General features: G+C 54.4%; 59 protein-coding genes and 4 pseudogenes (2 of these 63 running past the window's edge). 23 read left to right on the top strand and 40 right to left on the bottom strand.

What is annotated here, in order from left to right; all coding sequences use genetic code 11:
* The 14 genes and pseudogenes from PY311_RS09620 to PY311_RS09555 all read right to left on the bottom strand — a co-directional run.
* Window positions 1-161 carry the 5' portion of a hypothetical protein gene (locus PY311_RS09620; RefSeq protein ID WP_286148460.1) on the bottom strand. It extends 157 nt beyond the left edge of the window, so 161 of the gene's 318 nt are visible here — the first part of the coding sequence; its start codon is at window positions 159-161; the stop codon falls past the left edge of the window.
* A gap of 16 nt (window positions 162-177) precedes the next feature.
* Window positions 178-579: a hypothetical protein gene (locus PY311_RS09615; protein WP_286148459.1), complete on the bottom strand. Its 402-nt coding sequence runs from the start codon at window positions 577-579 to the stop codon at window positions 178-180.
* Between the two features lie 55 nt (window positions 580-634).
* Window positions 635-1,552: a toprim domain-containing protein gene (locus PY311_RS09610; protein WP_286148458.1), complete on the bottom strand. Its 918-nt coding sequence runs from the start codon at window positions 1,550-1,552 to the stop codon at window positions 635-637.
* Between the two features lie 265 nt (window positions 1,553-1,817).
* Window positions 1,818-2,738 carry a DUF4300 family protein gene (locus tag PY311_RS09605; RefSeq protein ID WP_286148457.1) on the bottom strand — a complete coding sequence of 307 codons (921 nt, stop codon included), beginning with the start codon at window positions 2,736-2,738 and terminating at the stop codon, window positions 1,818-1,820.
* An 807-nt stretch (window positions 2,739-3,545) separates the two neighbouring features.
* Window positions 3,546-4,327 (bottom strand): annotated as a pseudogene (locus tag PY311_RS09600) (virulence RhuM family protein); the annotation flags it as partial.
* Window positions 4,275-4,535, bottom strand: coding sequence for a GNAT family N-acetyltransferase (locus PY311_RS09595; protein ID WP_286148478.1), 261 nt, complete (start codon window positions 4,533-4,535; stop codon window positions 4,275-4,277). The pseudogene PY311_RS09600 and the gene PY311_RS09595, both read right to left, overlap by 53 nt.
* A gap of 244 nt (window positions 4,536-4,779) precedes the next feature.
* On the bottom strand, window positions 4,780-5,532 hold the full coding sequence (locus PY311_RS09590; protein WP_286148456.1) for a response regulator transcription factor: 753 nt from the start codon (window positions 5,530-5,532) through the stop codon (window positions 4,780-4,782).
* Window positions 5,526-7,211, bottom strand: a complete 1,686-nt coding sequence (locus PY311_RS09585; RefSeq protein WP_187014430.1) for a sensor histidine kinase — start codon at window positions 7,209-7,211, stop codon at window positions 5,526-5,528. The genes PY311_RS09590 and PY311_RS09585 overlap by 7 nt, the downstream gene beginning before the upstream one ends.
* A complete protein-coding gene (locus PY311_RS09580) occupies window positions 7,208-8,230 on the bottom strand; it encodes an ABC transporter substrate-binding protein (protein ID WP_286148455.1) in 1,023 nt (340 codons plus the stop codon). Before PY311_RS09580 ends, PY311_RS09585 begins: the two co-directional genes overlap by 4 nt.
* Before the next feature lie 32 nt (window positions 8,231-8,262).
* Window positions 8,263-8,895 (bottom strand): beta-phosphoglucomutase, encoded by a 633-nt coding sequence (gene pgmB / locus PY311_RS09575; RefSeq protein WP_286148454.1) that lies wholly within the window; start codon window positions 8,893-8,895, stop codon window positions 8,263-8,265.
* On the bottom strand, window positions 8,883-9,707 hold the full coding sequence (locus PY311_RS09570) for an HAD family hydrolase (protein ID WP_286148453.1): 825 nt from the start codon (window positions 9,705-9,707) through the stop codon (window positions 8,883-8,885). The genes pgmB and PY311_RS09570 overlap by 13 nt, the downstream gene beginning before the upstream one ends.
* A 99-nt stretch (window positions 9,708-9,806) precedes the next feature.
* Window positions 9,807-11,453, bottom strand: a complete 1,647-nt coding sequence (locus PY311_RS09565; RefSeq protein WP_187014434.1) for an ABC transporter ATP-binding protein — start codon at window positions 11,451-11,453, stop codon at window positions 9,807-9,809.
* A 3-nt stretch (window positions 11,454-11,456) separates the two neighbouring features.
* Window positions 11,457-13,286 (bottom strand): ABC transporter permease, encoded by a 1,830-nt coding sequence (locus PY311_RS09560; RefSeq protein ID WP_286148452.1) that lies wholly within the window; start codon window positions 13,284-13,286, stop codon window positions 11,457-11,459.
* A 188-nt stretch (window positions 13,287-13,474) separates the two neighbouring features.
* Complete coding sequence (locus PY311_RS09555; RefSeq protein ID WP_286148451.1) at window positions 13,475-14,866, bottom strand: hypothetical protein; 1,392 nt, start codon at window positions 14,864-14,866, stop codon at window positions 13,475-13,477.
* A gap of 239 nt (window positions 14,867-15,105) precedes the next feature.
* On the opposite strand from PY311_RS09555, the gene PY311_RS09550 reads away from it, so the two are divergent.
* Entirely contained in the window at window positions 15,106-15,453 is a 348-nt protein-coding gene (locus PY311_RS09550; protein WP_286148450.1) for a hypothetical protein, read from the top strand.
* Here PY311_RS09550 and PY311_RS09545 read toward each other — a convergent pair.
* The 4 genes and pseudogenes from PY311_RS09545 to PY311_RS09530 form a co-directional block, all read right to left on the bottom strand.
* Window positions 15,388-15,612: pseudogene (locus PY311_RS09545) on the bottom strand (transposase); the annotation flags it as partial. The gene PY311_RS09550 and the pseudogene PY311_RS09545 overlap by 66 nt on opposite strands.
* A 394-nt stretch (window positions 15,613-16,006) precedes the next feature.
* Window positions 16,007-16,831 carry a phage portal protein gene (locus PY311_RS09540; RefSeq protein ID WP_286148449.1) on the bottom strand — a complete coding sequence of 275 codons (825 nt, stop codon included), beginning with the start codon at window positions 16,829-16,831 and terminating at the stop codon, window positions 16,007-16,009.
* Entirely contained in the window at window positions 16,825-17,511 is a 687-nt protein-coding gene (locus tag PY311_RS09535; RefSeq protein WP_286148448.1) for a phage portal protein, read from the bottom strand. The genes PY311_RS09540 and PY311_RS09535 overlap by 7 nt, the downstream gene beginning before the upstream one ends.
* 304 nt (window positions 17,512-17,815) lie before the next feature.
* Window positions 17,816-19,027: a hypothetical protein gene (locus PY311_RS09530; RefSeq protein WP_286148447.1), complete on the bottom strand. Its 1,212-nt coding sequence runs from the start codon at window positions 19,025-19,027 to the stop codon at window positions 17,816-17,818.
* 268 nt (window positions 19,028-19,295) lie between these two features.
* Between PY311_RS09530 and PY311_RS09525 the strand changes: the two genes are divergently transcribed.
* From PY311_RS09525 to PY311_RS09495, 7 genes and pseudogenes are all read left to right on the top strand, one after another.
* Window positions 19,296-19,511 carry a helix-turn-helix domain-containing protein gene (locus tag PY311_RS09525; RefSeq protein WP_187014459.1) on the top strand — a complete coding sequence of 72 codons (216 nt, stop codon included), beginning with the start codon at window positions 19,296-19,298 and terminating at the stop codon, window positions 19,509-19,511.
* A 78-nt stretch (window positions 19,512-19,589) separates the two neighbouring features.
* Entirely contained in the window at window positions 19,590-19,934 is a 345-nt protein-coding gene (locus tag PY311_RS09520; protein ID WP_286148446.1) for a helix-turn-helix domain-containing protein, read from the top strand.
* A gap of 722 nt (window positions 19,935-20,656) precedes the next feature.
* The gene (locus tag PY311_RS09515) at window positions 20,657-21,091 is read left to right on the top strand and encodes a hypothetical protein (protein WP_286148445.1); all 435 of its coding nucleotides are present in this window, start codon (window positions 20,657-20,659) and stop codon (window positions 21,089-21,091) included.
* On the top strand, window positions 21,073-21,243 hold the full coding sequence (locus PY311_RS09510) for a hypothetical protein (protein ID WP_286148444.1): 171 nt from the start codon (window positions 21,073-21,075) through the stop codon (window positions 21,241-21,243). Before PY311_RS09515 ends, PY311_RS09510 begins: the two co-directional genes overlap by 19 nt.
* 116 nt (window positions 21,244-21,359) lie before the next feature.
* The gene (locus tag PY311_RS09505; RefSeq protein WP_286148443.1) at window positions 21,360-21,662 is read left to right on the top strand and encodes a hypothetical protein; all 303 of its coding nucleotides are present in this window, start codon (window positions 21,360-21,362) and stop codon (window positions 21,660-21,662) included.
* Window positions 21,663-22,869: pseudogene (locus tag PY311_RS12785) on the top strand (tyrosine-type recombinase/integrase).
* Window positions 22,827-24,251, top strand: coding sequence for a tyrosine-type recombinase/integrase (locus PY311_RS09495; protein ID WP_286148442.1), 1,425 nt, complete (start codon window positions 22,827-22,829; stop codon window positions 24,249-24,251). Before PY311_RS12785 ends, PY311_RS09495 begins: the two are co-directional and overlap by 43 nt.
* A 343-nt stretch (window positions 24,252-24,594) precedes the next feature.
* Here PY311_RS09495 and PY311_RS09490 read toward each other — a convergent pair whose 3' ends face one another.
* The 5 genes from PY311_RS09490 to PY311_RS09470 all read right to left on the bottom strand — a co-directional run bounded on the left by PY311_RS09490 (window position 24,595) and on the right by PY311_RS09470 (window position 28,951).
* Window positions 24,595-24,825, bottom strand: a complete 231-nt coding sequence (locus PY311_RS09490; RefSeq protein ID WP_281543411.1) for a hypothetical protein — start codon at window positions 24,823-24,825, stop codon at window positions 24,595-24,597.
* Window positions 24,826-25,268: 443 nt separating this feature from the next.
* The gene (locus PY311_RS09485; RefSeq protein WP_286148441.1) at window positions 25,269-25,484 is read right to left on the bottom strand and encodes a hypothetical protein; all 216 of its coding nucleotides are present in this window, start codon (window positions 25,482-25,484) and stop codon (window positions 25,269-25,271) included.
* A 226-nt stretch (window positions 25,485-25,710) separates the two neighbouring features.
* Window positions 25,711-26,289 (bottom strand): hypothetical protein, encoded by a 579-nt coding sequence (locus PY311_RS09480; protein ID WP_187014447.1) that lies wholly within the window; start codon window positions 26,287-26,289, stop codon window positions 25,711-25,713.
* A gap of 52 nt (window positions 26,290-26,341) precedes the next feature.
* Window positions 26,342-27,727 carry a 2-hydroxycarboxylate transporter family protein gene (locus PY311_RS09475; protein ID WP_187014448.1) on the bottom strand — a complete coding sequence of 462 codons (1,386 nt, stop codon included), beginning with the start codon at window positions 27,725-27,727 and terminating at the stop codon, window positions 26,342-26,344.
* Between the two features lie 54 nt (window positions 27,728-27,781).
* The gene (locus PY311_RS09470) at window positions 27,782-28,951 is read right to left on the bottom strand and encodes an NAD(P)-dependent malic enzyme (RefSeq protein WP_187014449.1); all 1,170 of its coding nucleotides are present in this window, start codon (window positions 28,949-28,951) and stop codon (window positions 27,782-27,784) included.
* Window positions 28,952-29,094: 143 nt separating this feature from the next.
* Between PY311_RS09470 and PY311_RS09465 the strand changes: the two genes are divergently transcribed.
* From PY311_RS09465 to PY311_RS09405, 13 genes are all read left to right on the top strand, one after another.
* A complete protein-coding gene (locus PY311_RS09465) occupies window positions 29,095-30,000 on the top strand; it encodes a LysR family transcriptional regulator (protein ID WP_187014450.1) in 906 nt (301 codons plus the stop codon).
* A gap of 349 nt (window positions 30,001-30,349) precedes the next feature.
* Window positions 30,350-30,739 (top strand): sigma-70 family RNA polymerase sigma factor, encoded by a 390-nt coding sequence (locus tag PY311_RS09460; RefSeq protein WP_286148440.1) that lies wholly within the window; start codon window positions 30,350-30,352, stop codon window positions 30,737-30,739.
* A gap of 146 nt (window positions 30,740-30,885) precedes the next feature.
* A complete protein-coding gene (locus PY311_RS09455) occupies window positions 30,886-31,233 on the top strand; it encodes a hypothetical protein (RefSeq protein ID WP_286148439.1) in 348 nt (115 codons plus the stop codon).
* Window positions 31,230-31,643 (top strand): helix-turn-helix domain-containing protein, encoded by a 414-nt coding sequence (locus tag PY311_RS09450; RefSeq protein ID WP_286148438.1) that lies wholly within the window; start codon window positions 31,230-31,232, stop codon window positions 31,641-31,643. The genes PY311_RS09455 and PY311_RS09450 overlap by 4 nt, the downstream gene beginning before the upstream one ends.
* 16 nt (window positions 31,644-31,659) lie before the next feature.
* The gene (locus PY311_RS09445; RefSeq protein ID WP_286148437.1) at window positions 31,660-31,878 is read left to right on the top strand and encodes a helix-turn-helix domain-containing protein; all 219 of its coding nucleotides are present in this window, start codon (window positions 31,660-31,662) and stop codon (window positions 31,876-31,878) included.
* Between the two features lie 701 nt (window positions 31,879-32,579).
* Entirely contained in the window at window positions 32,580-32,993 is a 414-nt protein-coding gene (locus PY311_RS09440; RefSeq protein ID WP_286148435.1) for a hypothetical protein, read from the top strand.
* Window positions 32,981-34,948: a MobP3 family relaxase gene (mobP3, locus tag PY311_RS09435; RefSeq protein WP_286148434.1), complete on the top strand. Its 1,968-nt coding sequence runs from the start codon at window positions 32,981-32,983 to the stop codon at window positions 34,946-34,948. Before PY311_RS09440 ends, mobP3 begins: the two co-directional genes overlap by 13 nt.
* 117 nt (window positions 34,949-35,065) lie before the next feature.
* A complete protein-coding gene (locus PY311_RS09430) occupies window positions 35,066-35,368 on the top strand; it encodes a DUF6809 family protein (protein ID WP_286148433.1) in 303 nt (100 codons plus the stop codon).
* A complete protein-coding gene (locus PY311_RS09425) occupies window positions 35,369-36,523 on the top strand; it encodes a tyrosine-type recombinase/integrase (RefSeq protein ID WP_187016378.1) in 1,155 nt (384 codons plus the stop codon).
* A 623-nt stretch (window positions 36,524-37,146) separates the two neighbouring features.
* Complete coding sequence (locus tag PY311_RS09420; RefSeq protein WP_286148432.1) at window positions 37,147-37,314, top strand: hypothetical protein; 168 nt, start codon at window positions 37,147-37,149, stop codon at window positions 37,312-37,314.
* Window positions 37,315-37,447: 133 nt separating this feature from the next.
* Window positions 37,448-37,732: a hypothetical protein gene (locus tag PY311_RS09415; RefSeq protein ID WP_286148431.1), complete on the top strand. Its 285-nt coding sequence runs from the start codon at window positions 37,448-37,450 to the stop codon at window positions 37,730-37,732.
* A gap of 120 nt (window positions 37,733-37,852) precedes the next feature.
* Window positions 37,853-38,500, top strand: a complete 648-nt coding sequence (locus PY311_RS09410) for a SprT-like domain-containing protein (protein WP_286148430.1) — start codon at window positions 37,853-37,855, stop codon at window positions 38,498-38,500.
* Window positions 38,501-38,780: 280 nt separating this feature from the next.
* Window positions 38,781-39,347, top strand: a complete 567-nt coding sequence (locus PY311_RS09405; protein WP_286148429.1) for a tyrosine-type recombinase/integrase — start codon at window positions 38,781-38,783, stop codon at window positions 39,345-39,347.
* Window positions 39,348-39,394: 47 nt separating this feature from the next.
* On the opposite strand, the gene PY311_RS09400 is transcribed toward PY311_RS09405, so the two are convergent.
* From PY311_RS09400 to PY311_RS09370, 7 genes are all read right to left on the bottom strand, one after another.
* The gene (locus PY311_RS09400; protein WP_286148428.1) at window positions 39,395-39,577 is read right to left on the bottom strand and encodes a hypothetical protein; all 183 of its coding nucleotides are present in this window, start codon (window positions 39,575-39,577) and stop codon (window positions 39,395-39,397) included.
* 35 nt (window positions 39,578-39,612) lie between these two features.
* The gene (locus tag PY311_RS09395) at window positions 39,613-39,879 is read right to left on the bottom strand and encodes a hypothetical protein (protein ID WP_286148427.1); all 267 of its coding nucleotides are present in this window, start codon (window positions 39,877-39,879) and stop codon (window positions 39,613-39,615) included.
* Between the two features lie 18 nt (window positions 39,880-39,897).
* Complete coding sequence (locus tag PY311_RS09390; RefSeq protein WP_286148426.1) at window positions 39,898-41,301, bottom strand: exonuclease domain-containing protein; 1,404 nt, start codon at window positions 41,299-41,301, stop codon at window positions 39,898-39,900.
* Between the two features lie 35 nt (window positions 41,302-41,336).
* Window positions 41,337-42,104: a hypothetical protein gene (locus tag PY311_RS09385; RefSeq protein ID WP_286148425.1), complete on the bottom strand. Its 768-nt coding sequence runs from the start codon at window positions 42,102-42,104 to the stop codon at window positions 41,337-41,339.
* 5 nt (window positions 42,105-42,109) lie between these two features.
* Complete coding sequence (locus PY311_RS09380; RefSeq protein ID WP_286148424.1) at window positions 42,110-42,442, bottom strand: hypothetical protein; 333 nt, start codon at window positions 42,440-42,442, stop codon at window positions 42,110-42,112.
* Between the two features lie 391 nt (window positions 42,443-42,833).
* Entirely contained in the window at window positions 42,834-44,249 is a 1,416-nt protein-coding gene (locus PY311_RS09375; protein ID WP_286148423.1) for a hypothetical protein, read from the bottom strand.
* Complete coding sequence (locus PY311_RS09370) at window positions 44,246-45,478, bottom strand: tyrosine-type recombinase/integrase (RefSeq protein WP_286148422.1); 1,233 nt, start codon at window positions 45,476-45,478, stop codon at window positions 44,246-44,248. Before PY311_RS09370 ends, PY311_RS09375 begins: the two co-directional genes overlap by 4 nt.
* A gap of 494 nt (window positions 45,479-45,972) precedes the next feature.
* Here PY311_RS09370 and PY311_RS09365 point away from each other — a divergent pair, with 494 nt between their 5' ends.
* Window positions 45,973-46,632 (top strand): helix-turn-helix domain-containing protein, encoded by a 660-nt coding sequence (locus PY311_RS09365; protein WP_286148421.1) that lies wholly within the window; start codon window positions 45,973-45,975, stop codon window positions 46,630-46,632.
* A 267-nt stretch (window positions 46,633-46,899) separates the two neighbouring features.
* Here PY311_RS09365 and PY311_RS09360 read toward each other — a convergent pair whose 3' ends face one another.
* The 3 genes and pseudogenes from PY311_RS09360 to PY311_RS12685 all read right to left on the bottom strand — a co-directional run.
* Entirely contained in the window at window positions 46,900-47,790 is an 891-nt protein-coding gene (locus tag PY311_RS09360; protein ID WP_286148420.1) for a BRO-N domain-containing protein, read from the bottom strand.
* Between the two features lie 10 nt (window positions 47,791-47,800).
* Window positions 47,801-48,256, bottom strand: a complete 456-nt coding sequence (locus PY311_RS09355) for a low molecular weight protein-tyrosine-phosphatase (RefSeq protein WP_286148419.1) — start codon at window positions 48,254-48,256, stop codon at window positions 47,801-47,803.
* A 139-nt stretch (window positions 48,257-48,395) separates the two neighbouring features.
* Window positions 48,396-48,659 (bottom strand): annotated as a pseudogene (locus PY311_RS12685) (DUF1016 N-terminal domain-containing protein); the annotation flags it as partial.
* On the opposite strand from PY311_RS12685, the gene PY311_RS09350 reads away from it, so the two are divergent.
* Window positions 48,576-48,767: a hypothetical protein gene (locus tag PY311_RS09350; protein ID WP_286148418.1), complete on the top strand. Its 192-nt coding sequence runs from the start codon at window positions 48,576-48,578 to the stop codon at window positions 48,765-48,767. The pseudogene PY311_RS12685 and the gene PY311_RS09350 overlap by 84 nt on opposite strands.
* 63 nt (window positions 48,768-48,830) lie before the next feature.
* Here the strand turns inward: PY311_RS09350 and PY311_RS09345 are convergent, their stop codons facing one another.
* The 7 genes from PY311_RS09345 to PY311_RS09315 all read right to left on the bottom strand — a co-directional run.
* On the bottom strand, window positions 48,831-49,577 hold the full coding sequence (locus tag PY311_RS09345; protein WP_286148417.1) for a metallophosphoesterase family protein: 747 nt from the start codon (window positions 49,575-49,577) through the stop codon (window positions 48,831-48,833).
* 16 nt (window positions 49,578-49,593) lie between these two features.
* On the bottom strand, window positions 49,594-51,213 hold the full coding sequence (locus PY311_RS09340; protein WP_286148416.1) for a recombinase family protein: 1,620 nt from the start codon (window positions 51,211-51,213) through the stop codon (window positions 49,594-49,596).
* Window positions 51,210-51,956: a recombinase family protein gene (locus PY311_RS09335; RefSeq protein WP_286148415.1), complete on the bottom strand. Its 747-nt coding sequence runs from the start codon at window positions 51,954-51,956 to the stop codon at window positions 51,210-51,212. Before PY311_RS09335 ends, PY311_RS09340 begins: the two co-directional genes overlap by 4 nt.
* Window positions 51,956-53,527, bottom strand: coding sequence for a recombinase family protein (locus PY311_RS09330; RefSeq protein ID WP_286148414.1), 1,572 nt, complete (start codon window positions 53,525-53,527; stop codon window positions 51,956-51,958). The genes PY311_RS09335 and PY311_RS09330 overlap by 1 nt, the downstream gene beginning before the upstream one ends.
* A gap of 75 nt (window positions 53,528-53,602) precedes the next feature.
* Window positions 53,603-53,746 carry a hypothetical protein gene (locus tag PY311_RS09325; protein WP_172678064.1) on the bottom strand — a complete coding sequence of 48 codons (144 nt, stop codon included), beginning with the start codon at window positions 53,744-53,746 and terminating at the stop codon, window positions 53,603-53,605.
* Between the two features lie 614 nt (window positions 53,747-54,360).
* The gene (locus PY311_RS09320) at window positions 54,361-54,837 is read right to left on the bottom strand and encodes a sigma factor-like helix-turn-helix DNA-binding protein (RefSeq protein WP_286148413.1); all 477 of its coding nucleotides are present in this window, start codon (window positions 54,835-54,837) and stop codon (window positions 54,361-54,363) included.
* A gap of 524 nt (window positions 54,838-55,361) precedes the next feature.
* Window positions 55,362-55,956 carry the 3' portion of a class B sortase gene (locus tag PY311_RS09315; RefSeq protein WP_286148412.1) on the bottom strand. The gene runs 212 nt beyond the window's last position, so the window shows 595 of its 807 coding nt (coding positions 213-807); its start codon lies beyond the right edge, outside the window — the gene reads right to left on this strand; the stop codon is at window positions 55,362-55,364.

The following is a 55,956-nucleotide window of genomic DNA, read 5'->3' as shown; positions in this document are numbered from 1 at the left end:
TGCTCACTGATCACCTCGAAGTAGTTGAAGTTTTCACTTTCATCAATATTTGCATCCGGGAGATCCTGTGATAAGGTTTCCGTGTTGATGCCAAGTAAATGATTGCCCGTCAATTCAGGGCAAGTGAAGTAGAGGCTATTATCTAACAGAAACAGCTTCATATTCATAGCGTCATAGTCAGCCACTCGCAGCCCCATAGTGATATCCGGTATAGGTGGCGTCCTTGCCGGGGATGCCGTCCATGGTATCACCCTTACCGACGCCATCCACCATCGTGCCGTCCGAATATTTCACATTGCGGCTGAGTGCTGGCTGGCCATTGCGGGTATATTCGGGAACGCGGAACACCTCAAAGGATGTGGCTTTGCCGCACTCACCGCACTTGAAGGTCTCACGGGTCACAACACTGTTGGCGTCCAGCTCATTGGTGCGGCCGGACGCCTGCATCCAGTGCTCGGCGGGGTCGTGGTAACTGTTCTGCTGGGCGGCAAAGGCGGTGGGGATCATACCCACACACATGACCAGCGTCAGCAGCAGTGCCAGCGCCCTGCGGGAATAATGGTTCTTTTTCAGATTCATAGGTCCTCCTTATATTTTTTGTTTTTTATCCGCGTTGAAAACGATGTTCTTTTGGCTATCGCCCCCTTTCCCAGCTGCAAATCTTTCTTTGCAGATACTCGTTCCAATCCTTGCCGCAGCGCGGTTTCTCCACGGTAACGGCATACCCCTGTAACTGATACTTTTCCTGTAATTGCCGGGCGGCTTTCTGCCCAGGCTCGTCCGCGTCCAGACACAGCGCAATACGGCGGATCTCCGGATGCGCCTGCAAATAGGTCTGCAGTGCGCCGTCATAGAGCCCGCACAGAGCTACGGCGTTGGTTGTGTCTCTGTGGAGCGTGAGGTAGCTCATCAGATCGATGGGCGCTTCAAAGACAAGCACCAGATCTGAGCGCGGATCATGTGGGAGGGAGAAGCCAGTGTTTTTGTCACTGCCGGGAGCGTCTCCCTTAAATCCGGGACCGTCCAGATCATAGGTGCCGCGCAGCCCCGCATACTTCGCCTGTCCGGACTCATCCCTGCCGACGAAGACGCAGTTGTGATGTACCGCATCCTCATACAGTAGACCGGCATTCAGAAACTGTCGGATCACCTGGGCAGCGATGCCCCGCTTACGGAGATAGGCGAAAACCCTTCTGTCATCCGCATTGCGGGGTGGCAGGGAAAGCGCCTGCTTCTGGCTGATTGACTTTGGCTGCGGAGCGGGTGCGTCTCTGGCTTTCCCATGGAAGGTCAGCAGGTATTCCACTGCTTCCGGAAAGGATTTTCCGCAAAACTGCTGGAGGAAGGTAATGGCATCCCCGCCGGTATTCTGGGAATACCGGAACCAGGTACGCCGATCCTTGATCCGCAGGCTGTCCATTTCCGCGGTAGTATGGAAGCGTCCCACGCGCTTGACCTGATAGCCGAGGTGGGAGAGCAGCTCCGGCAGGTCCGTTTCTCTGGCGATCTGCATTTCTGTGTCTGTGAAGCGATTTCTGATCTCGCTTGCCATAATGTGTGCCTCCTTTCTGATGAAACGCAAAAAGCCACCCAGGGCATCCGAGAGATTCGGATGCCCTGGGTGGCTTTTCCCTAAATCGTGTTTTTTTGTTTTGGCTTTAACGTGGGCTTACACGGCGCTATCTTCGTCGGGGGTGTCCGTGTCCGCTGGAGCGGTCACGTCGGCCACACGGGGCGCGACAGAGGCCTCAGTGGGGTTATAAAAGGAAGCAGGAAGTCTGTTTCCGAAGAAGCAGACCTCCTGCCTTATGTGCTGCTTATGACGCACTGTCCAACGGGTTTGGGCGGTATCCATCCATAAGTTCATTATTTTCCATGATGAAGGGACGTGTCGTATCCTGACCCCATGCGGTATCGTATTTTTCCATCAGATAATCGCTCAGTTCGGTTCTGTTCTGAATCTTCACCAGGCGGTACGGCTCCTGAAAGGCCACCTTTTCAATGAAGTACAGGCTTCCGTCCTCTGCCGGCAGTAATACGCCCACGTGCCCGATGAACAGCGTATTGTCCGTATCCGAAAATCGGTCATGGAGGACAACAGAGATCAGACGGGCGGAACTGTCCTCAAAGGAAATACCGCGCTCCGACCAGCCCGCCTGAAGCGCTTTGACCTGATCCGCCACCTCCGTGGTATCTGCGGCAGTTATCGGTGCAAACAATGCGCAGAACTTGGATGTGCTGTCCCCGCAGAGAACGGCGGGATCTGCGGCCAGCGTTTCAAGATCCATAAAGAGGGAGTCCTCGCCCTGTGTTTCCGGCTGATCTACTCCGGCGGTGACGAACTCACCGAATAGGCTGAAGGCCGTGATCCGGCAGTTATAGCCGGGGAAGCTGCCGTTCTTCTCCATCCACAGATCTTGCATCTCATAGGGGTCATATCTGGTCTCGGTGGGAGTGGCGCTCTCAAACCCGCCTGTCAGCCATTCGCTCTTGACGCTGGCATTGAACTGATCCACGCGGTCCAGCAGCAGCTTCGTTCGGGTCTCATCCACATTGGCATCTGCAAGCGCTTCGGTGAGCAGCTTGCGTGAGTCCGCGTCCGTCAGATTGGAGTACGTTACGGTTTCCAGCGGCGGCTGCGCTGAATCTGGCTCGGCTTGCTGCCCGCAGCCTGAGAGTGCCATGAGGAGGAAGCTGACCACCAGAAGCGTGGTCAGGGAATTTCTTTTCAGTTTCATAATTGATTTTGCCTTTCCTTTCATCGATTCTTGCAGGACAAAGCTGAACCTGCCGCGCGGAACACTTAATATGGTAACCGACTCAGCAGGAAAAGTCCATATCGAGTATAACGTTTTCTTTCCAATTAGGTTATGGAGTCCACTTCAGATTATGTGTCCAACTCCCATCTGATAGGAAAAGCCGCGGCCTCACACGCCAGAAGAGAGGCGAGGGATACAGCGGCTGCTGGTTTTCTTTGTTTTTAAGCCTTGGTGTTCGAACCACACCAGACCACAAATCTGGCAGGGCGCATCTTAAAAATGTCGCCTCTCGCGGGGCAAAACTGAAATCTTGAAAAATCGAGTTTTTGCAACTTTTTCATTCTAAAAGTGGCGCGTTATATGTGAAAACACCGCACTTTCGTGCGGTGTTTTTCAGCGTTGCATCTTTCATCAACACATTTTGGAGCTGCTGACCAGATTCGAACTGGTGACCTCATCCTTACCAAGAGATTTTTGGTGTTTTTTTATAATAATTTCCGTTTATTTTTAGTCGTTTTTGTCCCGAATAACGTTGTTTCCAGAACTTTTTCGAAGTGCAGTCCCCGTTGTTTCCACGCTTGTCTGTGGTGAAACTGTGGTCAACCAGCGATTTGTGTAGACAGCGCCTGCGCAAATCGCATCGACTCTGCGCCACAGATAACACCGCAGTTTCTTCGAAAGTCGATATAGTCATCAGGAGGTTGGTATCACAATTTGATACCAACCTCTTTGCCAAAACAGGCGTAATAGCCCATTCATATTTTGGGCCGCTGTAATCAATAAGAGTTAGTTCTCCAACACAGAATTCTCCGCCGACTGCTCCAACATGAGGAAACGATCAAAGTCGCTCTCGTAGAGTCGATCCTGAATAATTCGATATTTCTCAAACTCTGTTTCGGCATGAAGCTTTGCCTGCTCCGCGCTGATTTTACCGGGTCCCGTCAGCAGTTCGTTTCCGTTAAACTCCAAGAACCCGTCCAGACGCTTCGCCCAATCCTCCATACTCATAGGAATTTGCGTTCAGCCTGAAGCTCGGCATAGTCCAAATAGAGAGACACGATCCGTTCCAGATATGACATTTCCTTTTCGCTCAAATAGTTCTTGGCTACGGTCACATCAGCCTTTACGATTTTTCCGTCTGGTGCATTTTCCCAGGTTGCCAGCCCCATGTGTTCTTTCGCCGCATCAGCCCGCTCCACGATCAACTCTGCCGCTGTGTGGCGATGAACGGCATAATGCAGCTTGTTCTGCACGGTCTGGAAAAACAGACGAGTGGTCCTTGCATCCTTGTCGTAGTCGAAAGCTGTAGCGTAGAAATCCGTGACCTTTTGATCGAATTTCCGCTCAGACAGCCGGATTTCACGGATGTACTGGAGCTGACGCTCAAAGTATTCATCTGTGAACATATGTCCTTTTTTCAGACGTTCCTTATCCATGGTCCAGCCTTGGATGGTATGGTCTTTCACGATCTGCCCCGCCCATTTGCGAAACTACACCGCACGGGGATTATTGACCTTAAATCCAACAGCGATGATCATTTGAAGCGTGTAATGCTTCAGTTCTCTCGTTGGTGTCGATGTGCAGATACCGGCAGCCATGCTCCCGGGCGTACTGCTCGTAAAATGCGGCGAAGGCGCGGCCAAGGCCCCGTTTTCCGGCCTGCGGATCGACGGCCAGCGTGTGCAGGACCATGATCTGGTCATCCGGCGCGTCGTACTGCCACGGAGCGCCCGCGTAAATGTCCGCCTGAAGCCGGTTGAAGATGCCGGTGCCCACCACGGCGCCGTCCGCCTTCTCCACGAACAGGTCGCCCCGCTCCAGCGCCGCCTCAGCGGTGGAGCGCACGGGGTACACGCCCCGCACCCAGCCCACCTGCGCGGGGCCGGCCTCCTCTGCGTCGTGGACGTGCTCATAGACCCGGACCACGGCGTCCAGATCTGCGGCATCGGCCTTCCGAATGGTGATCTCCACGAAAAACACTCCTTTGCGTCTTTGCGTCGGCCCGGCGGCGCTCCGCCGGTCACTGGCAGCGCTTCTGATACTCCGATGGGGACATCCCCACGCTTTTTTTGAACGCGCTGCTGAAATAGGCGATGTCCCGGTAGCCCACGGACTCCGCCACCTCGTAGACCTTTACGCGGCAGTCCCGCAGAAGCTCCGTGGCCTTGTGCATCCGGTAGTTGGTGAGATAGGCCGAGAGCGTGTAGGACGTCTCCTTCTTGAAAACATGGCTCAGATGCCCGTCGCTGACGCCCAGACTGCGGGCCACGGACGAGACGCTGATATCCGGGTCGTTGTAATGCTCGGAAAGATAGGCCAGCGCCTCCCGGACGTATTTGCTCTTTTCCGGCCCCTGCCCCTCCGGCAGGACCGGGGCGGCGGAAGCCGCCGGGGCTGCGGCCTGGGCGCGGCTGCGGATGCGGGCGATGGTCTCCTCCAGCTCCCCGTCGTGAAAGGGCTTGAGCAGGTAGTCCGCAGCGCCCAGCTTCAGCGCCGACTGGGCGTAGGAAAAGTCGCTGTACGCGGTGAGAAAGACCACGTGGGCCCGGTTCCCCTCCTCCCGCAGGCGGCGGAGCATCTCGATGCCGTCCAGCTTGGGCATGCGGATGTCGGTGACGATCAGGTCCGGGCGGTAGCGGCGGATGACCTCCAGCCCCTCCTCGCCGTTGGCGGCCTCGCCCACCACGGCGCAGCCCGCCCCGGCCCAGTCCACCGTCAGCACGATGCCCTTGCGGACCAGCTCCTCGTCCTCCACGACGACGACCTTCAGCATGGCGGTTCCTCTCCTTTCCTGAAAACCGGAAGTGTGATGCGGATGCACGCGCCCTCGCCCTGCACGGGGACGAAGCGGACGCCCCGGTCCGGTCCGTACCGGATGCGCAGGATGGCGTCCACATTGTGCAGGCCGAAGTGCCCGCCGGGCCGAGGCGCGCCGTCCCGGTACTGGGCCAGGACCTCCTCCGGCACGCCGCAGCCGTTGTCCCGGACGGTGAGGATCAGGTCCTCCTCCGCGCGGTAGGCGCTGATGCGGATCTCGCCGCCGGAGCGGTCCCGGAAGCCGTGCAGAATGGCGTTTTCCACCAGCGGCTGGAGCATCAGCTTCGGCACCGGCACGTCCCGCAGCGGCTCGTCCACCTCCACCGTCAGGGCGAACGCGCCGGAAAAGCGGATGTTCTGGATCTCCACGTATCGCTCCACAAGGCGCAGCTCCTGCCGCAGAGGGACCAGCTCATCGGCGGAGATGCTGCTGCGCAGGATGTCGGCAAGGTCGGCGGAGATGGTGGCGATCTCCGGGGCCTGATGGATCTTGCCCATCCACTTGATGGTGTCCAGCGTGTTGTACAGGAAGTGGGGGTTGAGCTGGGCCTGCATCATGCGGATCTGAGCCTCGTTCAGCTCCCGCTGCTGGCGCAGGGAGTCCTTCAGATTCTGCCGCAGGCGCTGGGCCATCCGGTTGAACCGACCGGAGAGCTGGCCCATCTCGTCGATGCGGCGGTTGTCCAGCTGGACGTTCAGGTTGCCCTCCTCCACCTCGCGCATGGCGCTGTTGAGGGCGCGGATCGGCTCAAAGAGCTGGCGGCTGAAGCGCATGGACGCCAGCACGCACAGCCCCAGGCACAGCAGCAGGGAAAGCCCCGCCACCAGATACATCAGTTCGGCGGTGCCCTCGGTCATGGGCTTGGGCTGCTGGAGCACCAGACAGAAGCCGGAGCGCGGCTCCTGCCGGACGAAGTAATCATAAGCGCCGTGGCTGTCGGAGAGGGCCTGTCCGGCCAGAAGCTGGCTGCGCAGGCGGGCGGCCAGCGTCTTGGCGGGGAGGTCGGACGAGGCGTACACCTGATCCCAGAAGGGGTCCAGCAGCAGAAGGCGGCTGGTGGCGGTGTACTGCCCGTCGAAAAGCGCGGTGAGCTGGGCGGCGGTGACGTCCGCCACCACGTATCCCAGCGGAACGCTGCCCCGCCGGACGGCGCAGGCCGCCTGAATGCAGGCGGAGCTTTTGGACGATGCGCCGCGGTAGACCACGCCGCCGTCCGCCGCCGCGGCCAGCAGCCCCCAGCGGGGGGAGAGGGAGCCGGAGGCGGGCTGGCTGGAGGTGGAGTAGAGCTGGCGGCCGTCCGCGCCATAAACGGAGAGACTGGCCCCGCCGAGGACCGGCGCGGCCGCGCGGTACAAAACGGAGTAGACGCGCTGCTCGTCCAGCTCGGAGCGGTCCAGCGCCGCCGCCACCGCCGGCTCGGCGCAGAGCTTTTCCATGACGGTCTCGCAGTCGGACAACAGCCCGCTCAGCTCGCCGGACATGGCGTCAAGCTGCGTCTCGGCGGCGTCCGCCGCGCTGCGGGTCAGCGAAAGGCGGAAGATGTTGAGCATCAGCAGCGTGCAGATCAGCAGGGGCAGGATGCCGATGGCCAGAAAGCTGGTGAGCAGCTTCTGGCGGAAGGAGGCGTTTTTCATGACGGCGCCTCCTCCCGCAGAAGCTCCGGCCAGCGGGCGGAGAAGGCGTCCTTCAGCTCCGCCGCCCAGCGGACGGGATAGTCGATGAGCGCCAGCTCGTCCGCAGGGGGCAGTGCGTCGCCGTCGGACACGTCCGTGCGGACGCTGCGGCGGGAGAACTGGCTGACCACCAGCTCCTGCACGTCCCGGCTCTGGGCAAAGTCCAGGAAGGCCCGGGCGTTGTCCGGATGGGGTGCGCCAGCGATCAGGGCGCTGCCGTCCGGCACAGCGCTGGTCCCCTCCTCGGGGTAGACGATGGCGATATCCGCTCCCTGAGCCTGACGCTTCAGGGCGGTCTCCTCCAGCGTCACGCCCACGCGGCAGCTTCCGCCGGCCACCGCGGCCACCACGTCGCCGGAGTCCGGCAGGACCCGGCCCTCCAGCTGGACGGCAAGGCGGTCCAGCTGGTCCCAGTCATCGCCGGGGAGGGCGCAGAGCATGGTGGCCGCCGCCGTGTAGCTGGAGCCGGACACAGTGGGGTCCGCCAGCGCGATGGAGCCGGACCACCGGCCGCTTAGCAGGCTCTCCCACCCGGTCAGCTCGCCGGGGGAGACCAGCTTGGTGTTGTAGATCAGCACCACGGGGAGGGAGGAAAAGGGCGTCCACAGGTCGTCCGCCGGGCGCAGGCCCGGGCGGATCAGGTCCGCCTCGGCGCAGGCGTAGGGCTGAAAGTAGCGCTCATAGGCCGTCAGGCTCTCCACGCCGCCGCCGAAGATCACGTCGCACACCGGCGCGTCCGCCTCGCCCGCGATGCGGGCAAGCAGCTCGTTGGTGCCGCCGGTGACCACCTCGGCCCAGATGCCGGTGCGGGCTTCAAACTCCTTGACAATGGGGCCGTAAACCTCCTCCTTATGAGAGGTGTAGATCACGACCCGGTCGCTCTCCGCCGGGGCCAGCGTCGCCGCAGACTGGCCCGGGGAGCCGGCACAGCCGGTGAGCAGCAGCGCGGTCAGCGCGAGGATCAGGCATCGTCTGCCCATGGCGCGTCCTCCTTTCGGGTTGGATAGAGCAGTCAGACCAGCTCCAAAAGCTCCGGCAGGGACCGGATCTCGTGGTCCGCAAGGCCCTCCGCCGCAGCGGCGGGGCCGAGGGCGGCGCTGGAAAAGCCGCCGCAGCGGGCGGCGCGGACGCCTGCGGCGGCGTCCTCCACCACCAGCGCTTCCGCCGGGGAGACGCCCAGCGCCTGCGCGGCCTTTAAAAACACCTCCGGGTCCGGCTTGGACCGGGCGATCTGCGTCCCGTCCACCACGGCGTGGAAATACGGCGTCAGGCCGGTGCGCTCCAGAATGAAGCGGGCATTTTTGCTGGAGCTGGCCACCGCCAGCAAAAGCCCACGTTCCCGCAGGGCCTTGAGCGTGACTGTTGTATCCGGGGCGACGTCCGCCGGGGTCATTTCGGCGATGAGGGCGCGGTAGCGCTCGTTCTTCTCCGCGGCGAGGGCTTCCTTCTCCACCGGGGTGAAGCTGCGGCCGCAGCCCTCCAGCACGATGTCCAGCGCCTCCATCCGGGATACGCCACGCAGCCGCGCCGCGGCGCGCCCGTCAAGGGGGATGCCGAGACGGCCCGCCAGCGCACGCCACGCCTTGTCGTGGGCCTGATCCGTGCGGACCAGCACGCCGTCCAGATCAAAGATCACTGCGCGCATGAGAGGATCGCCTCCAATTCGTCGCACACGTCCCGGCAGGATCGGGGCGCTTCCCGGACCGCGGCAGCGCGGGAGTCCGCCAGCGTCCGGCGCAGCGCACCGTCCGCCTGCTCCATGAGATAGCACCGGCCCGCCATGTCCAGCATGGCCTGATCGTTCCAGTTGTCGCCGAAGGCCGCCGTCTCCTCCGGCGAAACGCCCAGTGCGCCGCACATCTCCGCAAGGCCGGTGCCCTTGGTGGCGATGGAGAAGTCCAGCCACACAAGGCCCGCCACCGCCATGTGGAACGGCTCGCCCCAGCGGGGGGCGAGGAGCGCGGCGGGGCCGTCCATCCCGTTGGGACAGTAGGCCGCGATCTTCACGATCTCCTCCGGCACGTCCTCGGGCCGGTCCACCATGGTCACGAGATTCCCGTGGTTCACGGCCATCTCGTGGACCAGCTCCGGGCCGCAGCCGCACAGATAGTTGAGGTTCTGCCCCTCGATGATGACGTCGCAGCCGGGAATGTCCATGATGGCGCGGGACAGGGCCAGCGCCTCCTGACGGGGCAGGAGCGTCTTGCTCAGGAGGGGCGCGCCCTCCTCCGTTCCGGGGCCGTACAGCACGGCGCCGTTTTCACACAGAAAGCACATCTCGTCCGCCACGGGGGCGAACAGCGTGCGCATGGAGTGGTACTGCCGGCCGGAGGCGGGACAGAACAGGATATTCCGCTCCCGCAGGCGGCGGATCAGGGGAAACAGCCGCTGGGGCATGACGGTCTCGTCATAGGGCAGCAGCGTGCCGTCGATATCGGATGCAATGAGACGGATCATAAAACGCTCCTTTTTGGGATCAGGATGGAAAACGGAGAAAAGAGGCCCCGGCAGGGGGCCTCTTTCCCGACAGCGCCCGGCCGAGGGACCGGGGCGGATCTACTTCACGCTCAAAGAGCCTTGCGCGATCATCCGGCCGTTCCTACGACTGAATAATACCACGCCGTCGCCCTGAAAGTCCAGACGGATTTTCTGGCCGATGCGGTAGAGCACGCCGCCGAACACCACGCCGGTGAGCAGGAAGCTGCCCACCCGGACCTTCACCGTGGTCTCCATGCCGGTGGGCATGGCGGAGTAGATCTCGCCTTCGATGGCGCCGGAATCGCTCAAACGCAGGAACTCCGGCCGCACGCCGAGAACAAAGTCCCCGTCGGTCAGGGCCGCCTCGTCGCCGAAGTCCTCCGTCTCGTTGACGCGGGCCACGTGATAGCGGAACAGCACGTCCTTGTTGCCCTTTTCCACGCTCTTCTTGTCCAGCGCCCGGGCGTTTTCCGCGTCTCTGCGGGCCTTGTCCTCCGCGTCCGCGCGCTCGTACCACGCGGCCACGTCCAGCGGCTCCTTGGGACGGAAGGAGAGCTGCATCCCGTCCAGCGCGGAGAGGGTCAGCGTTCCGTCGGACTGCTGGGCGCCGCTGGCGTCGATGAAGTTGATGGCGGGGTTGCCCACGAAGTCCGCCACGAACACGTTATTGGGCTTGGCGTACACGTCCAGCGGCGCGTCGTACTGCTGGAGGACGCCGTTTTCAATCAGGCAGATCTTGGTGGCCAGCGTCATGGCCTCCATCTGATCGTGGGTGACGTAGATAAAGGTGGAGCCGGTGTCGATGTGCAGGCGCTGAAGCTCGGAGCGCATCTCAAGGCGCAGCTTCGCGTCCAGATTGCTCAGCGGCTCGTCCATGAACAGCACCGTCGGCTCCGGAGCCAGCGTCCGAGCGATGGCCACGCGCTGCTGCTGGCCGCCGGACAGCTCGGAGGGATAGCGGTCCATGAACATGCCGATCTTCACGATCCGGGCCACGCGGCGCACGGACAGGTCGATCTCCTCCGGCGTCAGCTTGCGCACGGCGGTGACGGGCTTGCCGTCCTTTTCGTACTCAAAGCGGTCGTTGAGCGTGCAGCCGGCGGCGGCGGCCTTGTCCCGGGCGGACTTGAGCGCGGCCTCCAGCTCCGGGCGGCGGGCCTGCGCCACGGTGCCCGGCTCCATGGACTCGTGGAGCTTGTAGCTCATCAGGGTCTTGGCGGCGTAGATGGAAATCTCATAGCGGTCGATCAGCTTGATCTGGGCCTTGTTCACGTCCAGCTTGCCCTTTTTGTCCACGCACTCCACGATGGTCTTTACCACGTCGTCCGGCTTCTGCAGGACGCGCAGCAGCGTTGCGGCGCGGCTGGCGTCCGGGTCGAACTTGGGCAGCTCTTCCTTGATATTGGAAAGGCCGAAGGAGATGTTCTGGTAGACGGTCATGTTGGGCCAGAGGGCGTAGTTCTGGAACAGGAAGCCCACCTTGCGCTTGTTGGGCGGGATATTGATGCCGGCCTCGCTGTCATACACGACCCGGCCGCCGATGGTGATGCGGCCGCTGGTGGGAGTCTCCAGTCCCGCGATCATGCGCAGGGTGGTGGTCTTGCCGCAGCCGGAGGGCCCCAGCAGCGTGACGAAGGCGTTGTCGTCGATAACCAGATTCAGGTCGTCCACAGCGTAGAATTTATCCCAGCGTTTGGTTACGTGGGTCAATACGATCTCAGGCATGATTTAACCTCCTATTCCCTTATCAAGGCTTGCGCCGGTGACCTTGTTGACGAGGGTGTTGCAAATCAGAATGGTGACGATCAGGATCAGGTTGATGCCGCTGGAGAAGGCGTACAGACCCATTTCGTCGAAATAGTCCAGCGTGGTGGAGAGGATGAAGCCCTGAACGCACAGCAGCATGAACAGGCTCAGCTCGCGCAGGCAGGTCATGAACGGCAGCAGATAGCCGCTGATGATGGAGGACTTTTGAATGGGGATGATGATGCGGGTCATCCGCTTGCTCCACGGAATGTCCTGAATGATGGCGGCCTCTTCGATCTCGCCGGAGAGCTGGAGCATGGAGTTCAGGCTGGCCCGGCTGGCGAAGGGGATATATTTAATGGTGCCGACGATGATGAGCAGCGTGTACGTATTGAAGAGGTTAACGTACCGATTGGAAAAGAGAACGAAGAACGCCACGCCCACGGCGATGGAGGGCATCAGATACGGCAGGAAGGCCACCGCGTTGACGTAGTTCGCCCATCGGCTCCGCCTCGTCTTGGATACGGCGTAGCCGATCATGGTGCCGATGGTGCCGGCCAGCAGGGAGCAGCACACGGACACCAGGATCGTTCCGCGGAAGGCGTGCCAGATGGTCTCGTTGTGCAGGATGCCCTTCTGGCCGTACATTCCGTTTTCCGTGATGTTCTCGTCCGTCGTCCACCATTTGACGGTCAGGTTGTCGGCGTCTCCGGTGTATAGGAAGCTGTAATCGCCCGGGTTGGGCAGGAACGTTTCAAATGCAAAGGAGACGATGGGGAAGATGCTGGTGAAAAAGGTGATGACGATCAGCACGGCGGCGATGATGTGCTTGCCCGCCCGGCCCAGATTGATCTTGGAGGTCTGGCCGGACTTGCCGGTGACGGTGGTGTAGTTCTTCCGGCTGCGCAGGCTCATCTGATTCAGGAACATGATGGCCACGCCGAAGATCATCATGATGATGGCGAGGATACTGGCCTCGCCGGTATACTTGGAGTTCAAAGAGACGTACTTGGTGGCGAGGGTGGTCAGGCCCAGATAGTGGGGCACAGGATAGGAGCCCATGGAGCTGCCGAACACCAGCAGGATGGTGGAGAGGATGGCGGGCTTGACCATGGGCAGCGTGATCTTGAACATGGTCTTCCACTTGGGCGTGTCCAGGATCGTGGCGGCCTCCTCAAGGTTGGCGTCCATGTTGCGGAAGATTCCACCGATAAGGATGTAGGCAAAGGGAGCGTAGTGCAGGCCCAGCACCACAAGGCTGGGGAACAGGCCCTTGCACCACCACAGCGGCATCTGCACGCCCAGCGTGGCGGCCAGCAGGCCGTTGGACGTGCCGGTGACGGCGTTGGAGTTGAACAGGTTCTGCCACACCACGGCCAGCGTCCACTGGGGCATGATGTAGGGGAAGATGAAGATGGAGCTGAGGTATTTGCGGCAGGACAGGTTCGTGCGCGTAATGAGGAAGGCGAACAGCCCGCCGAACACGATGGCCACCACGCAGGTGCCCACCGCCAGCAGCACCGTGTTGATGAGCGGCATCCACAGGTTGCTCATGGCAAGGCGGCTGGTGAAAAGGTCGATGTAGTTGACGAGGGTATAGCCGCTGGCCTGACCCGTCAGGTGGGCGTCGATGGTGCCCGCGTGGATCTTGAAGGTATCCTGCACGATGGCGACGATGGGGGCGACGGTGGTCACCGTCAGCACGATGCCCATAATGAGCAGGATGACATTATGGGGCTTTGAGAAGTAGGTTTTGATCCTGTTGAGCTGGATCGTGGACCTGCCGGTGCTCACAGTAGACGACTGGTTCATAGATGACCATTCCTTTCCCAGACTTGTGCGGGCCGCGGCAGGACCGCTCCCACAGGACCGCCAGCGGCGGTGTGCGAACCAAAAAACGCTGGATTTTTCTGGATTTTTGGAGAAAAGCGCCCCTGACGGTCATGAAAGCACCCGTCAGGGGCGTTTTTACGCGTGAGTCAGCGTACCGCGCCGGACGATCAGCCCGCGCTGTACTTGGTCAGCAGCTCGATCCAGCTGCCCACGGTGAAGGCCACGGAGCTGCAGTACTCGGGATCCTCGAGCACCAGCTTGCCCTGATTGGTCCACCACTCATAGCCGTGGTCGTCCTTGGCGGGGAAGGTGTCCACGCCATCCACGTAGCCGCCCTTCTGGTGGCCGTAGGTCGCCTCGATGGCCTCAGCGACGGTGGGGTTGGAGGAGTAGCCGCCCATGTCCTTGCCCCAGGCGGAGAAGCCGTCCTCGGTGCAGGTCATGTAAGCGATGAAGGCGCAGGCGGTCCAGGGCAGGGGAGAGTTGTCGGTGACGAACAGATAGTGGCAGTAGCCGAAGCCGCCGATGCCGGTGTAGCCGTCCTGATAAGCGGCCACGTTCACGTTGTTCACGGAGACGGTGGCGGACTCCTCAACGGAGCGGAGCTTGGAGTACACCAGCAGGCCGAACTGATCCGTGGCGGACTTGTCGACCAGCGTGTTGCAGATGGGGCCGTCATCGGTCTGGGCGTTGTAGCTCTCGACCCACAGCTTGATCCACGCCAGAGCGTACTTGCCGTTCTCACCAAGGCCCAGATCGCTGGCCTCGGAAGCCATGGCGTCGACGGTGGGCTGGAAGTAGGCCTGCTCGTCGGCGGACAGCGCGTCAAACGCCTCCTTCAGCCAGCCGGCGTAAGTATCCTCCGTGAGCATGTACAGGAAGTTCTTGCCCACGATCTCGGAGTCGATGTCCATGTACAGGCCGTGCTCGCCCTCGGCCACGAAGTCCCAGCAGTTGTCATAGGTCTTGGAGCCGGTGTTGTTGTACATAAAGACCTTGTTCAGGGTCTGCAGGGGCAGGAAGCCGGTGTACGCGTCGGCGGTGGTGCCGTTGGCGTCGGCCCAGTCCTTGGGGATGAAGGTATCCAGCACGCCGGGCTGGACCATCTTGCTCTCGATCTGGTTGCCGTCCTGGATCAGGGTCATGGCATAGGTGCCGGTGGGCTTGAGCGCGTCGGCGGTGAGCTGATCGAAGATCTTGTTGTTCTTGGGCTGCTGCCAGTCGTACTCCATGTTATAGCTGGGGTCGATGGACTGCAGATACTCGATGAACAGAGGCAGAGCGGTCTTGCCGCGGCTGGAGTTGCCCACGCCGTAGAACGTGGCGCCGTTGGATTCCTCGATGGCCTTCTTGGCCAGCTCCTCCAGCGTCATGCCCTCGGCCTCGGCGATGATCTTCTGGGTGGCGGTCAGCTCGGCGGCAGGCTCGGCCGGAGCGGCGGAGCCGGAGCCGGAAGCGGAACCGGCACTTGCGGCGGGAGCGCCGGAGCCGCCGCAGCCGGTCAGCAGGGCCGACGTCATGGCGAGGGCCAGCGTCAGTGCAAGAAACCTCTTCTTCATAGGGTGATGTCCTCCTCCAAAATATTTTTTGGTGTTGCGTAACAGAAACTTACTTTGCGTCAGCTTCCAGTTCCATTTTACAGGCCGAAACTGAAAATATCCACTGGACAAATCTGCTGTTATTTGTGAAATCCCAATATTTTTGCACAAACTGCACATCAAACCCGCCGCGCCCGCCGCGCCGGGTGAGCGACCTGCACAGCCGCGCTGCCAAAAAAACGGCGGTGCGGACGGGAAAATTGTGGATTCTGCTGGCGCGGGAGAAAAATTTACGTAAATCCGATGGCGGGAAACGGAACCTTTCAAGCGGCGCGGGCGGGACGGCGGCGCTGGGAATCTGGAAAAGTCAAGCATTAAATGCGCACAATTTTTCACTTCTTGTTTTGTCTAATTTTGACAATCCAACATGGCCGCCGTCATATCCCATGGTCGGCAGCCTGTGTATTTTCCTGTTCAGTTCTCCGTGTTCCGCTCTGCTCACGCCCTCTCCCCTCGAATGTCTGCTGTGCTGTTTCTTCCTGTTACGCGCTCAGTCCGATCTCTCGCAGGCGCTCCCGGAACATGACCTCACTGCTCTTGTACCCTAAGATTTTTCGAGGATAGTTGTTAATCCATTCCTCCGTGGCCGCGATCTCCGCCGCGCTGACCTTGGAGAAATCTGTGCCTTTCGGATGCCGCCGCCTGATCATGCTGTTGGCGTTCTCGTTGCTGCCACTCTCCCACGAGGAATACGGATGGCAGTAGTATGGTTGCCGCGCTGGCGCACAGGCCGTCGATCTTCGCCGTCACCGCCGCCGGGTGCTGTTCAAGCTGGTTGCCGATGGCCTGCGCTGCGAACACGTCGCCGCTGTTGATGCGCACCGTGATCTCGTCCAGCGCTCCCAGACCGGCCAGTTCCTCCGCAAACTGCTTCGGGGTCACCTCGTCGCCCCACCAGCTCGTCTGCGAAATGTCGCCGTAAAGCAGCAGCTCCACCTTGTTTCCTGCCTGATTGCAGAATTTCCAGAATTTCTTGTTTTCGGGCATTTCTGTTTTCCTCCTATTCTCCCGCCGTCTGCGCTTTTCCGATCTCGTCCACCTCGCGCTTGCGCTTGGCCTCTGTCATGTGCAGTTTGATGTTGCGGTTGTAGTCCCCGCCGGTCATTTGCGCCGTCTCCTCCTGCGCCGTGCTGAAACCGGCATCCACCCGCTTGATGGCGGCATCCACCTCCTGCACGGGTTCAGGTTCGTCCGTGCCGGGCCGTTCCACGCACAGGCCGTGTACGCCTTGCGCCGCGCCGGGTCGGTGAAAAAAACCGGCGCGTGGATACGCCCACGGGCGACCGCCTCTGCAAACCACTCCTCATAGACCGGCTGGCAAAAATCGTCCGTGAACCAATCCCGCTGCATACTACAGGTGCGCCAGAACTCGTTGAGTGCGCCGCGAGCCGCCGAATAGCTGGTGGTGAACTGCTTCATCATCACTTCCGGCGGTATCTCCAGCCCCGCGCCGATCAGGCGGATGGTGGCGTTCGTGAAGTCGTCGTACCCGGTGTTCGGGTGCTTCGGGTCTGCAAACTGCACCTCTTCGCCGGGGTTCAGGTCAATGATGGCCCCCGGCCCCAGCTCGATGCTGCTCTGGTCGGCGTTGTCGATCAGCTCCTCCGCCGGTATCATTTCTCCAAACGGTCTGCCGTCCGACGGGTTTTGTGACTTCACGAACACCGTGAACATGGCGCTGATCACCGCCGCCGTGATCTCCGCGTCCGTGTAGCGTCCAAGCTGTTTCAGGCTCTCCAGCACAGGGGCCAGCAGGGGAACGCCCCGCCGCTGGCCGATGCGCTCGCGGTTCATGATGTGCAGCACGTTCCGCCGCCCGGTTGTATCGCCGTAGGCTTCCACTCTTTGCCACGTCAGCCCCGCCGCGTCCACGGCGCTGTTGCTGCCCAGCGGATGCCGGTTGCATATCCAGTATGCCGTCACCATGCCGTCCGCTGCCGTCCGCTGCCGTCCGCGTCGGTCTCCACGCCCTGTACGATGCTCTGTACCTCGTAGCCCTGCACCGTGCAGGGCATCAGCCTGTCAAAGCCGTCCGGGCTGTATACTCGGTCTGCCTCGATCAGCCGCACACGCAGGTCATACGGCGCTCCCGTCTGATGCTTCATAGGTAGCAGGGCAATGGTGTCGCCGTTCATCAGGTAACTCAAAAAGGCGAGCTGCTGGAGCTGATAGAAGTTGTCCATCCTCTCCGCGTCGCATACCGGCGTGTCCGCCCACAGGGCGAACTCCCGCACGAACTGCGCTTGCAGCTTCTCCACCGCCGTCTCGTCCAGTCCCAGATAGTCGCTGTCAAGCTGCGGCGCAGGCATCAATCCACCCGCCACCACGTTCGTCCGCATGGTTTTCAGCGCCGCCGTTGCCGTTGGGATGCCCATGTAAGCGTCTCGGCTCCGCTGCCGCAGAATGTCGATGTTGTCCTCGATGTCCTCCTTGGCGCTGCCGCCGTGGTACATCCAGCCTCTCATGCTCTTTTTCGTCAGGTTGGCTCCGTAGCTGCCATACCCGCTTTTGATCACGCTCAGTGCGACCCTCGCCGCCGCCCGCTTCGCCGCGTGGACGGGAGCCATGGTCATGATTGCCCGGTCAAGGATATTCGGTTTCTTCATGTGCCCCCTCCTCATACGTCGCGGGCCACGGCACGATAGGCGCGGTTTCGTCCGCCGTGCTTATGTCTCTTGCCCAAGCCGCTCGCCTCCTCCTTTTCCATGCAAATAGATAAAAAAATAAATGCGGGAAAACTCTTTTCGAGTTCTCTCGCATTTATTCTAATTATTCAGCCATAAAGGTGAACACAGCCAAAGTGAAAAGTTTCATGACACCTCGACAACTGAATAGCAACGCAATATTCTGCGCTGCTGAAGACAATAAAAACACCCGAGGCTGGTTAAGATAACCAGCTTCGGGTGTTTCTCATTTCCCGTATTTCTCTTTTAGGCTCTGGTGTCCCTGTTGATCACGGCGGCGCAACTCCTCTGCCGAAAAGATCTTCCACTGGGGCCCCTCATCGTTCAGATCCAGATGCGCATAAGATTCCGGATAATACCGCTCCGAGTCAAAAGTAAAGTCCTTTGCAACAAGCCGCTGCCACATGCTCGGCTCATCGGGCAGGTCGATCTTGTCCACCTCGTAACTTGTCAGTTCATGGGTGGTGTCGATCTTTCGCAGGAATTCCTCTGCGGTCAATTTCCCCTGAACATATTCCTCCCGTGCCAGCCGAGCGTTCTCGCTCCACTGGTCGTACTGCTCGTAGTCCATGTGCATCAGGTTGGAACGGTCAGAAGGTGCCGCGTCGATCCAGCGCAGCAGACGGGAATACATTCTGTCCCGCAGCTTTTTACAAACCAGAAGTGCCTCATCCTCCGAAGTCTTATCCAGCCTTGCCAGATTCGCGCCACGCTGTTTGCAGCTCTGTCCATCGGTCACCCGGTCACAGTACCGGGTGGCCTTTTTCGTTTTCGGGATGAAATAGCCCCAGCAGTAGTCACATCGGCAGACCCGCTGATTGTCCTGCTCGAAGTAAAGCGCCAGCACCAGCATCCGCAGTTCCATCAGACTGCGAAGCTGGAATGACCGTGGTTTTTCCAACTGCGGCAGCTTCGCCGGATCGCAGATCCGCGCGATGTCGGCGTAAGTCGCCCGCAGGTTTTCATACTGCTCCGCCGGTGTCATTCCTGCTGTGCTGTCAAATGCGACCTCCATGATATTCCGAAGGTAGTTCTGTACACGGAGGGGTTCTTCCATCACCCGCAGGATCTCCTGTCCAGCAACCAGCAGAAACATCGCCGTGCCGTCATCCTCTGCCTGCAAAGTCCGGTGCAGAATGTCCGTCACAACAAATCCGCTCACAGAATCGATCTCACACAAATCTGGTGTCAGCAAAATCGCCTCTGCGGCAAAGTCCTCTAAGTCGCTCACAGGAATATCGATCCGCTCCTCAAACAGAGGATGCTCATCCCGCAGCCACCGCACCGCCTTGCGGTAGTCCATATAGTCCAGTTCAGAAAAGGCAATCAAGGTCTCCGCGGGAGTCAGCGCGGGCATCCGCGTGATTGACCTGTCATCACAAAGCAGGATGGAATAGCGTCCATCGCCCACCTCCATCAAGTACAATTCCGAAGCCATGCCGATACCTCCTCAAAGATCACTTCCTGATGTAAGCCGCCTTGAAATTATTCTAACATAAAGGTGAACACAGCGAAAGTGAGAAGTTTCATGACACCTCGACAACTGAATACCCGCAGCCGGAGTGCATACACCGTGAGGGAAGCAGCGCCAAGATCCGCAGAGGGGAGCGTGCCGACACGGGACAACGCCGCAGAAAGTCTGGGGCAGGAAGGTGTACGGTGTGCGGCCAATCAAAATCAAAACAAAAAAGAAAGGAAAATCAAAAATGAAATCATCTGTCTACAAAAGCTACGATGAACTGCCGCTGTTCCTCAACTCAGATCTTGTTGCAAAAACACTCGGTATCGCTCCGTCCAGCGCATATGAACTCATGCACGAAAAAGATTTTCCCACTCTGCACATCAACTGTCGCATGGTGGTTCCGAAAGAAAAGTTCATCCAGTGGGTGGAGGAGCACACGAAGGGCGGTGAGCGCGCATGAGAAAAACAAAACCTCCCGTTGGCTGGGAGCATGTGAAAAACTGCTTCCCCGTCCCCCAACGAGCTTCTCGATTTCGATTTGCCCGGTGGATCAATCGCTGTCTACATCTTCCTGCTGCGTCATGCAGACCGAAGGACTGGCCAGTGTCATCCAAGTACTGCGACTATGGCTAAAAATCTTCACTACTGCCGAAACACCGTCGCAAGCTATGTCCGACTGCTGGAAGAACGCGGGCTCATCGTCACGGAGCATACTAAAATCATCACAAAGAACGGCATTAAGAAAAACGGCAGCCTGCTCTACACGATAATTCCCTTACAGGAAGTCATGGAACAGCACTACGAACAGCAGTTCAATGCATTAGAGCGTACAACAGAGCGGCGGAAGGTGCAGGCAAAGCTGGCAGAGCAGCTCGGTGCATAAAAACGAAGTGTGCTTTTTTCCGCACTCTGTAATCACGGTCGGCCAAAACCGTGAAGCCCATCAATGCGGTGAGAGAAACAGCAATGGGATCACGCGGCCCAGCGGGGCCGCGACGCCTCGGAACAGCGACGCGCATAAGCGCATCGCTGTCCCGCAGGCTTTCTGCGTTCTTCGGGAGCACCCCCGGCCAAGACCCAAAAGCGGCAAAGTTTGCCGTTCTGATACCCGGCCACGCAGGGTTTCCGAACCGCGCAAAACGCTCCGAGGGTAGTGATAGCGCCCCCATCCAAAACGCCCCGTGTTTCGCCGTGTAAGCCGCTGTGTGCGATCCTGTTGGCGAAGGCAAGTGTGTACCCGCCGCAACCCATTGAAACGAGCGTTGCGGCGTTTGTGGGCGATGTGTGAAAGGGTCCGGTACATCCTGCTCCGACAGTGGGAAACCGAGCCTTTTGGGATGGATGTTTCCCTCCCGGCCATGCCCCGTTTCGGAGGGTTTCGCCCCCTATTTACCCGTTCGATAAAAGCACAAGATAAAGGGCCGCAGTCGCTTATGCGTGCGGCCCGCCCACAAAGCCCCGCAGTGCGGGGCTTTTCAGGGAAACGCAAACCGCAGTCGGTTTGGCGGTTTTGCAAAATAATCGCAGTCGGTCATCCGGCAAAGTCCCGTGTTTGCAGGGCTTTGCGGCGATTTTGACCGACGTCACAGAAAGGAAAGAAGAAAAATGGATGATAACAAGAAAAGTACCACGATCTGGCTGCGCCCCAGCGTGATCAGCCGCATGGATGGTTGGCTGGAAGCAGACAACTGTCAAAGCCGCAGTGAATTTGTGGATAAGGCTCTGCGGTTTTACATGGGCTATCTCGGCACCGAGGACAACACGACCTACATCTCTCAGGCCATCCTCACCGCCATTCAGGGCACCATGGATCTTAACAACCACCGGCTTCAGACGATCCTCTTCAAGTGCGCGGTGGAGCTGAATATGCTGTGCCACACCATCGCCGCCCACTTCCGCGCCGACCCGATCCACACACGGGAGCTGCGAGCCTACGCCGTGGATGAGGTGAAACGCACCAACGGTCGGGTGAGTTTTGAAAGCGCGGTGCGGAGCCAGCAGCGCATTGAGCCGGAGGATGAATGGCCCGGATCGTACTGATCTCCCCCTACCTCAAGGGCGGACAGAACACCGAGAAGCTGATGCATCGCACCCGCTACGTTGCCACCCATCCCGGCGTGGAGCCGCTGGCGGATGAGCGCAGTATACTCCCCGCCATGAAAAAGGACTGCTCAATGCGGATGCACATGTGAACAGGTTGGGAAACGTATTTTTTGCGCCGCAATAGTCAAAGAAACATTTCGGAAAACAGTAGCTTTGTGCGCCGGGTTGTGGTATGTGTTGTGGTTGCCAAAAAGGAGGTGCCGCAATGTACGACTACATGAAAGCCCTGCAAAAGCGTTTCGACCGTCAGGAACACAGCGAATTGGACGCCCAGATCAAAAGTGCCCATGAGGAACTGCGGCGGGACATGGATGCCGTGGGGCGCGGAAAGTTGCTACGGCTGTTGGACGCACAGAACGCGTTGCTGGTCGAAGCCAAGCTGATGAGCTTCACGGCTGGCTTCAAGCTGGCGTGGGGCATGGCGAAAGAATTGGAGGCAGATAGGCTCTATTCCTTCGAACGGGAGGAAGAAGAACACATCTGCCATCCGGCGGAACAGGAGGACTAAATGGCGAAACGAAGACCGGCCGGTGACGGCATGGTGCGCAAGCGGGAGGATGACCGCTGGGAGGGCCGTATCGTGGTGGGACACAAAAGCAACGGTGACGCCATCTTCCGGTACATCTCCGCGCCCACGCAAAAGGAACTGTCCGCCAAACTGCGGCAGCTCACCGAAGCCTATAAAGGCGTAGACCTGACTGAAGAAAGCAATATGGCCCTCTCCGTCTGGCTGGACAAATGGCTGGACGAGTACATGGCCGCTACGCTTCGTCCCACCACTCTGAACGGCTATCGCCGCTCTCTGGAACTCCATGTCAAACCCTATCTCGGAAACAAAACTCTCTCAAAAATCACTGCCGTCGACCTGCGGTCGCTCTACCGCACCTTGCAGGAAACCGGGCGTACATCCCAGAGATGGACAATCCCCCGGCCTTTCCGCCAGAACGGTCCACGGCATCCACACCACCCTGCACCACGCCCTGAAAACGGCTATGGAGCAGAACCTGATCCCCAACAATCCCGCGGCAGAAGTTGACCCGCCCAAGTTTGACGGCGCGCCCATGAAGATCTTCACCGAAGCACAACTGGATGCTTTTATGAAAGTCATTGAAAAGGATGCGTTCTGGCATGATTTCTTCTACACCGCGGTGACCACCGGTCTGCGGCGGGGCGAGATCTGCGCACTGCGGTGGGAGGATTTTGATACGGAGCAGGAAATGCTCCATGTGCGGCGCACCCTCCTCAAAGAAAAAGGCAAGCCGCTCACCACAGGCGACACCAAGACCTATGCAGGAACACGGAAAATCGTCCTGCCGCCCAGCACGGCACAACTCCTGCGGGAGCGAAAGAAAACAGCGCCGACCGAATGGATATTCCCTAATCCCTTTGATCCAGAGCAGCCTATCGCCCCCGGTACAGCATACAACCGCCTGAAAGTACTACTGAAAGAAGCTGGTCTGCCGGACATCCGCTTCCACGATCTGCGGCACACCTTCGCCACTCATGCCCTGTCCTCCGGTGTGGATACCAAGACACTGGCTGGCATTCTGGGCCACACGAAGGTCAGCTTCACGCTGGACACCTACACGCACACCACCGGAGATATGCAGAAGCGGGCCGCTGAGATCGTGGGCGGTTTCCTGACCGACTACCTTGGAGAGGAGATGAAACCTTGGCAAAGCAGAGAAAACACGGCAGCGGCACCGTACGTCTGAGAAGTGATGGCCGCTGGGAGGGCCGAGTGGTCATCGGTTACGATGACAAAGGACTGCCCAAAACTAAAAATGTGCTGGCAAAAACAAAGACCGAATGTGAGAAAAAACTCAAAAGTTTGATTGCCGCACAAAAAGGATCCGAGCCGCAACCACCCCGGCAGATCATGACAGTCGCCCAATGGCTGGACTTTTGGTATCAGACCTACAAAAAGCCAAATCTTCGCCCCAACACCCAGATGTCCTATGAACGGCGGATCTATCAGCACATCATCCCAAACTTGGGCCCTATTCCGCTGAACAAACTCACCACCGGCGACATCCAGCAGTTCTACACTGGGCTTAAACAAAATGGCCGTCTGCTCCGGCAGGAACAGTACGGCGAAGGACTTTCCGACCAAACCGTCCGCGGCATCCACACCACCTTCCACGCGGCGCTGGACAAGGCAGTCTCTGAGAAGATCATCCCAAAAAATCCTTCCGACTTCTGCCGCCTCCCCTCTGCAAAAGCCAGAGAAATGCAGGTTCTCTCCCCGGAGGATATCCAGCGGCTGCTCATCCAGTCCAAAGAGGACGGCTGTTTCGAACTGCTCCTGCTGGAACTGTCCACCGGCCTGCGCCGTGGTGAGATCTGCGCCCTCCAATGGGATGACCTAAACTTCAACACCGGAGAACTTCAGGTAAAGCGGCAGGTACACCGGGTCAAGGGAGAATTGGTAGTGTCCGAGCCGAAAACAAAGGCGTCCAACCGGAGCGTCATCCTCCCGCCCCCTGTTCTGATGGTGCTGAGTGACTACAAAACCGAAATAAACTCTGTATGGCTGTTCCCCACCCCGCTGAACAATGACTCGCCCAGAGATCCCGCTGCTGTCCGCAAGCGGCTGACCACCATACTGGAGCGGGCAGACTGTAAGCGTGTCAGCTTTCATGATCTGCGACACACTTTCGCCACCGCATCTCTGGAACACGGCATGGACATCAAGACTCTCTCCACCATTATCGGTCATGTCTCTACCGCAACAACTCTGAATGTTTACGCTCATGTCACAGACGAGATGAGGAAAATCGCAGCTGCGAAAATCGACCGAGGGATCGCCAAATCAGAATCCCTCCAAGATATAGACACAGCGCCAAGAAAACCGGCTCCATCTACCTTCCTGCCCCACAAAGGGCAGCGCCGTAGACCCGGCACCGGCTGCGTCAGCCAGATCAATGAAAACCTGTGGGAAGGACGGTATTCTCCCAAGCTTCCCAACGGTGACCGCCTCGCGCGAAATATCTACGCCCACAGCGAGAAAGAATGCGAACAGAAACTGGCAGAACTGATCGTCCAAATGAAAGCCGAAATTGCCGCCCAGCGGCAGCAGCCCCAAGCTCCGGCATGAATCACGCAAAGAGGAAATGCGGAGTTCCCGATGCCATGTCGGGAACTCCGCTTCGTTCTGTCTGTGGTATTTTATGTGGTCAACGAAAATCCGCAAAACTGTATTTGTTCCAAAAGTTGCAAAAAGCAAAAGAAAACACCCGAAATCCGAAGATTTCAGGTGTTTTTTGGAGCTGCTGACCAGATTCGAACTGGTGACCTCATCCTTACCAACCACCGTAGAGCCTTCCAGCCCTTGCTGTATAAGGCTTTGCGGCGTTTTTTTGTCCAAAAAGGATAAGGTCGCAGCCTGTTTGTTCCATTGTTTCCGTCCGCTCATTTCCCCGTGTGGGTCATGGTGTGGGTCAAGCAGACACCTCTGCGTCAAAGAAACCGCGGACAGGCTTCGCCGTCATATTTCGTTTTGCCATTTCTCTCTCGTAATTGATTCGGGTAATTTCCTCAATGAAAGCTTTCTGCTTTTCGCTGGCTTTCGACCATGACACGCCGAATTTCCGGCACATCGCAAAAAAGATACGATACCACAATCTATCTTCTTCCGTTTCGTGGGTGAAGTACCACTTCGCGTCTTCCATTGTCAGCCCTCCTCATAGACAATATGGACGGTGACCACATCTTCGCTGATCTCATAAACTCCCAAGGCCACCAATTCACCAACCTGTGTTTTTAGTCCATAGATTTCAAATTTGCCTTTTGAGATATACTCGCTGGTCCAATCCGTCTGCCACCGCGGTTCTCTTGTCGTTGTCGCGGCATCTTGCTATGTCATCGGTTCAATAACTATGGGCAACTGCTGATTGGTGGCATCATAAACAGACGGTCGAAACTGCACAGTCCTCACCTCTTAAATAGCATACCACAGTTTCTGCAAAAAATGAAGTGGCAAATTGAAGCTGTCGCAGTTATGCTTCTCGTTCAAAAAACGCACCGCTGTAAATAAAGAATACTCCCCCCGCATTTGTGATCTCTTTCTAAAATAGAAAACCACAAATTAATACATCCCTCCATCTTTATCTACTTACAGCCGCTCCATATCTTTTGCAAACTCGTTCATACGGACATCCGCGTTAAAAAAATGGAAACCCCAGATTTTGTATTTGTTGTCATCCACAAAGATTTTTGTTGCGACTGCCTTATCCTCGATTTCAAGCAAGAAGTCCTCTTTCCACTTCCCCTCAGCAATGAGGTGCGTTCCTTTTGGTTCAATGAACACTTGCAACTGCTCATGGCCCACCTCGTTCTGCTTATCTGACTTGTGTATTATAGTGACTTCAAACCCATAAGAAAAATGCTTTGTTGATATGTACGGTATATGATTTTGTTATCGACTCATATACCCAAACAGCGCCAAACAGGACAAACGGCCGCCCTTAAAAGAGTGACCGTTTGTCCTGTTTGAAATAGAGAGTAGAAAAAGCAGGTATCTATAAAAAAACAGCTCATAACTGTTATTTTGAGCGTCAAGATTGCGGTGCAGAATGCAGGATATTCCACGCCTGCACCGCAATTTCCGGGAGGAGTTCATAGCTAAGCATCAAATCTCCATTTTTCATTGCCATCGTATCCGCTGTATCCGGAATGTAGGTAAGGTCATGGTCACCACACTTATGGGGCGCACAGCGGACTGCTGCTTCCCATGCGGCGTTTTCCAACGCCTGTGCCTCCGGGAACTGGCGATACTGTTCACGGCAACGGAACTGTTCCCGCACCGTTCCCACTATCCCCAAAAGTCCGCCGACTGCGGCGGCAACACCACAAAGTCGAAGCGCTCCCTCACCGCTATAAAACACGATGGAACCTGCCAGTCCTAAAAGGAAGATGGCTACAAAAGGGAAAATGGCTTTTGCAGACACGCCACCTAAATCTCTTTGGAGCTGTTCGTGGGCACAAGCAGTGCATACATGAAATTCCGCTGGAGCACCTACAGCCTGTACCCGCTTTTCTCCGCTCGGCTCGCGAAGGTGCAATGTATGAATCGTCAGTGCCCGAAAATGATACTGTGCCGCTGCACCGCATTGAATACAAGCATACTTTTTCATAATTCACCACATGGGGGCGCACTATTATCGGTGCGCCCCCATTTTTGCGCTGTTACAGAAGCGAACCCAGTGTGGAGAGCAGCAAGCTGCCGATAATCAAAATGATTGCACCGCCAAGTCGAGAAGAAATTTGGGCGAAGGGCATCAATTCCATGCGGTCAGCCGCGGAAAGGACTGCCACATCGCCGGTACCGCCCATGTTTGCCATACAGAGACCTGCGGTGATACCGGCCTCCACCGGATAGAATCCGACCCACTTGCCAACGATGGCCGCACCGAAGAACGCGCCGACACAGGTGACAAGGCACAAAATGAGGTACGTCAAGCTGAAGCTCTCAATAACCGTATCAAGGCTCAGGTAGCACAGGCCGATGCCGACCAGCAGCGTGGTGGTCAGGTTCTTCATCACGAACTGGAACCACTGGTAGCAGGCCACCTCAATATTCTCTGGTAGGAGGTTGCAGATCTTGCAGATGGCCACAGTGATAATCATCCATGCGTAAGCGTGGATGCTGACACTCGGAACAAACTTCGACCAGATTTTAGCCACGATGAAACCCCAGGCGAAGAACGAATTTGAAACAAACAAACCGATACCGAGGTTCTTCACATCGATCTTGTCACGTTTGGCCTGCATCTCAGGACTGATTTCCAATTCCTTTGGATCTACGGTGCCAGTCTGCATCAATGCTCCCTGACCATTCCAGCTCTTACTGGCAATGACCTTGACAACAATGCCGGCAAATACAATAGAAATGGCGTTACCGATAGCGACAGCCGGCGTCATCACAGAGATTGCCTCTGCCGCGGTCATGGTGTTGGAGCTCTCAAAAATCTTTGACAGAGGAACCGCGCCAGCACCCATACCGCCGCCCATGATAGGAAGAGCAATGAGCAACAGCGCTTTGATGGTGCCATAGCCCATAATGGCGGCAGTTCCCATACAGAGGGCAAAGGAGAGAATCAGACCGCCCAAGATGGCTGGGAAGTAACGTGCTGCTGCTTTTTTCAGTAAGGTGCTGTTCATGCCAAGGATTGATCCAGTAATTAGTGCAGCGATATAAAAATCAAGGAAAGCGCCGGTTGGTTTAAAAAAAGATGTAATATTGCCTACCAAATCATAATTGCAGGCCATATTGTAAATCTTGGTGCCGTCATCCAGCGTTTTTGTCAGTGCCGGCAGTAGGTTGAAGTAGTTTAGCAGTGCTGTACCGAACAGGACAACAATGGCACCGCCGCCTAAATAGGAACGGATAATAGGCGTCTTTTCACCGATCTCATAGAGAATCGTGCCCAGCACGATCATGAACGCGAAGCAACCAGACATGCCCTTTGGTAGACTGCCTGTATAAGTAGCGAGCAGAATTACAACGGCAAAAACAGCAAAATAATACCATGGAAGATTAAACAGCTTATAGGTTTCCTTTTTTTCTGACATGGTGATTCCCTCCCAAAAGGATTTGATTTTTCAGGAAATCTGGTATATGCTTATTTAAATACGGGCCACGCCGCTCTTGCGTGCAGCCTCGGCCACAGCCTTTGCCACGGCGGAACCCACTCTGGGATCAAAAGCAGCGGGGATGATGTAATCCTCGGAGAGCTGATCGCCCACAAGCGCCGCCAGTGCTTCCGCCGCCGCAACCTTCATCTCCTCGTTAATATCACTGGCCCGCACATCAAAGGCTCCGCGGAAGATGCCGGGGAAGGCCAGCACATTGTTGATCTGGTTGGGATAATCACTGCGGCCAGTGGAAATGACCTTGGCACCGCCCGCTTTAGCCGCATCCGGGAAAATTTCCGGTGTTGGATTGGCACAGGCGAAGATGATGGCATCCTTGTTCATGGTCTTGACCATTTCAGTGGTGACGGTGTTCGGTGCGCTGACGCCGATAAATACATCCGCACCTACCAGCATATCCGCAAGAGAACCTGCCTTATGGTCAAGGTTCGTAACCTCTGCCATTTCCGCCTTGATCCAGTTCAACCCTTCACGGCCCTTGTAAATTGCGCCCTTGCGGTCGCACATTGTAATATCCTTGAACCCGGCGGAAAGCAACAACTTCGTAATGGCGATGGCTGCCGCTCCTGCACCGGAAGTAACAATCCGCACATCTTCTTTCTTTTTGCCGACCACCTTCAGGGCATTGGTCAGACCCGCCAGCGTAATAACAGCAGTGCCGTGCTGGTCATCGTGGAAAATAGGGATGTCACACTTTTCTTTCAACTTGCGCTCAATTTCAAAGCAACGGGGTGCCGCAATATCTTCAAGGTTAATACCGCCAAAAGAGCCAGAGATATTGTAGACGGTTTCCACAAATTCATCTACGTCCTTTGTTTTAACACAGATGGGAAATGCGTCTACATCGCCAAATGCCTTGAACAGCACACATTTACCCTCCATAACAGGCATACCGGCTTCAGGGCCAATATCACCTAACCCCAGAACAGCGCTGCCATCCGTAATAACAGCCGCCATATTCCAACGCCGGGTCAGTTCATAGCTCTTAGTGGGATCTTTTTGAATTTCCAAGCAGGGCTGCGCCACGCCGGGCGTGTAAGCTAAAGAGAGGTCATCCTTTGTTTTGACAGGAACACGGGTCACCATTTCGATCTTGCCCTTCCATTCACCGTGCAATCTCAAAGATTCTTTTGCATAATCCATTGTTTATTCCTCCGTTACCGGCATTTCCTGCCGTTTTTTGATAAAAAAATAATATCCGCTTGTTCTGCATTTGTGAAATACGAAGAAAACCTACTCCATATATAAAATTTACATAACCGTTTTTCACAAAGGAGGGTCCTGATATGAACATCAGCTATGACAGCTACCGTGTTTTTTACTATGCCGCAAAGTATAAGAGTTTTTCGCGAGCTGCCGCTGCGCTCTATAATAACCAACCAAATGTTACCCGAATCATCAAGCGATTGGAATCTGAACTGCATTGCGCCCTGTTTTTTCGTTCATCACTGGGAGTGCGCCTAACGCCGGAGGGTGAGAAGCTCTATACGCATATTGCAGTTGCCTTTGAAAGCATTGAAGCTGGTGAGGATGAGTTGCTTTCCGATCAAAGTTTGCATGGCGGTATTGTACATATTGCCGCCAGCGGACTTGCGTTACAGGGATGCCTTCTGCGAGTTCTTGCCCGATACCGCAAGGAATACCCTCTTGTTCACATTTACCTGACAAACAATTCAACGCCACAAGGCCTTACTGCCGTACAAAACGGATTAGCTGATTTTGCGGTTGTGTCCGAAGGGGCTGTGGTTCCGGATTCACTTGAAAAGCAGCGGGTGGGAGAAATTCAGGAGATTCCGATCTGCGGAACTGCCTTTCCCGAACTGACACAGGGGCCTGTAACGCTTGCCAAGCTCACGGAGTATCCCATTGTGTGCCTTGCGATGGGAACCTCCTCCCACGATTTTTATTCTGAGCTCTTTCTCCGCTGCAAGCTGCCTTTTAGCCCGGATGTGGAAGTCGAAACCATCGATCAGGTTCCCCCTGTTGTTCGCAGCAATCTCGGCATTGGTTTTGTCCCCCACGAAATGCTTTACGGTTCACCAGAATTTACTGGAATTTACCCCATCACACTGGAAGAGCCGATCACTCCCCGCAGCATTTACCTGTTCCAGCGGAAAAATCAGCCCTTGAGCATTGCCGCAAAGCACTTGCGGCAAATGTTATTGGCTCCAACAGAGGAATCTGACAACTGATATAAGCAAAAAGGCACCGTCTACACATACAGATTTCATCTTTTGGGTATGCAAAATCGTACAACCGTTTGTAGATGTGGTCTCATTCCACGTAGATTAAGTAGTGATTAGCCTTAATTGGCCCACCTTGACACACCTTCCAATTTGTCCTATAGTGATGATAGGCGAAAGCCAAATCTCGCGGCTTTCCGGTGAGGTCCACACCCCGGTGTGACCTCAGGCGTTCATGGACCCCGTAGGGCATTATGACCACCCTGTACGCAGGAAGTTCCATGAAGGTCGACAGTTTTTGGCGCTGTACCGGCAGCGCGGGTGTGTACCCTTCCGTTGAAAGCGGAAAGGACACAAAATGAACGACTATGTCGTTATTATCTATAACGGTGAGCAAGTATCAGTGCCAAAGGAGGTCGCGGACTTCCTTGAGCAGGATCGGAAACGGCAGCAGGCGCAGGACAAACAGGACGCAAGGCACCTGAGTAAAAGTGAGTTTGAAACGGTGCCGTCCGGTTCGGATTGCGTCAGGCGACCCGTGGAGGATGCGGCGCTCAGGAACCTCCAGCTTGAAAATCTGCGGAAGGCCATTGCGGAACTGGATGTGCAAGGTCAAAACCTGCTCTCCCTCCGATACAGCGATGCGCTGACGATGGATGAGATCGGTCAGATCTACGGCATCTCCAAAATGGCGGTATCAAAGCGACTGAAAAAGCTGCACGAAAAGCTGGGAAGCTCTGTCTCATGACAGGGCTTCCCAGCTTTTTTGAAAAAATTTCTGTTCTCTGGTTTACAAACGCGCTCTGAGTGTCCTTATAGGTGAGAGACAAATTTTCCGACTGGGTTGGCCGCAGTCATGATCGTCTCACCTGAACACAAGGAGCGTGTATGACCATGAATCCATTTGAACAAAGCACACAGCAGCTTCTGCGCTTCCTGACCTCCCACGCTGAGTGGGAGGTCATTGACTACATCCGGCAGGAAATACAGCATGACGCACCGGAGAGTGTCCCGACCGCAGATGAACTGCTCACTTTCTTCCAATCCCCGGATGCGCCGACTGCGCTGGACACCTACCAGCAAATGCTGGTGACCGATAAACTGCTGGAGTACGCGGAAATCAGTCTGCGCACCCTCTGCGACCTGATCCGCTATCAGCAGCTCAAGGAATTGGGCGTTGTCCATTCCGCAAAGGAGTTCATTCAACTCTTCCACCCCGACGAACAGGAGGACACACCATGAATCAATTTCCCAGCAAAAACTATTTTACACTGCCGAACGAAATTTTTTCGCTGGGGCTGGGCGCAGGTGAGATCGCGGTCTACGCCTACCTCCGCTGTCTTGAGAACCCCAGCACCTACCAGTGCTGGCCCAGCTACGCCACGATCGGAAAAGCTATTGGCCGTACTAAAAATACGGTCATGCAGTATGTCGACGCACTCTCGGAGAAAGGACTCATCTCCACAGAGCCAACCTCTGTCCTGACAAAATCCAGGATCAAAAAGAACGGCAATCTGCGCTATACCATCAGGCCCATCCATGAGGCCGTTGAAATTTTTCACACACGTCAACTGTCTGCGGTTGAACGAACAACAGAGCGGCGGCAAATTCATCGCAAGTTGTCCGCGGTGAATTTGTTGCCCGGTGCATAAGGAAAGGAAAAACAGAATGAAGCATTCCATCTACACAAGCTATGATGAGCTTCCGCTGATGCTCTCCGTGACAGAAGTTGCCGCAGTGCTTGGGATCTCCCGTGCCGGTGCCTATGAGTTGGTGCATGGCAACGGATTCCCCGCGCTCAAAATCGGCAGCCGGATCGTTGTTCCAAAGGATAAGTTTCTCGCATGGATCGACGCGAACAGCGGTTCAAAAAACGCACCGCTGTAACTAAAGAACAGGCGCTCAATTTTCTGTGTGCCAACGAAGCGGCTGAGCAAAACTGTGAAGCCCATCAATGCGGCAAGAGAAACAGCAATGGGATCACGCAGCCCAGCGGGGCCGCGCCGCCTCGGAACAGCGACGCGCATGAGCGCATCGCTGTTCCGCAGGCTCTCTGCGCTCTTCGGAAGCGCACCCGACCAAGGCCAAAAAACGGCAAAGTTTGCCGTTCTGATACCCGGCCACGCAGGGTTTCCGAACCGCGCAAAACGCTCCGAGGGTAGTGATACCACCCCCGTCCGAAATGCCCCCTGTTTCGCCGTGTAAGCCGCTGTGTGCGATCCTGTTGGTGAAGGCAAGTGTGTACCCGCTTTCACCTGTGAAAACGAACGTGAGCCGTTTGTGCGAGTGTGATTTGAAACCGCTCCGGAGAGGACTTTCCCACGCCGTATGGGACGCACCTTCAGCGTATTTCAGGCAGATCAGGCGGTTATCGGAGGATTTTATTTATAGCAGGATAAAGGACTGGCGTCGGAACCGACGCTCTGCCCAATCACTTCTGCCCGCAGTGCGGGCAGTTGACGGGGGTTTCAACGCAGGCGGTTGTGGCGCCTTTTGAAGGAGATTTCAGAACGGCTGGCGTCTTAGTTCCCGTAAGCCCAGGTGTTTCAACGAAAACGAGCGTGCCTTACGGCAGATTGGAGGGAATTATGAGCAAAAATGAAAACAGGCTGAACTTCCGTATGACGGATGAAACAGCCGCCAAAATAGAGCGGTGGTATCAGGAAGATAACTGCCGCAGCAAAAACGAGTTCATCGAAAAGGCGGTGAACTGCTACGCAGATATGCTGGCCGCAGGCGAAAGCGCCACGCTGCCCCGTGCGGTGCAGTCTGCCATCGACAGTCGGCTGAAACTCTTCGAGGATCGCATCGCGTCGCTGCTCTACAAGCAGACGGTGGAGATGGACATGGCAATGTCCATCCTCCTGCAAAGCCTCAATGTGAGCGAGGAAGTGCTGCGGCAGGAACGGGCCAAGAGCATCGCCGCCGTCAAGCGCACCAACGGTCAGCTGCGGTTAGAGCAGAAGCTCCGTGAACTGGAGAGTGAAGCATGGCAAGGCTGATCGTCAAAAGCCCGTACATCAAGTGCGGCGCTGGGCAAAGTGCCGCTGGGTATCTCAAGTACATCGCCACGCGGGAGCGGGTGGAGATCATCCCGGATGACCGTCCGCCCACCCAAAAGCAGACGCAGCTCATCGCAAAATTGGTGAAGGATTTTCCTGACGCAAAAGAGCTGATGGAATACGAGGACTACCTCTCACACCCGACAAAAGCAACGGCGTCCGCGCTCATCACACTGGCGCTGGAATCGAATTGGGATCGGGTACAGGGCATGGAAGGTTACGCCAAGTACATCGCCCTGCGGCCCAGAGCGGAACGGCTGGGGGAACACGGCCTGTTCGGAGATGACGCTACCGTTGACCTCGCCGCTGTCGCGGACGAACTGGATCACTACACCGGCAACGTGTGGACGCACATCATCTCCCTCCACCGGGAGGACGCGGAGCGGCTGGGGTATAACCATGCGGACGCATGGCGCACATTACTGCGTACCCACCGCAATGACATCGCCGCGGCGATGAAGATCCCGCCGGAGGACTTTCACTGGTACGCCGCCTTCCATGACGAAGGGAATCATCCCCATGTCCACATGATGGCGTGGTCGGCAAAGCCGAATCAGGCGTACCTGTCCAAAGATGGTATCCAGCAGATCAAGTCCACGCTGACCAATCAGATCTTCCGACAGGAGCTGCTGCACGTCTACGAGCAGAAAAGCAAATCTCGTGATGAGTTGGTGGCGGAAGCGCGGAAAGCCATGTTGGAATTGGCGAAGGCCATGCGGGAGATGACCTGCATCCACCCGGAGGCGGAGCAGATGATCTGGGATCTGTCTCGGCAGCTCGGTCAGGTCAGCGGAAAGAAAACCTATGGCTATCTTCCAAAGCCAATGAAGAAGCTGGTGGATGAGATCGTCGACCAGATGGCGCGTCTGCCCACCGTGGATGCGTGCTACCAGACATGGTGGGAACTGCAATGTCAGGTGGAGGATTACTATTCCGAGGGAAAGAAACGGCTACGTCCGCCGCTGTCTCAGCAAAAAGAATTTCGTCAAATCAAGAACGCCGTCATCAAAGAGGCGGAGCATCTTCGCATGAACAGATTTTCCTTTGAGGACGAGGAAATGCAGGATGACGGCGAGCAGATCAGCGCCTATGACATGAGCTACGAGTGTCAGGATCTGCAAAGCGTGGCGAACGATGATCGTTTCCCTCTGAAGGAGCGTGACGAGGCGGCGGAGCAGCTGAAACAGCTTGCGGATACAGGCGATGCCAACGCCCAGTACATCATCGGCACGGCGTACCGCGACGGCGGGCTGCTGATCCCCGACACGGTCAAAGCACAAAAGCTGTTGGAACGCGCCGCCGAGCAGGACTTGGACGTAGCACAGTACGCCCTCGGCAAGCTGTATCTCTCTGATGATGCAGATGTGCACGATCCTGCCAAGGGCATCTATTGGCTGAAACGCTCGGCGGACAACGGCAACGATTTCGCTGCCTACCGGCTGGGCAAGGAATATCTCAGCGGCAAAAATGTGTCAAAAGACACTTCGACTGCGGCGGAATATCTGCGGCAGGCCGCGGATAACGGCAGCGCCTACGCCCAATATCTGTTGGGCAAGCTGACCCTCATGGGCGAGGGCGTTCCGAAGGACATGGACGCCGCCTACGAATGGTTTGCAGCGGCGCGGGATAACGGTCACGCCTACGCGGAATTTTTCATGAAACGCATGGAGCGCGGTGAACAGGAGCCGCCCTCCGTCCTGCTGGCCTCTACCCGGCTGCTCTACCACATGGGCAATATCTTTCGGGACAACGCCCCGGCCCCCGCTGCCGACGGCGTCCAAATCGACCGCAAGCGGCTGGCTCAGCTGCGGCAAAAGCGCGTCGCCCTCGGTCACAAGCCGGATGATCATGAGTTGGAGCAGCAACAGGGATTTTCAATGAAATTCCATATGTAAAGCGAGTCGAGGTGTTCAGTTTTTGCGCCGCTATAGTCAAAGAAACATTTCGGAAAACAGTAGCTTTGTGCGCCGGGTTGTGGTATGTGTTGTGGTTGCCAAAAAGGAGGTGCCGCAATGTACGATTACATGAAAGCCCTGCAAAAGCGTTTCGACCGCCAAGAGTATCCAGAGTTGGCCGAGCAGATCGAATACGCCCATGAGGATCTGCGGCGGGATATGGACGCTACGGGGCGCAGAAAGCTGCTCCGCTTGTTGGACGCACAGAACACATTGCTGGTCGAATCCAAGCTGATGAGCTTCACGGCAGGCTTCAAGCTGGCGTGGGGCATGGTGAAAGAGTTGGAGACCGATGGACTCTATTCCTTCGAGCAGGAGGAAGAAGAACACATCTGCCGTCCAGCGGAACAGGAGGACTGAATGGCAAAAAAACGTGCAAATGGCGAAGGCAACATTCGCAAACGCGCAGACGGGCGTTGGGAGGGGCGCTATACAGCAGGATACCACCCCGAAACAGGAAAGCGCATCATCAAAAACGTGCTTGGTAAGACGCAGGCGGAATGCAAGGCGAAGCTCAGTGCCGCAATGGAGGCTACCAGAGGAATCGATGTCAGCCGTGCTGATGAGTACACGGTAGCAACTTGGCTGCGTAGCTGGTATGAGATCTACGCAAAACCGAATATCCGCATCTCAACAGCAAACCGCTATCAACTGATGGTCGAGCAATACACGATTCCCCGCATCGGCAGCATCAAACTGACAAAGTTGACTGCCCATGACTTACAAAAGCTCTACAAGGATCTGATGGAAAACGGTCGTATCGACCGCAAGAGCGGTCACGGCAACCCTGGACTCAGCAGTACCACAGTTCGGAGTCTGCATCTCATGCTGCACAGCGCCTTGGAACGGGCGGTCAAGGAGCGCCTGATCCTGCGGAACCCGACCGAGGACTGCATCGCGCCGAAGGTGCAAAAAATCGAAATGCAGATTCTTCCGCCTGAGCACATCAAGGATTATCTGGAAGCCGCTGACAGGAGAGGTCTGCTCCCCATGTTCTATCTGGAGCTGGTCACGGGCTTGCGGAAGGGCGAGATTACGGCGCTTCTCTGGAGCGACCTCGACACCCTAAACAAAACCATCTCCGTCAGCAAACAATATGTGAAGAATCCCAATGGCGAACTGACGCTCTCCCGTCCCAAAACGGAAACCTCAGTTAGAAAAATATCCATTCCTCAAGATGCCATCGATCTGCTGATAACAGAGCATAGCAAGCATCCTGAGAATCCCTACATGTTCCCCTCGCCGGCAACCGGTGAGATGTACTACCCAGACTCCGTCGTAAACTTGCACAAGAAGATCCTGAAGGACGCTGGACTGCCGCACATCAGATTTCACGACCTCAGACATACCTTCGCAACGCTGGCACTGCAAAATGGAGTGGACGTCAAAACCGTCAGCAGTATGCTCGGCCACTATGACGCCGGATTTACACTCCGCACCTACACCCACGCTACAAGGCAGAAGCAAGACGAGGCCGCACAAACGATGGGCAGTTTCATGGCGCAGGTCATGTAAGCAGAAAAAAACAAAAATGCCGGAGAGAAGGCAAAAGCCTCCTCTCCGGTACTCTTTAAGTCTTTCTACGCATTTCGTTGTGTGGGTCACGGTGTGGGTCAGGCAGTTGACCCACATTTTGGCCCACACCTAAAAGTGCATTTTTGTAACGAAAAACACCCGAAATCCGAAGATTTCAGGTGTTTTTTGGAGCTGCTGACCAGATTCGAACTGGTGACCTCATCCTTACCAAAAATTTCTGGTAGGGATTTTCTTTTTTTCTGTTGTCTTATCCTGTTGCAACTTTTCCTTTGTTTTCAATGCTTTCACGCTTTTTCGTACTATATCTGCTGTATCTTGTCATAACCCGCTTACAGAGGTTATTTTCATGTAGCTCAAGGTTTTCCTCAAGGTTTTTTGCAACCGGGCAAATTACTTGTGGGATGAAAACCTTGAGCCTTACAGATAAAAACATAGCCCTTTTATTTTTTCTGCTCCCTCTCCCCCATAGTGTTCTGCTATGTAATCCGAAAAAATTTTCATCCCAAAATGTAAATTCGACTACTCAAGGACTGTATCAGCGTTCATGCTGGTGCAGTCCTTTTTTCATATATCCACTACGCAAAGAAAGGAGGTTTTTCTCTATGGGAATTGCAATTATCTACTGGTTTATCGCTATTTGGGTATCTGTCAATGGTATCACCAGCCCTTTTGATGATGCGCTCTCGTTCTTCATGTGGGCGGCGGTTCTTGTCCCTGTGATTGCTGGCATTTCCCTTTTGCTCCATGGTGACGATGACCAGAAAAATTGAAACTCAACATTCAACCGAAAGGAGGTGTCACTATGACTGGCGAAGGTATTCTGTTCTGTTTCTCTATGCTGTTCCTCGCTTTGTATCTCTTAGGCAGTTGCTAACCACAAAATCAAAATCAGAAAGGAAAATTATGATGTCACGCAACGAACTTATCGCAAAAATAGAAACCTTGCAAAGCCTTGAAGCACTTATCGAAGAAACCAAATCCGAAGCCGAGACTGTCCGTAATAGTATCAAAGCTGAGATGGAAGCAGCCAACACCGAAGAACTGTTTGCCGGAGGCTATATCGTGCGCTGGACTTCCGTTCTTACCACCCGCTTTGATACAAAACGCTTCAAGGAAAAGTTTGGAGAGGAAGTCTACAAAGCCTTTACGAAACAGGTTTCTTCCCGGCGCTTCTCTATTTCCGCATAAGAAAAGCCCTTTGTCTGAACGCCTACCAAGCCACAGACAAAGAGCCATCTAACCACACTACAAGAGCGGGTACAGTTTGAGTATACTGTATCCGCTCCCTTTTTTCAAGGAGGATTTACTATGAAACAACTGACTTCTTACAATCGTGTCGCTGGCTATCTCAATAAGCTGTTCGACCTGCTCAACCAGCATTTCTTTGAAAATGAACTTTCAAGGCCCACGCTGACTATCCAGAGTACCCCCAAAGCCTACGCCCATTTCTCTGTCCGGGACGATACATGGGTTTCCACTGTCGGAGCCACCCACGAGATAAACGTTGGAGCGGGGACATTAGCAAGACCCATCGAATTTATCTGTGCTGACTTGCTCCATGAGATGTGCCACTACTATTGCCAGCTTCACGGCATTAAGGACACCAGCAGAGGCAATACCTACCACAACAAGCGTTTCAAGAGGGTTGCCGAAGCCCATGGACTGAATGTGGCCCACCATGAAAAATATGGCTGGACGCTGACAACGCCAACGGATGAACTGCTGGACTTTGTGCTTGAAAATGAACTTTCAGACATTCTTATCACACGGAATGAGTTCTATGGTATCTCTGTTTCCGGTACAGGCAGTCACAACGGTAATCCCACACCTCCACCGCCGAAGCCATCCGGCAGCCGTAAATATGTCTGCCCCTGTTGCGGGAACTCTGTGAGGGCTACCAAGTGCGTCCATATCGCTTGTATGGACTGTCAGGCGGAGATGGTGATAGCGTGTTAAATAGTAATGATATTTTTAACCAGAATCCACGCAAGGTCAGGGGGCTATATCTATACACCCCCGCCGCCAGAAGCGATTTTTGATGATTGTATCTATAAAAGTTTTTTGCTACAGAGGGATTGTTGCTGGACATGAGAAATTTCCGCAAGAGTTCGTAAAACTGGAGGAATACGAACACCAAAAGTCAGCGGTTTCAAGGCTTCTGTGATTTTTATACCCAAAGTTCGTTTAACACTGACCGGAAGTTCGTATTTTACCCCATCCAAAGGAGGAAATCAGCGTGAATATCAAAACCGTTGCTCTGACAAAGGAGCAGTATCAAGCCATTATCCAGGCCATGAAACAGGGCTTTACCGGATGCAGACCAAATGAGCGGATTGCCACCGCATTGACCCTTGAAGCAAATTTAGGCTTGCGCATCTCTGACATTATCCATCTGAGGCTTGCCGACGTTGTAAAGGACGGTGACAGGTATCGCCTTTCTATCGTGGAGCAGAAAACGAAAAAGGCACGAAACTTCACTGTGCCGCTGGCTCTGTATCAGTACATCCGCTGCTATTGCCTTGACCACGGTATTCCATCCGGGGCAATCATCTTCCCACTGTCTGAAAGAGCCATACAGAAGCAATTAAAGCTGGTGTGCGATTACTTAGGTTATCAGGGTATCAGCACACATAGCTTTAGGAAATTTTATGCGACAGAGATTTACAAGGACAGCGGATATAATATCGCCCTTGTCCAGCAGCTGCTTCAACATTCCTCCGCCGCCGTGACACAACGTTATATCGGTATCCAGCAGCAGGAGATAGAAAAGGCCATTGAGGGACATTTGATGTTGGAGGTGTGAGAAATACACAACTAAAAGGGAGAGCGAAATGCTCTCCCTTTTGGACGTCACAGTTCGTAATCACTAAAATCCGGTCCGTCTTCTTCTATTTCATAAATTGTATCTGGATGTTCTTTTTGTAGGTGTCGCAGTTCAGCATATGCCGCTTGCTTAGAGTATACTTCCGAAACTATTTCATGAACACCTTCTACATAATCCCGTTCCCATATCAACCATTTCGTTTCATCCATTGTGCATATTCCTTTCTGTTGAAAAACGCTCCAAGTTAGGTAACAGCTAATTCGATAGAAAATACTTTGTTGTCAATACTATCTATATTGCTATCAATACTATCAGCTTTACTACTAATGTCCGATACTATATCGCCGATTTGGTCTAATCTTTTGTAAATATCTTGAATATTCCAAAACTCGTTACTTGTATTTAGAGCTTCAATCTTTTGATTTAATATATAGAGTTGTTTTAAGATTTCTTTTAAGAGTAAAGTGTTTTCATCCATTTCTTTACTACCCTTTCTATTATCTCTCAACATTAGGAAACTCGCTTCTACTTACCAATCATCACCATCCCCAATATAGAAGTTGTCATCCATGCGTGTATCGACCTCCCTATCGTAATCATCGTAATAGTCCTCCGGTATCTCATTACTTACACTATCTTCATAACATGAGTCAGGATATGGGTCATAACCATCCTCTTCATCAGAAGAGTCCTCCGCTTGCGTATCGGGCAAAGGCTGCAATATTGGACGTTCTTCTTTAGTGCACCATGCTTCTGGGGGCCCCAGATTCATTTCATGGCTTTCCCAATAATCTGTGTTAAAAGGGGGCGTAAACCTTTCTTTTACTGGTTCACTTGCTTTTGGCCCATCAATTACCGATTGATGAAACGGAGATTTCTTTTCACCATCAGCCATGCCGAAGTAGTCCGTCCAGTGCTGTTGAATTACTTTTGCTACCGCAATAATGTGTTTGCACGCTTTTGGATATGTGCCAAATGCTTGGCAACTACACCGATACCATGTTATTACACCCTTTGTGGTTACTCTAAATTCCGTATCATAAACCCGACTACCAATAACATTTGCCAAAAACATTCCTTCGTTTTTAAGAAAATGAAGATTCCTTACTTTTTTTAGCTGTGCATATTCTATCCCATGATAAAACGTTTGTGGTGCAGCAACTTCTTGCATAATCACATTATCAGTAAGCGGTACGTTTCCGGTGAAAACAGGTTTAACCTGCGTTTGACAAGTAGCAGGTCTATGTATTTTTTGATATAAGGGTAATTGGGAATTATATGGTTGTTCACAGTAATCAATATTGGGAAGTTTATATCGTGGTGGATACTTGGGATTATAGCCAAACAAATTGACATACTGCAATAAATCGCCTTTTTCGCTTGCCATCGCCCCCACAACATAAAGCAACGCAAATGTATCCCCTAAAGCAGTGTGGTTATTCTCTACATATCTTTCTAAATGATAATGTGCAATTGCATCTGACAGTTTATGTGGATATGGGGCCCGGTCTTTGAATACAGTCAGGGTATCAACAACGTCTAAGTGTTGAAAAAACTTCTTTTCGTTGATTTTTAGCGCTGCCACCGTTATAAAGAGCATATCAAAATTTGCATTGTGGGCAACTAATAGTGTTTTCCCCTCAATCAAACGTTTAAAATCTGACATGGCTTTTTCTATACTAACGCCGTTTTTTTCTAACATGGACTCCGTAATATGGTTAACTGATGCCGCATCTTCATCCATGCGATGTCCATCATACAACTTGATGAAATAGTGTAACGGCTCCGCCAAAAGTTCCCCATTTTTTTGGAAAAGTCTCTGTGCTCCAAGCTCAACAATTTGGTCAAAATATGGGTCTAAACCGGAGGTTTCCACATCAAACGCCACAATTGAAGTGTACTTTTCAAAAAGCGTTGAAAAACCGTTTCCCATGGCGTTTCTCCTTTGATTGCGACTACCTGATGAACTCAATAGTTATCATCTTCATCACGTGTATTATCTTCAAACGCATCTGATTCAAAGTCATCCCTGTTATATTCATCGCTCAGTCTATAACTATCCTCTTCGGCTTCCTTGTGTTTCCTTGAATTATGCACGTTCTCAACCAGTTTTTGCCACATACTGTCATTTTCAATATCATCATTTTTTTCCGGAAAGACATACGGTATATTTGATTTTGGCAATACAAGCTCTTGAAGTTTAGCTCCACATTTCGGGCAATTTCCCCAACAAGTAGGCACTATACTTCTACATTGAGAACAAAGGGCTGTTTTACCAAGATTTTGCTTTTGTAGTGGCTGTACCCACGTTGTTTCTACAGTGGGTTCTACATCTATAATATTTTCTGAGGTATCTTTAACTGGATTTGTAGCTTCCCGCAGCACCTTTCGCTTTTCTAAGATATATTTAAGCCTTTCACCTCCATCCGCAATTGCAGGGACGGGGGCTTTAATATTATCATGCTGTCTATTCGCAATACCTTTACACTTTGATAAATCAGGTTTCGACTCTTCCTGAACGTGAGAAGGTATGTTAGAATTTTCTGCTTTTTGTACCGGCTTAATGATTGGCAGCTCAAGGAAATCATCTGTTTGAACTGGTGTTATTTCAGATGTGTTTGTCTTCTTATTTGCTTGGAAATCTCTTATAAAATCAATGGGACAACCACATTTGGGGCAAGCTCTATCTGTTCTACTGACTGATGTATCGCACATGGGGCAAATATAATCTGCCATAAAAACTACATCTCCTTATGGAGTTCACCTTCATCATTTTCATCCTGTTCTTCTTGTGGCTGACTTAAATAATGAATATACCAATCTCCCTTTTCTTGGGGAAGTACATCATCTGACGCAGACTTCTCTTCATGGCGACTCTCCGTTGCACAAATAACAATTACTGAAATAACTACAAATGCAACAATCGCTCCTATTACATACGGACAGGTGAAAAACCAAAATAGTGCAAATGCAATTCCGGGGCAAGCAATCAAAAAACCAATAATTGCAATAATAAACAAAATCCCATCTCGCTTCCGATAAAATAAAAAAGTGCGCAGCACGAAGCCACGCACCGAAAAACGCTGGCTCCTTGCTGCCACGCAAGTTCAGTCATCCACACGAGTGTATGCCAAATAAGAGCCTGCATTTTTACCAAGATGATAAAAACGCACACTCGTGTGGTTTCATATTAACTTGCGTGGCAAATTCAGTGTATCACGCCTATCCAGAAAAGACAAGCCAAAAAGGAAAATTGCCTGATTAACCCCTTTTTCGGAAATCAATCAGACAATTTCTGTGATAACAAGTACGCCCTCTTTTCCGCTGATCGCGGAGCGACCAGCGATGAGAGGGCTTCCTGTTCACCGTAATTTTGAAACGTTCACTTCAAGTTGCTCTCTCACTCAGGATGTGGTGCTTTTGGTTTTCCTGTCCACTTGAAGAGTCAATATATGTTTTCCCATATCAGGAAGCCACCGTTTCATCCTTTATTTCATAATACCTCTGGATATAGGCGTTTGCTTTTTTCTCCACCAACGCTTCCACATAGCTTTCAAACGCTTCCTGAGTAATGCCCTCTTTTCTCGCATAGAAGGCATCATAACACTCCCAGCAAAAGAAACCATTATCCAGCAGTTCCTTCAGGACATCAAGATAGATACAGCTTTCGTGAAAGAAAATCTCATTCCCATAGAGTTTCCGTCCCTCTGCCTCAATAATTGCTTTCTGGTATCTGCTCATTTCCGCATAGACCTCTTGGCGGTTCTCTACGTTCGCCATAGCATGGCAAGTGTGATTTCCAATCTCTCCCTCACTGTCAAAATACCGTCTCATGTGCAACGTTTTGATTGCCGGACGTAATTCCTCGAACTTTTGAACTACTGTGCCACTGGTGGGACATCCTATTGAGTGGATGTATTCCTGATATATCCTCTCATAGATGTCAGTGGATTCTTTCTCCCACAGGTGTTGATTCAGTGATAAAGTGATACGAGGTACAGATGATTTCACATCCTTGGATAGATTCAATCCGTATTTGTCCAGAAGTTCTCGTTTACTCATTCGATTATCTGGTGTATCAGAATTACTCGCAGATACACATTGATTCGTTGCTCTGATTCCAATTTTCCTAATAGCAGGTTTATCCTTGTACCATGTGAAGCGGGGTATAAATCGAATTGCAAGTTCTGGATATTGCGCATAATAGGTTTCATTGATTTCATCAGCCAACATTTGATACTTCTCCAAATCAGGATATTTTCTAAACAAAAGTTCTGAAATGCACTTTTCAAATTCCGCAGCAGAAATATCAGATGGTTTTACTAAATTCAACCTTGCGGAAAATGAAACACTTTTAAAGCTAATCAGCGGCATTGGTAAATCATTCAGCTTTCTATCGGGATGATTCTTAGGAACAAATTCTTTTATGGACTCACGTTCGCAATAATCTATGATTTTTACCTCATTATCGTAATAATAGCGGTACTTTTTTGAGAAATTGCATTTTTCGTATCTGCTATTGAACTGATATTTGCTGCACTCAACGCTGATAAGCCCTATTGCACACATAAACTTAATCAGGTTGGATACGTTTGCCACAGACCCCGCAATCGCAATCATGCTTCTACTGGTGGTCGGAATCGGCATAATCGTACAGCCCTCCCCATACCTGATATTGCGTACACGTTTGATAAAGGCCAGCACCTTGGAGAGCTTCCTCCTTTGAGCTGCTTTCGCCCTGCTTACAGGGACACAGAACTCAGGCGGAGAGTAATCCATACATCTTTCCGGCTTCCAGTTATCTTCATTCTTGTTTTCAACCATTTTCTTGTTCTGCTCCTTGAGCAAGATTTCATTGTAGATTTGTGTCAATGTAATCATACTCTATCTCCTATCTGATTTGTATTTTCTGTTTTTCCTGAAATTGCCGTTCTAAAAATATCGCTGGCCTTTTCAATACTCGCTTCGTCTGCGTGGGTATACATCCTGAGCGTTACGGCCTTGTCGCTATGTCCCAGCTTCTCTGATACACTCGCAATATCCGCACCGTTTGTAATGGCTACACTTGCAAAGCTATGACGTAGCAGATGTGGATGCAAGCCCTCAATACCGCACTTCTCTCCCAGCTTTTTCAGGAAGCGCCTTGGAGAGTCTGGATGAAGCGGTAATCCTGTCGACTCATTTGTGAACACATACTCTGATTCTTTCGCAAGCCGTTGCCTGTCCCGTAGGACTCTGAGCATTTCCATTACTTCCGGGTCAACTCCAAACGTTCTGCTCTTTCCATTTTTGGTCAGGTCACGGAACACGCCTTTATCGGGGGTATAAACCATTGTCCCATCAACCGTGATTCGTCCCTTATCGAAATCTACGTTGCTCCACAGCAGTCCCACACACTCCCCAACACGCATACCACTGTCAACCAACAAACGCACAAGGGCTTGCCACAGGAATGGTTCAGTTTTCAGTGCCTCACACAGCTTTTGCAGTTCATCAGCCGTACATGCCATCGGAGCCTGTGTCTGGCTCGTATCCTTGCGCTTGTGGGGACGGTCAACCTTATCCATCGGGTTCCGGTCTATCAGCTCATCCTTGTAAGCCATCTTGATAATTGCACGAACAATGGTATAGACCTTTACGGGGATAGATAAGGATACGTTCATTGCTTGCTGGTTCCGCAGTAGTTGATTGATGTCCCCCGCCTTAATTGCTTGCAGTTCCAAGGCTCCAATATCAGGATAGATGTGCTTTTCCAGTTGAAGCTGATAGTTGTAGATGGTATGCTCACTGCATCTTAGCCGGAGGTCTGGCAAAAACGTTTCTTCGCAAAAACGCTTAAAGGTCATTTTGTTCCTTGCCTCAAGGATTTTTTTCTGCTCTGCTTCTTCCTGTTCCGCTTTTCTTTCCTTACGAGTCTTGACCTTGCCATCTCTACAATCACGTTCAAATTCGGACGCAACCGCTTGCAGCCTTGCTTTGACTGTTTTACCAGCTAACCCCTCTGGCCTATCCCACCTCATTGTGTAGGGGGATAGGCCGTGACCTCTGCTAACCGAAATCTCGTAGAAAACGCTGCCATCTTTTCTCTGCTTTTGCTTTACCGATGCCATATATACACCTCTCTCACATCACATAAGGCTTTGAAACTGCCTGTGCTGCCAATCTGTGCTCTCGCTCCATAAACGCTTCATAATCAATCATGTACTTTGTCCCTGCCATCCTGCATGGAACGGTTCCGCTCTTACACTGTTTGCGAATGTAGAACTGGCTAAATCCGCTGTGTGTTGCTGTGTCCTTGATGCTCATAAACCCTGTCAAATTTCCATTTTTCATAAAAATTTTACCTTTTACTTCAATTTGCGCTAATTTTTGATTTTAGAAATAATCCATCCGGCGCATACGAATGGACTGCGATAGTGTTAGGCTAACCAAACGCATCTTGAATGGTAAGGTTCAATTTGCGCTAACTTTGTTCTTTGATTGGATTATAACCCCTGACCCGGTCATTTGTCAATAGAATATAAAAATAAATTTCAATTTACGCTAATTTTATATTGACACCCATATCCGCCTCCATTATAATTGAATCAGGAGGCGTTGATGTATGTATAACAAACCCGCAGCAGTTGATAGCTCCATCTTGGCAAGTCGGCTACGGAGCTGTAGAGAATTCCGTGGTGTAAACAAAGCAGAGATGGCTCGTACTCTCGACATTGCACCAAGCTCCATGACCTACTACGAGTCTGGCCTCGCTATTCCGTCTGTAGACAAATTATACGCTATTGCAGATTACTTAGGCACATCTGTCGACTACCTCTTAGGACGCATTGAGAAATCCCCTGAGAGCGTCAGAACGGAAAAGGACGTAGCAGACCTCATTATCAGTCTGATTGACTATGAGGGCATCGACTTAAACCGTGATTCTTGCGGAGCACCAGTACTCAGTTTTAATTCAAAACTTTTGAATGCTTTTTTTCAAAATCGCCTGGAAATTGAAGAGATAAAGAGGGACGCTGCCGAAGAGCATGTACCCGAAAAATATTTCAACAAAATGTTTAAGCCCATGCGCCAGAATGAGACATATATTCTTCGTGACTTAGAGGAAACCCCTCTCAAGTTAAAAGATGGAATCGACAATGTTGCAATAAGGCGCAAGCGTAGATTAACTAATGATGTTGCTGATGGCCCTTATGAGTATGCTGCCGAAACCATCGAAGCAGAAGGGCCAAAAAAGGACATAAAGAAAGACGGTAGACACGAATAAATGTCTACCGTCTTTTTAACTCAAGGTTTTCTCAAGGTTTTTGTTGTACCTCAAGGTTTTCATCTAAAAAGAAAAAACCTCGAAACCATAATGGTTTCAAGGTTTTTCTGTGTCATGCCGTACCACTGTAGATTTTTGAACCCCCGGCTCAAAAATCTCATGTGCAAGTCGGAATTCTCCGTTCTTTTTTAACTTTTCTCAAACTTTTTTAATGGGTGCTTTCAAGAGCTGCTAATTGGCCGCGTGAAAAACCATTATGCGAAAACGCTATTTTTCCTCTGGCATCTCGCTCATATCCGCGGCTGCCCCTTCCAGAAGGTCAGTCACGATCTGATTGAGCTGTGCGGCGTTCTTCGGGGAGATGACCGGCGTATTGGACTGTGACTCAATGTCTTTCCTCGTTCGCCCAGCAACCTGTCCGCCAGCTTTAGCAACTTCCAGATTCTCTTGGAAGGTCGAGGGCTTTCGATCCTTTGAAAACTGTGTGGTGGTGGCTTCTGCCAACATATTCAGCACCAGCTCCAGCGTGGTCATGTTATCACGAAGGTTTTCCTTTTTCAATCCCTTCAGATTTTTGTACTGGCGGGTGGACATCCCCGACCACGCGCGGGAGATCTCATCGGTGAGGATGGCGTACTCCACGCCCTTCTGAACGCCGCGGGCGTCCCACTCGTCTGTCAGTTCCTTACGGACCTGAATGGCTTGCAGCCGCTGGTTGATCCATTCGCGGGTGTACCCCTTTTTGAGATAGGTTTCCAACGCCCGCTCGATGGTCAACTCCGGGTCTATGGTTTCCTCAATGCGCTCCCGGCCAACCTGTGCTAACCAGGCTCGAAACGGTTCTGCTTTTGGCGAGGGAATGGATTGGACGATACGGAGGAGCTGCTCCGTGTCTGCCACATCGGTATTGTAGCGTTTTCCATCCTTGGGCGACTTCATTTTCAGTTGCTGACAATTTGTCAGCAACTGATCTGCGCCTTCTTCTTTCAAACGCTGCTTCAGTTTCGCCCAATAGTTACTTGCGCCGCGTTGGTCTGGCTGGTCGGTTAGAACAGCCACCACATCAACGATGGAAAAGTACCATTCTTCCTTTTCCTCGTCCCACGCAGTACGAATGCGCTTGTCCTCGAATAGCTGGATCTTATCGTTCTGTGCCATTCTGTTCACCTCACTCCTGCAACAATTCTCTCAGCAATCCCTGGCAGCCCTCCAGCACATCCCGCCAAGTCGACTCAAAGTCCTCGGTGTACCACGGGTCGGCAACATCGCGGGGGTGGTCGGTATAGTCCATCAGGAGGTGTAGCTTGCCTGCAAAGTCGCCGCCGCAGATGCGGTGCATATTCCGCAGGTTCGCGCCGTCCATGCCGATCAGCAGGTCGTACTTGTCGTAGTCCTGATTGGTGAGCTGCCGCGCCACATGGCCGTCGCAGGAGATCCCGTGCTCCGCCAGCTTGCGCCGTGCCGGAGGATAGACCGGGTTGCCGATCTCCTCCCGGCTGGTGGCCGCTGACTCGATATGGAATTGTGACGCCAGCCCAGCCTTCTTCACCAAGTCCTTCATCACGAACTCGGCCATGGGGCTGCGGCAGATATTGCCATGGCAGATAAACAGGATATTCTTCATACTGGTTCTTCTCCGAAAACTCATCATTTTCTACAGTATAGCAGGTATCCACGCTTTCGCCAAGAGCAATTTCCGAATGTTCGGCTCTCTCAATCATCCGCAGCAGCTCCGTTTTGGATAAGCCGCTTTCAGCGACCTTCCGAATGTACCAACACCTCTCGGCCATGGTCAATCCGGCCTCCATGATGACCACATTCTGTGTCCAGTTCAGACGCATTGCCTCCGCCAGCAATTCCGGCGTGTCGCCGTACATCCGGTAGAAGCCCCGCATCCGGCGCACATTGCGGGGCGAGAAGCCATCGACCGCAGGATAGGCCGCTTGCAGGTATTCCGACGCCGCAACAGCTGCGCCTTTTTCGCCCCTGCCGCTGACCACTCTGCCAATCTCGCAGTACAGCTCCATCTGCGGGAGCTGCGCCGCAACAGCGGCGTCCAGCGCGGCGAACAGGGTGGTGTAATCTGTGGGCTTGCGGATATTCATAGCTTCTCCTTTCCGGCGCGGCGCGCCTGATCAACGCTCAAAGCAGAGAAAAGCACGGTGACTCAGCCGTGTTTTTCTCTGCTTTGACCTGCTTCAGATGATCCGCACAATCTGCTCCCACAGCAGGATGTGCTTTTCATCAATGGCTCGGTTGTCGTGATAATGGCCGAACAGCCAGTAGTGGTATTTTGCTCTTTCCCGTACCTCCTGTAGGAAGTCTGTGAGCCGGTCCGCCTCGTTGTGGCGGCTCCCCATGAGGGCGATGCTGGTGGGAGCGCAGTGGGTGATGATGTAGTCCACCTGCCAGCCGACCGCGTTAAGGTTTCGCCGTGCCTCGGCATATTCCTCATCGGAGGGCAGTTCTTGTGCCCACCACGAGATATGGTTGACGCGGTACCTCGCTCTGGGCTTGCGCTGGAGCATCGTGAGCCTTTGCTCAAAATCCGGGGCATCCGGCTCCAGAATCCCATCCTCGATGTCGTGGCTTTTGGCACCGCCCATCGTAAAGAAGCGGTAACTCTCCAGCTCGAAGATCTGACCGCGCATCAGGTGCAGCACATGAGACCGAACGCGATGAACCTTGCCGCCGTGCCACTCCGCCACAGGGTAACGCTCCAGTGCATCATAGTTTTCATGGTTGCCGCAGACGAAGGCAAGCGTGAAGGGCAGGTGTTCCAGCCAGTCCAGCGTTTCATCGTCGCGGCTGTTACCAAACCACACGCCGCCGAAGTCACCGGCACAGATCATAATGTCCTGCTTTGTCATCCGCGCCTGTTCGGGAAAGTATTTTGGTTTGAATCGCTCAAAATTTCCGTGGAGGTCACCGGTCACAAATACCATTTTTCCATCTCCTATCTTAGTTTGATATGCTCTGGCGGATCTCGATGCCGCTCTTGAGCGTCACGCTGATCTCGTTTTTGGACAGCACCTTCACCTGCGCCACCAGCTGTCGGACGGCACTCTCGTCCCATTCCGCGATGTGGGGCACGGCGTTTTCCAGCATCCCCGCGGCATCCCTGATGCGCCGATCCGCTTCGGCGTGTTCCTTATTCTCGGCAAGGATAGAGACCCGCAGTTCCTTTAGCGCGGTCTGCTCGTCCAATATCTCCATGAACTGATCCCCATAGGCGATGGGATCATCCGCCGCCTTTTCCAGCAGCCTTTGGAACTGTGCCTCCAGCTCCGTCAGTCTGCGGTCGATGTCACCAAGGCTCATGCCGCTGCCAGGGAACGGGATGACCTCCACCTCCAACGCCTCCGTGATTTGGCGGATGCGGCCATCCAAGTCCGGCAGGACGGTGTTGAGGGCGGCTATGATCGCCTGCTGGAGCGGCACCTCGTCCAGCGTGGGCGAGCTGTGGCAGTATTTCTTGCCATAGTCCAGACGGCTCACACAGCGCCACACGACGCGCTTTCCATCGGGGCGCGTCCATGTGCAGCGGCGGTACAGCGTTCCGCACTCGCCGCACACCAGACGGTCTGAGAGTGCGTAGCGGCTGGTGTAGGCGGCAAGACCGGTGGAGGCTCTCTTAGAGGGGCTTTTTGCCGCCTTGCGCCGCGCCATCTCCGCCTGCACCGCGTTGTACTTCTCACGGCTGACGATGCCCTCGTGGTGGTTCTCTATGAGGTACATGGGGAGCTGCCCTGTGTTTTTGATGACCTTGCGGTTGATGACATCCTGCTGAAAGGTCTTCTGCATCAGCACATCGCCGCAGTATTTCTCATTCCGCAGGATGCTCTTGATATGAGGCAGCGTCCATTGCGGTGACTTTTCGGAATATATCACGCCCTGCTCATGCAGCTCGTCCCGCAGCATCCGTGTGCTGGCCCCGGCGAGGTATCGCTCGTAGATCCAGCGGACGACCTCCGCCTCCTCCGGGATGATCTCCGGTTTATCGTCCGCACCCCTGCGGTAGCCGTAGAGGTATTTGTACTGGATGGTCGCCTTTCCGCTCTCCATAGCGCGGCGTTTCCCCCATGTGACATTGGCGGAGATGGATTCGCTCTCGGACTGCGCGAAGGCGCCGGAGAGTGTGATGCGCAGCTCGCTGTCCTCCTCCAGCGAATTGATGTTCTCCTTTTCAAAGATGACGGCGATGCCCAGCTCCTTGAGTGCCCGTGTGTAGTAGAGGCAGTCCACCGTGTTGCGGGCGAAGCGGGAGACCGATTTGGTGAGGACGACGTCTATCTTCCTCTGGCGGCAGTGGCGGATCATACGCATGAAGTCCTCGCGCTTTTTCACCGAGGTGCCGGTGATGCCCTTGTCGGCGAAGACGCCCGCCATGGTCCACGCGGGGTTGGACATGATCTTGTCGGTGTAGTATTCCTTTTGCACCTCGTAGCTGTTTGCCTGATCCTCCTCCTTGGTGGAGACCCGGCAGTAGGCGGCGACTCGGAGCTGTCTTTGCAGCTCCGCTTGCAGGACCGACTCCGGCTTTGCGGGGATCTTAATGACTCTTGGGGCGGTTTCGTTCACAGCTGATCTCTCCTCTCTATGGTCTGTCCGTTCTTCAGCGTCACGGTCACGCAGTTGTTCGTCACACGCACCTTTGACACCGTGCTTTGCAGCAGCTCCGCATCCGGCTCCGTTATGGGCTTGCGGCCGGTGAGCAGCCGCCGCAGCCGCACAGTTTCGTATTCCGTGTTTCCAATAGCGTCGTACTGCTCTGCCGCCAGTTGAAGGAGCAGCGCTCTGGCGTTGTCCTCATCGATGGACTGCCGCTCCAGCGCGGAGGTCAGCGCCTCCCGTGTTTTTCCGCAGGCAGTGCCGACCACTTGGGATGCCGATGGCTGGACACGGTCGGGGCAGCGTATGAGCTCGTTGAGCAGGTCGGCGACGATCTTCTCCACCCGCTCGGAGGGCGGCGCACCGCACAGCCGCCGCAGGGCCTTCTGCGCGGGCGTTTTCTGCGGCGGGCGGGCTCTTGCCGTTCTCTTTTTCGCTGCCGCGCGGAGATGCTCCGGCTCGATGAGCACCGGATAGCCTTTCTCGCCGACATAGCGGCTGTCCTCTAAAATACGGGAGACCATGTTTTTGTTCCATGTCCGCCCCTCATAGTAGGGGATCTCCTGTCGGCAGAGTGCCTTGGTCAGCTCACCCAGCGTAGCTCCCGTGCTGTAGCCTTGGAAGATAAACCGCACCAGCTCCGCCTCCTCCGGCAGGATCGTGATCTCGCCCAGCGTCATACGGTAGCCGAAGGGCTGCTTTCGGTTTCCCATTATCGCACCGTCCTCTCAATGGATTCCCGCAGCTCCAGCCCGTTATGCAGGCGGAAGCGGAGGGTGTCGTTGCTCTCCACGATGATCTCCGCAACGAGCGCGCCGCACAGCTCTGTGTCTGGGCGGTCGAGGAAGTCCGGCCCATCCTCCAGCAGGGCTATCAGCTCCCGCGTCCGCTGGGCGGTGGCATCCCCCTCGGCAGCCATAAGTTTCTCTTTGTCCAGCTTGGCCTGCCGGAGCTGGCGGGTCAGTTCGTTGCTTTTGGATATAAAAATGTCAGGATCAACGAGGCCGTTTTGCTTGAGGAAGGCCAGCGTTTGATTCTGACTGGAGAGTTCGGATATTTTTTTGTTGAGGGAAACAATGTCCTCGCTCCAGAGCAGCCTGCAATCACGGATCGTCCGGAGGGTTTCGAGCATCCGCTCCAGAATGGGGAGGCTCTGATGCTTGAGCTTATAGAAGAGACGGCAGAAGGCTTCATCCGTCTGCGCTTCCGGCACGGGCTTGATGGTGCAGTCGCCTTTTTCATCGTGTCGGCAGCAACACCAGTACCATCTGCCATTGACCCGCTTTGCCCGGATGCGGGAGCCGCAGGAGCAGCGCATCCGGACGCAGAGCCTTCCATGAGTGACCGCCTGCCCGACGCTGCGTCTTTGCCGCAGTTCTTTTGCGCGGTCGAATAGCTCCTGTGGAATAATGGCATCGTTGCTATCCGCCACATAGTACATTTCGCGCTCCCCGCGGTTGATCTTCTGCCGCTTGGGGAGGGTGGCGGTCGTGTATCGCTTTTGCAGCAGGGCGTTGCCTGCATAACGCTCATTTTGTAGGATGTAATCCACAGCCTTGTATTTCCATATCCGTCCCGATGTATCCTCGGCGTTCAGGATTTCCGCGATCTCCCGCGGATTCCTGCCGGAGAGGTATTCGAGGAAGATACGCCGCACGATCTCGGCCTCCTCCTCGTGGACGGCAAGGCTTTTCCCGTCCAGCCGGAAGCCCCAGGGGGCGCGGCAGGTGTTGAACTCGCCGCTTTCCATCCTGCGCTGATAGCTCCAGCGCATATTGCCGGAGATGGATTCGCTCTCCTTTTGGGCGAAGGCGGCGTAGATGGCGGTGATGAGCTCGCTGCTCACATTGGCGGTGTCGATGCCCTCGCGCTCGAAGCGGACATTGACGCCCAGCTCCTTCAGCTCCCGCACTGCCTCCAGACAGTCCTTTGTGTTCCGGGCGAAGCGGGAGATGGATTTGACGAGGATCTGGTCGATGAGTCCTCTGCGGCAGTCCGCCATCATGCGTTGGAAGTCCTCCCGCTTTGCGGCGGAGGTGCCTGTGATGCCCTCGTCGGCGTAGATATCCACCATGCGCCATTCAGCCTTGCCGGAGATCAGCTCGGCGTAGTAGCGGTTTTGCGCCGCGAAGGAGTTGAGCTGGTCATCGGAGTCCGAGCTGACGCGGGTATAGGCCGCTACCCGCAGCCGCGCGTTTTCCGGCTTCTCCGCCGCCTCGATCTTGATGACGCGGGGCTGCGCTGCCAGCGCCGTTGTGCCGTCTGTCAGATGCTTTTCCGCCATGCCTGCTCACCTCCTTTTTTGCAACACAAACACTACCACAACCTTGTTCAGAAAGCTACTGAAAGATGAAGGAAATCAGAGAGAAATCATGATGTCCGCGCCGCTGTCCGCGGCGATCCGTGCCGCCACCCTCCGCAGCTCCTTTTCGCTGAAGCTGCCGCTTTCCCGAAGCTGGCGCAGCAGAAGGATGATGCCGTAATAATTGACATTCTGATCCATATCGGTACCTCTTTTTCTGGATTTTGCCTTACGGCACAAATATGAGGATCGTCCAGGGGATAAGGAGGGGGGGAATGCAGGCCGTTCAGAGGATTGAAAGAGAGAAGAGAAAGGATGGCGGGAAAAAAGAGGAGGTGGACGATCCCCATACTTCTGCCGCAAAGCAGAAAAGGCCGCTCCGTATCAGGGCGGAACTGCTCCCTGCGGAGCGGCCTTCTTGCTCTTGCGTTGCTGCCTGTATTCGACACTACTTCCCCAGGCAAGGGCGGCGGCTGGAACCGCGCTGGCGCGCGTCACGGGAGTTTCACCCCTCCGAGGTTCTCTCGAAGCTGCGTACAGGAGTATCATTGTAAGCTGACGGGGTCATGGCGAAGCAGCCTGCCAAAGCCGCATTTGACCTGGGTGGGTATCGCTCCGCACCTTCCATTGGCCGTCCTAATATGCGGATCATGCTCCGCACAGGTGGTCCTCGCGCACCCGGTCTGACGCTCGCGCCGTCAGCAAAGGTATTCCAGTCACCGGATATGACCGCCTGGGCGGTGTTTTTCAAGGTTCAGAGGGATCATGAAAAAGATCCCCTCATGTGGTAGGCAGCGAGAACGCGATTTTTTCAATCACTTTTGAAAAATTTTTCGTATTTTTTTAAGACGCCCAAAAATGTTCTGCGGGGAGCACCCCAAAACGGCTGCAATCTCCGTTTGAGAAAACCCATCCACTGCAATGAGGGTCAAGAGCTCAAGGTCTGCCTTCCTCAATGCTTGAAGCTGCTTGTAGATCGACGGATCATCGACTTCTTCGATCCAGCCGTACCTTGACGCCGTCGTGTAATCGTCCCAGCGGCTGACCGATTCCAGAAACTTTTTCATCAATGCGGACTTGTCCTCCTGATCGGCGGAAGGCTCGTCAAAGATACCGATGCCCAAGTCCTGCGTATGAAGGCGATAGATTCTCTCCTGTTTGAATACCTCCCAATCGAAGTCATGCATCTTCTGGATGGCGGTATCGGACATCCCGGCCGCCCTATACTCACGCCGGAGTCTTGCCCACAGCGTTTCAAACTTCTTCTTTTCTGCCGCGTAATTAAAGCCCATATATGGTTCCTCCGTATTCTAAAATTTGGTTGGCTGCAAATCTCAGAAACGGGTGGAGGGCTACGGCAGCGGGGGCGCGCACAGGGCGCAAAAAAGCCCACAGCGACACCGCTGTGAGCATAAGGATATTCGAGGGTAATAATGGCGGACGGAGGCGGGGTATCCTCAAAAGGCCGCAAAAAGTCAGGGCATCCGATGCCCGGCCATAGGTGAATGAAGGAAGGCTGCCATTCGGCAGCGACGACAGTACCGCGGATGTGAGGATACCCCATAAAAACCGCCTGTCCTGGCATTGAGCCAATGTTTTTTCATTGCCGTGCAAGTGAGGCGCCTACGGATAAGCCGGGAGATCACGGCAGAAAAAAGGAGAGATTGCGATACAGCAATCTCTCCCGCTTTCGACATGATGGTTGTTCCGTTAGCTTGGACAGGGGGTGCGTCAGCCCTTATGACCGCCGCACCGCCTGCAGTCGAACGCCTGCCGGATCTTTTTCAGGGGGGTATCGTATTCCGTTTTGGTCTTTTTAAGGCATCTCCGGTTCTGGAGCAAGGCGCACGGTGAAGTCCTGCGCTATAGCACCCTCCGGCAGCAGCTTCGCCATGAGGACGAGCCGCTGGTTGCCGGTATTGTACTCATCGTACTTCCGGCAGCAGGTGGAAAGGGTTAGCACGGTGTCCTCCTCGCCGAAGGTTACACCGTCAAATTCCAGCCAGTTCTTCCTTGCCACTTGCTCAAAGAAGTCTGTCAGCTCCTCACCCGTGGGGTCGGGAGCGATGTAATCAAAGTCAATATCCGTGATGAAGCAGGCCGTGATCTGGAAGACCATATTCTCGCCCTTCACCGAAAGGTAGATATACGGGTTCTCCTTCACATAGTCCGCATCCATATACCGATGGAGCTTCGTGAGCTTTGGCCCGTCTGGGTCACAGTTGCTGGCGGAGTGACCGAAGATGACGGTATTCCTGTCCAGCTTGCTCCGGCTGCTCAAACGGTTGTCACAGTGGGCGTAGTAGCAGCCCCATTCGCTGTAGTTTCCGTTCTCGTCCTTTTGCAGGTAGTAAGCGTTGTCCTTCGCCTGCACCACGGGGTCGTCCACCTCGGCACCGGGCATATACAGC

This window comes from Neopoerus faecalis (genome assembly GCF_029218125.1).
GTDB classification, from domain to species: domain Bacteria; phylum Bacillota; class Clostridia; order Oscillospirales; family Oscillospiraceae; genus Oscillibacter; species Oscillibacter faecalis_A.
Note: the sequence above shows the minus strand (reverse complement) of the source record. Positions and strands in the feature narration are given on the sequence as shown.

Excerpts from the sequence above, each read along its gene's own strand:
- PY311_RS09480 (WP_187014447.1), bottom strand. The coding sequence starts at position 26,289 with ATGAAAAAGTATGCTTGTATTCAATGCGGTGCAGCGGCACAGTATCAT.
- PY311_RS09370 (WP_286148422.1), bottom strand. The coding sequence starts at position 45,478 with ATGGCATCGGTAAAGCAAAAGCAGAGAAAAGATGGCAGCGTTTTCTAC.
- PY311_RS09610 (WP_286148458.1), bottom strand. The coding sequence starts at position 1,552 with ATGGCAAGCGAGATCAGAAATCGCTTCACAGACACAGAAATGCAGATC.
- PY311_RS09510 (WP_286148444.1), top strand. The coding sequence starts at position 21,073 with ATGGCCCGGATCGTACTGATCTCCCCCTACCTCAAGGGCGGACAGAAC.
- PY311_RS09570 (WP_286148453.1), bottom strand. The coding sequence starts at position 9,707 with ATGATCCGTCTCATTGCATCCGATATCGACGGCACGCTGCTGCCCTAT.
- PY311_RS09490 (WP_281543411.1), bottom strand. The coding sequence starts at position 24,825 with ATGGAAGACGCGAAGTGGTACTTCACCCACGAAACGGAAGAAGATAGA.
- PY311_RS09605 (WP_286148457.1), bottom strand. The coding sequence starts at position 2,738 with ATGAAACTGAAAAGAAATTCCCTGACCACGCTTCTGGTGGTCAGCTTC.
- PY311_RS09325 (WP_172678064.1), bottom strand. The coding sequence starts at position 53,746 with ATGGATCAGAATGTCAATTATTACGGCATCATCCTTCTGCTGCGCCAG.
- PY311_RS09590 (WP_286148456.1), bottom strand. The coding sequence starts at position 5,532 with ATGCTGAAGGTCGTCGTCGTGGAGGACGAGGAGCTGGTCCGCAAGGGC.
- PY311_RS09460 (WP_286148440.1), top strand. The coding sequence starts at position 30,350 with ATGAACGACTATGTCGTTATTATCTATAACGGTGAGCAAGTATCAGTG.
- PY311_RS09470 (WP_187014449.1), bottom strand. The coding sequence starts at position 28,951 with ATGGATTATGCAAAAGAATCTTTGAGATTGCACGGTGAATGGAAGGGC.
- PY311_RS09525 (WP_187014459.1), top strand. The coding sequence starts at position 19,296 with ATGAAATCATCTGTCTACAAAAGCTACGATGAACTGCCGCTGTTCCTC.
- PY311_RS09530 (WP_286148447.1), bottom strand. The coding sequence starts at position 19,027 with ATGGCTTCGGAATTGTACTTGATGGAGGTGGGCGATGGACGCTATTCC.
- pgmB (WP_286148454.1), bottom strand. The coding sequence starts at position 8,895 with ATGCGCGCAGTGATCTTTGATCTGGACGGCGTGCTGGTCCGCACGGAT.
- PY311_RS09450 (WP_286148438.1), top strand. The coding sequence starts at position 31,230 with ATGAATCAATTTCCCAGCAAAAACTATTTTACACTGCCGAACGAAATT.
- PY311_RS09455 (WP_286148439.1), top strand. The coding sequence starts at position 30,886 with ATGAATCCATTTGAACAAAGCACACAGCAGCTTCTGCGCTTCCTGACC.
- PY311_RS09580 (WP_286148455.1), bottom strand. The coding sequence starts at position 8,230 with ATGGGCAGACGATGCCTGATCCTCGCGCTGACCGCGCTGCTGCTCACC.
- PY311_RS09365 (WP_286148421.1), top strand. The coding sequence starts at position 45,973 with ATGTATAACAAACCCGCAGCAGTTGATAGCTCCATCTTGGCAAGTCGG.
- PY311_RS09560 (WP_286148452.1), bottom strand. The coding sequence starts at position 13,286 with ATGAACCAGTCGTCTACTGTGAGCACCGGCAGGTCCACGATCCAGCTC.
- PY311_RS09565 (WP_187014434.1), bottom strand. The coding sequence starts at position 11,453 with ATGCCTGAGATCGTATTGACCCACGTAACCAAACGCTGGGATAAATTC.
- PY311_RS09585 (WP_187014430.1), bottom strand. The coding sequence starts at position 7,211 with ATGAAAAACGCCTCCTTCCGCCAGAAGCTGCTCACCAGCTTTCTGGCC.
- PY311_RS09360 (WP_286148420.1), bottom strand. The coding sequence starts at position 47,790 with ATGGCACAGAACGATAAGATCCAGCTATTCGAGGACAAGCGCATTCGT.
- PY311_RS09355 (WP_286148419.1), bottom strand. The coding sequence starts at position 48,256 with ATGAAGAATATCCTGTTTATCTGCCATGGCAATATCTGCCGCAGCCCC.
- PY311_RS09345 (WP_286148417.1), bottom strand. The coding sequence starts at position 49,577 with ATGGTATTTGTGACCGGTGACCTCCACGGAAATTTTGAGCGATTCAAA.
- PY311_RS09430 (WP_286148433.1), top strand. The coding sequence starts at position 35,066 with ATGTACGATTACATGAAAGCCCTGCAAAAGCGTTTCGACCGCCAAGAG.
- PY311_RS09420 (WP_286148432.1), top strand. The coding sequence starts at position 37,147 with ATGGGAATTGCAATTATCTACTGGTTTATCGCTATTTGGGTATCTGTC.
- PY311_RS09400 (WP_286148428.1), bottom strand. The coding sequence starts at position 39,577 with ATGGATGAAACGAAATGGTTGATATGGGAACGGGATTATGTAGAAGGT.
- PY311_RS09320 (WP_286148413.1), bottom strand. The coding sequence starts at position 54,837 with ATGGGCTTTAATTACGCGGCAGAAAAGAAGAAGTTTGAAACGCTGTGG.
- PY311_RS09395 (WP_286148427.1), bottom strand. The coding sequence starts at position 39,879 with ATGTTGAGAGATAATAGAAAGGGTAGTAAAGAAATGGATGAAAACACT.
- PY311_RS09465 (WP_187014450.1), top strand. The coding sequence starts at position 29,095 with ATGAACATCAGCTATGACAGCTACCGTGTTTTTTACTATGCCGCAAAG.
- PY311_RS09425 (WP_187016378.1), top strand. The coding sequence starts at position 35,369 with ATGGCAAAAAAACGTGCAAATGGCGAAGGCAACATTCGCAAACGCGCA.
- PY311_RS09375 (WP_286148423.1), bottom strand. The coding sequence starts at position 44,249 with ATGATTACATTGACACAAATCTACAATGAAATCTTGCTCAAGGAGCAG.
- PY311_RS09330 (WP_286148414.1), bottom strand. The coding sequence starts at position 53,527 with ATGGCGGAAAAGCATCTGACAGACGGCACAACGGCGCTGGCAGCGCAG.
- PY311_RS09335 (WP_286148415.1), bottom strand. The coding sequence starts at position 51,956 with ATGGGAAACCGAAAGCAGCCCTTCGGCTACCGTATGACGCTGGGCGAG.
- PY311_RS09540 (WP_286148449.1), bottom strand. The coding sequence starts at position 16,831 with ATGGTGACGGCATACTGGATATGCAACCGGCATCCGCTGGGCAGCAAC.
- PY311_RS09515 (WP_286148445.1), top strand. The coding sequence starts at position 20,657 with ATGGATGATAACAAGAAAAGTACCACGATCTGGCTGCGCCCCAGCGTG.
- PY311_RS09555 (WP_286148451.1), bottom strand. The coding sequence starts at position 14,866 with ATGAAGAAGAGGTTTCTTGCACTGACGCTGGCCCTCGCCATGACGTCG.
- PY311_RS09615 (WP_286148459.1), bottom strand. The coding sequence starts at position 579 with ATGAATCTGAAAAAGAACCATTATTCCCGCAGGGCGCTGGCACTGCTG.
- PY311_RS09390 (WP_286148426.1), bottom strand. The coding sequence starts at position 41,301 with ATGGGAAACGGTTTTTCAACGCTTTTTGAAAAGTACACTTCAATTGTG.
- PY311_RS09440 (WP_286148435.1), top strand. The coding sequence starts at position 32,580 with ATGAGCAAAAATGAAAACAGGCTGAACTTCCGTATGACGGATGAAACA.
- PY311_RS09535 (WP_286148448.1), bottom strand. The coding sequence starts at position 17,511 with ATGAAGAAACCGAATATCCTTGACCGGGCAATCATGACCATGGCTCCC.
- PY311_RS09415 (WP_286148431.1), top strand. The coding sequence starts at position 37,448 with ATGATGTCACGCAACGAACTTATCGCAAAAATAGAAACCTTGCAAAGC.
- PY311_RS09445 (WP_286148437.1), top strand. The coding sequence starts at position 31,660 with ATGAAGCATTCCATCTACACAAGCTATGATGAGCTTCCGCTGATGCTC.
- PY311_RS09475 (WP_187014448.1), bottom strand. The coding sequence starts at position 27,727 with ATGTCAGAAAAAAAGGAAACCTATAAGCTGTTTAATCTTCCATGGTAT.
- PY311_RS09410 (WP_286148430.1), top strand. The coding sequence starts at position 37,853 with ATGAAACAACTGACTTCTTACAATCGTGTCGCTGGCTATCTCAATAAG.
- mobP3 (WP_286148434.1), top strand. The coding sequence starts at position 32,981 with ATGGCAAGGCTGATCGTCAAAAGCCCGTACATCAAGTGCGGCGCTGGG.
- PY311_RS09505 (WP_286148443.1), top strand. The coding sequence starts at position 21,360 with ATGTACGACTACATGAAAGCCCTGCAAAAGCGTTTCGACCGTCAGGAA.
- PY311_RS09385 (WP_286148425.1), bottom strand. The coding sequence starts at position 42,104 with ATGGCAGATTATATTTGCCCCATGTGCGATACATCAGTCAGTAGAACA.